The sequence below is a fragment of the Saccharopolyspora taberi genome, from assembly GCF_039534165.1.
Classification (GTDB): domain Bacteria; phylum Actinomycetota; class Actinomycetes; order Mycobacteriales; family Pseudonocardiaceae; genus Saccharopolyspora_D; species Saccharopolyspora_D taberi.
On the sequence record NZ_BAAAUX010000014.1, the window covers coordinates 87973 to 145643 of the forward strand.

At 72.4% G+C, this 57671-nt stretch carries 50 protein-coding genes and 1 pseudogene (1 of these 51 running past the window's edge); 27 read left to right on the forward strand and 24 right to left on the reverse strand.

Annotated elements, in window-relative coordinates:
- A partial coding sequence (acnA, locus tag ABD691_RS14500; RefSeq protein ID WP_344680186.1) for an aconitate hydratase AcnA occupies positions 1-2796 on the reverse strand: 2796 nt, incomplete at its 3' end.
- 296 nt (positions 2797-3092) lie between these two features.
- Here acnA and ABD691_RS14505 point away from each other — a divergent pair.
- Positions 3093-4025: an EamA family transporter gene (locus ABD691_RS14505; protein ID WP_344680187.1), complete on the forward strand. Its 933-nt coding sequence runs from the start codon at positions 3093-3095 to the stop codon at positions 4023-4025.
- 219 nt (positions 4026-4244) lie between these two features.
- Here ABD691_RS14505 and ABD691_RS14510 read toward each other — a convergent pair whose 3' ends face one another.
- The 9 genes from ABD691_RS14510 to ABD691_RS14550 all read right to left on the reverse strand — a co-directional run bounded on the left by ABD691_RS14510 (position 4245) and on the right by ABD691_RS14550 (position 18618).
- Complete coding sequence (locus ABD691_RS14510) at positions 4245-8603, reverse strand: HAD-IC family P-type ATPase (RefSeq protein WP_344680188.1); 4359 nt, start codon at positions 8601-8603, stop codon at positions 4245-4247.
- 45 nt (positions 8604-8648) lie between these two features.
- Positions 8649-9041 carry a hypothetical protein gene (locus ABD691_RS14515; RefSeq protein WP_344680190.1) on the reverse strand — a complete coding sequence of 131 codons (393 nt, stop codon included), beginning with the start codon at positions 9039-9041 and terminating at the stop codon, positions 8649-8651.
- Positions 9042-9148: 107 nt separating this feature from the next.
- Positions 9149-9823 (reverse strand): sirohydrochlorin chelatase, encoded by a 675-nt coding sequence (locus ABD691_RS14520; protein WP_344680191.1) that lies wholly within the window; start codon positions 9821-9823, stop codon positions 9149-9151.
- Positions 9814-10959 carry a uroporphyrinogen-III synthase gene (locus tag ABD691_RS14525; RefSeq protein ID WP_344680192.1) on the reverse strand — a complete coding sequence of 382 codons (1146 nt, stop codon included), beginning with the start codon at positions 10957-10959 and terminating at the stop codon, positions 9814-9816. Before ABD691_RS14525 ends, ABD691_RS14520 begins: the two co-directional genes overlap by 10 nt.
- The gene (gene nirD / locus ABD691_RS14530; RefSeq protein WP_344680193.1) at positions 10956-11279 is read right to left on the reverse strand and encodes a nitrite reductase small subunit NirD; all 324 of its coding nucleotides are present in this window, start codon (positions 11277-11279) and stop codon (positions 10956-10958) included. The genes ABD691_RS14525 and nirD overlap by 4 nt, the downstream gene beginning before the upstream one ends.
- Positions 11276-13795, reverse strand: coding sequence for a nitrite reductase large subunit NirB (nirB, locus tag ABD691_RS14535; protein WP_344680194.1), 2520 nt, complete (start codon positions 13793-13795; stop codon positions 11276-11278). Before nirB ends, nirD begins: the two co-directional genes overlap by 4 nt.
- Positions 13792-15174 (reverse strand): FAD-dependent oxidoreductase, encoded by a 1383-nt coding sequence (locus ABD691_RS14540; protein WP_344680195.1) that lies wholly within the window; start codon positions 15172-15174, stop codon positions 13792-13794. The genes nirB and ABD691_RS14540 overlap by 4 nt, the downstream gene beginning before the upstream one ends.
- Positions 15171-17261, reverse strand: coding sequence for a molybdopterin oxidoreductase family protein (locus ABD691_RS14545; RefSeq protein WP_344680196.1), 2091 nt, complete (start codon positions 17259-17261; stop codon positions 15171-15173). Before ABD691_RS14545 ends, ABD691_RS14540 begins: the two co-directional genes overlap by 4 nt.
- Entirely contained in the window at positions 17254-18618 is a 1365-nt protein-coding gene (locus ABD691_RS14550) for an MFS transporter (RefSeq protein WP_344680197.1), read from the reverse strand. The genes ABD691_RS14545 and ABD691_RS14550 overlap by 8 nt, the downstream gene beginning before the upstream one ends.
- Positions 18619-18791: 173 nt before the next feature.
- Between ABD691_RS14550 and ABD691_RS14555 the strand changes: the two genes are divergently transcribed.
- The 7 genes from ABD691_RS14555 to ABD691_RS14585 all read left to right on the forward strand — a co-directional run bounded on the left by ABD691_RS14555 (position 18792) and on the right by ABD691_RS14585 (position 25677).
- Positions 18792-19613, forward strand: a complete 822-nt coding sequence (locus ABD691_RS14555; protein ID WP_344680198.1) for an SIR2 family NAD-dependent protein deacylase — start codon at positions 18792-18794, stop codon at positions 19611-19613.
- A gap of 160 nt (positions 19614-19773) precedes the next feature.
- The gene (locus ABD691_RS14560; protein ID WP_344680199.1) at positions 19774-20970 is read left to right on the forward strand and encodes an NlpC/P60 family protein; all 1197 of its coding nucleotides are present in this window, start codon (positions 19774-19776) and stop codon (positions 20968-20970) included.
- 130 nt (positions 20971-21100) lie between these two features.
- A complete protein-coding gene (gene mobA, locus ABD691_RS14565; RefSeq protein WP_344680200.1) occupies positions 21101-21670 on the forward strand; it encodes a molybdenum cofactor guanylyltransferase in 570 nt (189 codons plus the stop codon).
- Between the two features lie 366 nt (positions 21671-22036).
- On the forward strand, positions 22037-23131 hold the full coding sequence (locus ABD691_RS14570; protein WP_344680202.1) for an AAA family ATPase: 1095 nt from the start codon (positions 22037-22039) through the stop codon (positions 23129-23131).
- 14 nt (positions 23132-23145) lie between these two features.
- Entirely contained in the window at positions 23146-24084 is a 939-nt protein-coding gene (locus ABD691_RS14575; RefSeq protein ID WP_344680203.1) for a DUF58 domain-containing protein, read from the forward strand.
- A 2-nt stretch (positions 24085-24086) separates the two neighbouring features.
- Positions 24087-25067 (forward strand): VWA domain-containing protein, encoded by a 981-nt coding sequence (locus tag ABD691_RS14580; protein WP_344681278.1) that lies wholly within the window; start codon positions 24087-24089, stop codon positions 25065-25067.
- A gap of 19 nt (positions 25068-25086) precedes the next feature.
- Complete coding sequence (locus tag ABD691_RS14585; RefSeq protein WP_344680204.1) at positions 25087-25677, forward strand: class I SAM-dependent methyltransferase; 591 nt, start codon at positions 25087-25089, stop codon at positions 25675-25677.
- 5 nt (positions 25678-25682) lie between these two features.
- On the opposite strand, the gene ABD691_RS14590 is transcribed toward ABD691_RS14585, so the two are convergent.
- The gene (locus ABD691_RS14590) at positions 25683-26036 is read right to left on the reverse strand and encodes a VOC family protein (RefSeq protein WP_344680205.1); all 354 of its coding nucleotides are present in this window, start codon (positions 26034-26036) and stop codon (positions 25683-25685) included.
- Between the two features lie 77 nt (positions 26037-26113).
- Here ABD691_RS14590 and ABD691_RS14595 point away from each other — a divergent pair, with 77 nt between their 5' ends.
- Positions 26114-26839, forward strand: coding sequence for an MgtC/SapB family protein (locus tag ABD691_RS14595; RefSeq protein WP_344680206.1), 726 nt, complete (start codon positions 26114-26116; stop codon positions 26837-26839).
- A gap of 139 nt (positions 26840-26978) precedes the next feature.
- Here the strand turns inward: ABD691_RS14595 and ABD691_RS14600 are convergent, their stop codons facing one another.
- Positions 26979-27128, reverse strand: coding sequence for a hypothetical protein (locus ABD691_RS14600; protein ID WP_344681280.1), 150 nt, complete (start codon positions 27126-27128; stop codon positions 26979-26981).
- On the opposite strand from ABD691_RS14600, the gene ABD691_RS14605 reads away from it, so the two are divergent.
- Positions 27066-28085 (forward strand): FAD-dependent monooxygenase, encoded by a 1020-nt coding sequence (locus ABD691_RS14605; RefSeq protein ID WP_344680207.1) that lies wholly within the window; start codon positions 27066-27068, stop codon positions 28083-28085. The two genes, ABD691_RS14600 and ABD691_RS14605, sit on opposite strands and share 63 nt — an antisense overlap.
- 85 nt (positions 28086-28170) lie before the next feature.
- Here the strand turns inward: ABD691_RS14605 and ABD691_RS14610 are convergent, their stop codons facing one another.
- Positions 28171-28740 carry a hypothetical protein gene (locus tag ABD691_RS14610; RefSeq protein ID WP_344680208.1) on the reverse strand — a complete coding sequence of 190 codons (570 nt, stop codon included), beginning with the start codon at positions 28738-28740 and terminating at the stop codon, positions 28171-28173.
- Between the two features lie 72 nt (positions 28741-28812).
- On the reverse strand, positions 28813-31674 hold the full coding sequence (locus tag ABD691_RS14615; RefSeq protein ID WP_344680209.1) for an FAD-binding and (Fe-S)-binding domain-containing protein: 2862 nt from the start codon (positions 31672-31674) through the stop codon (positions 28813-28815).
- A gap of 197 nt (positions 31675-31871) precedes the next feature.
- Here ABD691_RS14615 and fabG point away from each other — a divergent pair, with 197 nt between their 5' ends.
- The 3 genes from fabG to ABD691_RS14630 all read left to right on the forward strand — a co-directional run bounded on the left by fabG (position 31872) and on the right by ABD691_RS14630 (position 34505).
- Entirely contained in the window at positions 31872-32576 is a 705-nt protein-coding gene (gene fabG, locus ABD691_RS14620) for a 3-oxoacyl-ACP reductase FabG (RefSeq protein ID WP_344680210.1), read from the forward strand.
- Positions 32577-32658: 82 nt separating this feature from the next.
- On the forward strand, positions 32659-33426 hold the full coding sequence (gene fabI, locus ABD691_RS14625) for an enoyl-ACP reductase FabI (protein ID WP_344680211.1): 768 nt from the start codon (positions 32659-32661) through the stop codon (positions 33424-33426).
- A gap of 56 nt (positions 33427-33482) precedes the next feature.
- Entirely contained in the window at positions 33483-34505 is a 1023-nt protein-coding gene (locus tag ABD691_RS14630) for a ferrochelatase (RefSeq protein WP_344680212.1), read from the forward strand.
- Between the two features lie 42 nt (positions 34506-34547).
- On the opposite strand, the gene ABD691_RS14635 is transcribed toward ABD691_RS14630, so the two are convergent.
- Positions 34548-35321: a hypothetical protein gene (locus tag ABD691_RS14635; protein ID WP_344681282.1), complete on the reverse strand. Its 774-nt coding sequence runs from the start codon at positions 35319-35321 to the stop codon at positions 34548-34550.
- Positions 35322-35460: 139 nt separating this feature from the next.
- Between ABD691_RS14635 and ABD691_RS14640 the strand changes: the two genes are divergently transcribed.
- Positions 35461-36264 (forward strand): DUF3097 domain-containing protein, encoded by an 804-nt coding sequence (locus ABD691_RS14640; protein ID WP_344680213.1) that lies wholly within the window; start codon positions 35461-35463, stop codon positions 36262-36264.
- Here ABD691_RS14640 and ABD691_RS14645 read toward each other — a convergent pair.
- Positions 36261-36758, reverse strand: coding sequence for a GNAT family N-acetyltransferase (locus tag ABD691_RS14645; RefSeq protein WP_344680214.1), 498 nt, complete (start codon positions 36756-36758; stop codon positions 36261-36263). The two genes, ABD691_RS14640 and ABD691_RS14645, sit on opposite strands and share 4 nt — an antisense overlap.
- Before the next feature lie 109 nt (positions 36759-36867).
- Between ABD691_RS14645 and ABD691_RS14650 the strand changes: the two genes are divergently transcribed.
- Both ABD691_RS14650 and ABD691_RS14655 read left to right on the forward strand, forming a co-directional pair.
- The gene (locus tag ABD691_RS14650) at positions 36868-37299 is read left to right on the forward strand and encodes an NfeD family protein (protein ID WP_344680215.1); all 432 of its coding nucleotides are present in this window, start codon (positions 36868-36870) and stop codon (positions 37297-37299) included.
- Between the two features lie 25 nt (positions 37300-37324).
- A complete protein-coding gene (locus ABD691_RS14655) occupies positions 37325-38539 on the forward strand; it encodes an SPFH domain-containing protein (protein ID WP_344680216.1) in 1215 nt (404 codons plus the stop codon).
- 53 nt (positions 38540-38592) lie between these two features.
- On the opposite strand, the gene ABD691_RS14660 is transcribed toward ABD691_RS14655, so the two are convergent.
- Complete coding sequence (locus tag ABD691_RS14660) at positions 38593-39129, reverse strand: SRPBCC family protein (RefSeq protein ID WP_344680217.1); 537 nt, start codon at positions 39127-39129, stop codon at positions 38593-38595.
- Positions 39129-39878, reverse strand: coding sequence for a metalloregulator ArsR/SmtB family transcription factor (locus ABD691_RS14665; protein WP_344681284.1), 750 nt, complete (start codon positions 39876-39878; stop codon positions 39129-39131). Before ABD691_RS14665 ends, ABD691_RS14660 begins: the two co-directional genes overlap by 1 nt.
- Positions 39879-39991: 113 nt before the next feature.
- On the opposite strand from ABD691_RS14665, the pseudogene ABD691_RS14670 reads away from it, so the two are divergent.
- Positions 39992-41026, forward strand: a pseudogene (locus ABD691_RS14670) (MFS transporter); the annotation flags it as partial.
- A gap of 145 nt (positions 41027-41171) precedes the next feature.
- On the opposite strand, the gene ABD691_RS14675 reads toward ABD691_RS14670, so the two are convergent.
- Positions 41172-41867, reverse strand: a complete 696-nt coding sequence (locus ABD691_RS14675; RefSeq protein ID WP_344680218.1) for a GntR family transcriptional regulator — start codon at positions 41865-41867, stop codon at positions 41172-41174.
- A 65-nt stretch (positions 41868-41932) separates the two neighbouring features.
- On the opposite strand from ABD691_RS14675, the gene ABD691_RS14680 reads away from it, so the two are divergent.
- Entirely contained in the window at positions 41933-43183 is a 1251-nt protein-coding gene (locus ABD691_RS14680; protein ID WP_344680219.1) for an MFS transporter, read from the forward strand.
- Positions 43184-43261: 78 nt separating this feature from the next.
- Positions 43262-44698 carry a gamma-aminobutyraldehyde dehydrogenase gene (locus ABD691_RS14685; protein ID WP_344680220.1) on the forward strand — a complete coding sequence of 479 codons (1437 nt, stop codon included), beginning with the start codon at positions 43262-43264 and terminating at the stop codon, positions 44696-44698.
- Here ABD691_RS14685 and ABD691_RS14690 read toward each other — a convergent pair.
- Positions 44683-45327: a class I SAM-dependent methyltransferase gene (locus ABD691_RS14690; protein WP_344680221.1), complete on the reverse strand. Its 645-nt coding sequence runs from the start codon at positions 45325-45327 to the stop codon at positions 44683-44685. The two genes, ABD691_RS14685 and ABD691_RS14690, sit on opposite strands and share 16 nt — an antisense overlap.
- An 85-nt stretch (positions 45328-45412) precedes the next feature.
- On the opposite strand from ABD691_RS14690, the gene ABD691_RS14695 reads away from it, so the two are divergent.
- On the forward strand, positions 45413-45994 hold the full coding sequence (locus tag ABD691_RS14695) for a TetR/AcrR family transcriptional regulator (protein WP_344680222.1): 582 nt from the start codon (positions 45413-45415) through the stop codon (positions 45992-45994).
- Here the strand turns inward: ABD691_RS14695 and ABD691_RS14700 are convergent, their stop codons facing one another.
- Positions 45995-46894, reverse strand: a complete 900-nt coding sequence (locus tag ABD691_RS14700; protein WP_344680223.1) for a LysR family transcriptional regulator — start codon at positions 46892-46894, stop codon at positions 45995-45997.
- A gap of 126 nt (positions 46895-47020) precedes the next feature.
- Between ABD691_RS14700 and ABD691_RS14705 the strand changes: the two genes are divergently transcribed.
- On the forward strand, positions 47021-48010 hold the full coding sequence (locus ABD691_RS14705) for a YeiH family protein (RefSeq protein ID WP_425565085.1): 990 nt from the start codon (positions 47021-47023) through the stop codon (positions 48008-48010).
- A gap of 16 nt (positions 48011-48026) precedes the next feature.
- Here ABD691_RS14705 and ABD691_RS14710 read toward each other — a convergent pair whose 3' ends face one another.
- Both ABD691_RS14710 and ABD691_RS14715 read right to left on the reverse strand, forming a co-directional pair.
- The gene (locus ABD691_RS14710; RefSeq protein ID WP_344680224.1) at positions 48027-49430 is read right to left on the reverse strand and encodes an amidase; all 1404 of its coding nucleotides are present in this window, start codon (positions 49428-49430) and stop codon (positions 48027-48029) included.
- Positions 49431-50408 carry a D-2-hydroxyacid dehydrogenase gene (locus tag ABD691_RS14715; protein ID WP_344680225.1) on the reverse strand — a complete coding sequence of 326 codons (978 nt, stop codon included), beginning with the start codon at positions 50406-50408 and terminating at the stop codon, positions 49431-49433.
- A 239-nt stretch (positions 50409-50647) separates the two neighbouring features.
- On the opposite strand from ABD691_RS14715, the gene ABD691_RS14720 reads away from it, so the two are divergent.
- The 4 genes from ABD691_RS14720 (at position 50648) to ABD691_RS14735 (ending at position 53547) form a co-directional block, all read left to right on the forward strand.
- Positions 50648-51142 (forward strand): DUF3830 family protein, encoded by a 495-nt coding sequence (locus ABD691_RS14720; protein ID WP_344680226.1) that lies wholly within the window; start codon positions 50648-50650, stop codon positions 51140-51142.
- A gap of 13 nt (positions 51143-51155) precedes the next feature.
- Positions 51156-51914, forward strand: coding sequence for a maleate cis-trans isomerase family protein (locus ABD691_RS14725; protein ID WP_344680227.1), 759 nt, complete (start codon positions 51156-51158; stop codon positions 51912-51914).
- Between the two features lie 146 nt (positions 51915-52060).
- Positions 52061-52843 (forward strand): maleate cis-trans isomerase family protein, encoded by a 783-nt coding sequence (locus ABD691_RS14730; protein WP_344680228.1) that lies wholly within the window; start codon positions 52061-52063, stop codon positions 52841-52843.
- 14 nt (positions 52844-52857) lie between these two features.
- Positions 52858-53547: a GntR family transcriptional regulator gene (locus tag ABD691_RS14735; protein WP_344680229.1), complete on the forward strand. Its 690-nt coding sequence runs from the start codon at positions 52858-52860 to the stop codon at positions 53545-53547.
- A 58-nt stretch (positions 53548-53605) separates the two neighbouring features.
- Here ABD691_RS14735 and ABD691_RS14740 read toward each other — a convergent pair whose 3' ends face one another.
- Entirely contained in the window at positions 53606-55087 is a 1482-nt protein-coding gene (locus ABD691_RS14740) for an NAD-dependent succinate-semialdehyde dehydrogenase (RefSeq protein ID WP_344680230.1), read from the reverse strand.
- Between the two features lie 128 nt (positions 55088-55215).
- Between ABD691_RS14740 and ABD691_RS14745 the strand changes: the two genes are divergently transcribed.
- Positions 55216-56475: an aspartate aminotransferase family protein gene (locus tag ABD691_RS14745; protein WP_344680232.1), complete on the forward strand. Its 1260-nt coding sequence runs from the start codon at positions 55216-55218 to the stop codon at positions 56473-56475.
- 198 nt (positions 56476-56673) lie between these two features.
- Positions 56674-57671 carry the 5' portion of an LCP family protein gene (locus tag ABD691_RS14750; RefSeq protein WP_344680233.1) on the forward strand. It continues 142 nt past the right edge of the window, so the window shows 998 of its 1140 coding nt (coding positions 1-998); its start codon is at positions 56674-56676; its stop codon lies off the right edge, out of view.

Below are 57671 nucleotides of genomic sequence, written 5' to 3' on the forward strand. Positions count from 1 at the left end.
GATCATCTTGCGCAGCACGTACTGCAGGATGCCGCCGTTGCGGTAGTAGTCCGCCTCACCGGGGGTGTCGATGCGCACCTTGGCGTCGAACTCCACGGTGGATCCGTCGGCCTTGGTGGCCGTCACCTTGACCGTCTCCGGGGTCTCACCGTCGTTGAGCTTGGTGATGCCCGCGAAGTCGAAGGTCTCGGTGCCGTCCAGGCCCAGCGACTTCGCCGAGGAGCCCGCCGGGAACTGGAGCGGGATGACGCCCATGCCGATCAGGTTCGAGCGGTGGATGCGCTCGAAGGACTCGGCGATGACCGCGCGCACGCCCAGCAGGCGGGTGCCCTTGGCCGCCCAGTCCCGGGACGAACCGGAGCCGTACTCCTTGCCGCCCAGCACCACCAGCGGGGTGCCCTGCGCGGCGTAGTTCTGCGCGGCGTCGTAGATGAACGACTGCGGCCCGCCCTCCTGGGTGAAGTCGCGGGTGTAGCCGCCCTGCACGTCGTCGAGCAGCAGGTTGCGCAGCCGGATGTTGGCGAAGGTGCCCCGGATCATCACCTCGTGGTTGCCGCGGCGGGAACCGTAGGAGTTGAAGTCCTTGCGCTCGATGCCGTGCTCGCTGAGGTACCTGCCCGCGGGCGAGTCCGGCTTGATCGCACCGGCCGGGGAGATGTGGTCGGTGGTGACCGAGTCGCCCAGCAGCGCCAGCACCCGCGCACCGGAGATGTCCTCGACCGGCGTCGGCTCCATGCCCATGCCCTCGAAGTACGGGGGCTTGCGCACGTAGGTCGACTCCGCGTCCCAGTCGAAGGTCTCGCCCTCCGGGGTGGGCAGCGAGCGCCAGCGCTCGTCGCCCTTGAACACGTCGGAGTAGTCCTTGGTGAACATCTCCTGGGTGATCGCCGAGTCGATGGTCTGCTGGACCTCCTGCGGCGACGGCCAGATGTCGCGCAGGTAGACCGGCTTGCCCTCGGTGTCGTTGCCCAGCGGGTCGTTCTCGAAGTCGAAGTCCATCGAACCCGCGAGCGCGTAGGCGATGACCAGCGGCGGCGAGGCCAGGTAGTTCATCTTGACGTCGGGGTTGATCCGGCCCTCGAAGTTGCGGTTGCCCGACAGCACCGAGGTCACCGACAGGTCGTTGGCCTGCACCGCGGCCGAGATCTCCTCGGGCAGCGGACCGGAGTTGCCGATGCAGGTGGTGCAGCCGTAGCCGACCAGGTGGAAGCCGAGCTTCTCCAGGTACGGCCAGAGACCGGCCTTCTCGTAGTAGTCGGTGACGACCTGCGAACCCGGGGCCATCGAGGTCTTGACCCACGGCTTGCGGGTCAGGCCCCGGTCCACGGCGTTGCGGGCCAGCAGCGCGGCGCCCAGCATCACCGACGGGTTGGAGGTGTTGGTGCAGGAGGTGATCGAGGCGATCACCACGGCGCCGTGGTCGAGCTCGAACTCGCCGTACTCCTCGGACTTCACGGCGATCGGGTTGGACACCCGGCCGTGCGAGCCGTTGGCGGCGGAGGCGATCTGCGGGACCGAACCGTGCGCGGTCACCGACGGGGCGTCGCTGGCGGGGAAGGACTCCTCGCCGGCCTCGTCCAGCGCGGCGTCGTCGGCGGACTCGACCTTGACGTAGTCGGTCAGCGACTTGCGGAACGAGGTCTTGGCCTCCGAGACCGCGATCCGGTCCTGCGGGCGCTTCGGGCCCGCGATGGACGGGACCACGGTGGACAGGTCCAGTTCGAGGTACTCGGAGTACTCCGGCTCGACGTCGGCGTCGTGCCAGAGGCCCTGCTCCTTGGCGTAGGCCTCGGTGAGCGCGACCTGCTCCTCGGAGCGGCCGGTGAGCTTGAGGTAGCGGATCGTCTCGTCGTCGATCGGGAAGATCGCGCAGGTCGAGCCGAACTCGGGGCTCATGTTGCCGATGGTGGCGCGGTTGGCCAGCGGCACCGCCGACACGCCCGAGCCGTAGAACTCGACGAACTTGCCGACCACGCCGTGCTTGCGCAGCATCTCGGTGATCGTGAGCACCACGTCGGTGGCGGTCGCGCCCGCCGGGATCTCACCGGTGAGCTTGAAGCCGACCACGCGCGGGATCAGCATCGAGACCGGCTGGCCGAGCATCGCGGCCTCGGCCTCGATGCCGCCGACGCCCCAGCCCAGCACGCCCAGGCCGTTGACCATGGTGGTGTGCGAGTCGGTGCCCACACAGCTGTCGGGGTACGCCTGCCCGTTACGCGACATGACCGTGCGGGCCAGGTGCTCGATGTTGACCTGGTGCACGATGCCGGTGCCGGGCGGGACGACCTTGAACTCGTCGAAGGCGCCCTGGCCCCAGCGCAGGAACTGGTAGCGCTCCTTGTTGCGCCCGTACTCGAACTCGACGTTGCGCTCGAAGGCGTCCGGCTTGCCGAACACGTCGATGATCACCGAGTGGTCGATCACCAGTTCCGCGGGGGCCAGCGGGTTGACCTTCGAGGTGTCGCCGCCGAGGTCCGCGACCGCCTCGCGCATGGTGGCCAGGTCGACCACGCAGGGGACTCCGGTGAAGTCCTGCATGATGACCCGCGCGGGGGTGAACTGGATCTCGGTGGACGGTTCGGCGTTGGCGTCCCAGCCGGCCAGAGCACGCACGTGCTCGGCCGTGATGTTGGCACCGTCCTCGGTGCGCAACAGGTTCTCCAACAGGATCTTGAGGCTGTAGGGCAGGCGCTGCGCGCCGTCGACCGCGTTCAGGCGGAACACCTCGTAGGAGGCGTCACCGACCTTCAGCGTGCCGCGGGCGCCGAAGCTGTCCTTGCTCGCAGGTGCAGTCACGTTCAACTCCATCTCGCGACGGGCGCAAGTTCGGGAACGACAGCGAGTCTCGCGCACGTCGGCCGAGCGTGCGCGTGGACCCGAGGTCTCAAGAGTAACAGTACGCTTGTCCTGTATTTGCCCTCAAGGCAGGGGTCGTGAAGTTGGATCACATCTTCCGGGACCGAGAACTCCGCGGCGGATTTCCCGCCGTCCGGGGGAGGAAACCGCGCGGTCCGGCAAGTGGCCGCGGATTTGCCGCGCGGTGATGCGAATCCGGCTCGGAATTGGTCGGGCCATCATGCTTCCATGTCGGCGTGCGCAGCGTTGTCCGTCATCCCAGGTCCGGTGCCCTGGCCGTCGCGGTCGCCTCGGCGTTCTGCTTCGGCGGTTCGGGGCCGTTCGCGAAACCCCTGATCACCGCCGGGATCCCGCCGTTGCAGGTGGCCTGGCTGCGGCTGGCCGGGGGAGCGCTGCTGATGCTGCCCTTCGCGATCCGGCACCTCGCGGCGGCGCGCGCCCAGCCCGGGCTGCTGCTGGGCTACGGCGTGTTCGCGGTCGCCGGGGTGCAGGCGTTCTACTTCGCCGCGATCGCGCGCATCCCGGTCAGCGTGGCGCTGCTGATCGAGTTCCTCGGGCCGGTGATGGTGCTCGGCTGGATCCGGTTCGTCCGGCGCAGGCCGGTGACCCGGTCGGCGGCCGTCGGGGTGGTGGTCGCGGTCGCGGGGCTGGCCTGCGTGGTGGAGGTGTGGTCGGGCCTGACCTTCGACCCGCTGGGGCTGCTGTTCGGGCTGGCCGCCGCGGCCTGCCAGGCGGCCTACTTCCTGCTCTCCGACAGCGGGGCCGAGGTCGAGCCGCGGGCGCTGACCTCCTTCGGGCTGCTGACCGGTGCCGTGCTGGTCTCGGTGATCGCCCGGCCCTGGGAGATCGAGTGGTCGCTGATGACCGCCGACGTCGAGCTGGCGGGGCAGACCGTCCCGGCGGTGTTGTGCGCGGTCTGGGTGGTGCTGGTCGGTACCGTGTTCGCCTACCTGACCGGCATCGTCGCGGTCCGCGGGCTGTCGGCCCCGGTGGCGGGTGCGGTCGCCTTCCTGGAGCCGGTGGTGGCGACCGTGCTCGCCTGGCTGCTGCTCGGCGAGCACCTCGGACCGGTCCAGCTGGTGGGTGGCGCGCTGATCCTGGTGGGCGCGTTCATCGCCCAGCGCTCGGCCCCGCCGGTGCCGGGCGAACGGGAGCTGGTCGGCGTCTGAACCGCGGTCAGGCGACGCGGGTGAAGGCGGCCTTGGCCACGTGGATGACCAGCGCCTCGATGAGCGCGACCGCGACGCCGGCCAGGACGGTGGTGAGGAAACTCGACATGGTGCTCGTTCTTCCGTTCGGGGTAACCGGTACCGCCGACGGTGGATGGCGCAGGTGAGGGCTTGGTGGGCACAACGTGTCCACCAGGTAAAACGGGCGCGAACTCCGCGTCACCCGGCCTGGCGCGGCCAGTACTGCCAGGCCGCGACGGCGGCGGTGGCCACCGCGGCGGCCGACAGCGCCATCAGCCACTGGTGCGGCAGCAGCGGCTGGCTGCCGAAGAAGTGGCTGACCCCGGGGACCTGGACCACGGTCGCCAGGACCACCATGGACACCGCGCCCGCGCCGAGCACCAGCGGGGTCCGGCCGCGCATCGCCATCGTCTGCCCCAGCTGCCCGGCCACCAGTGCGACCAGGCCCGCGGTGCGAGCCTGCCCGGCGGTGCCGAGCGGTCTGGTCAGCAGCCACGCCGCACCGGCCGCTCCGGCGGTGGCGGCGGCGCGGACGTAGACGTCGCGGGTGAGCGCCGAGCCGAGCGACACCTCGGGGCCTTCGGACAGCAGCTGCTCGGGGGTGCGGCCCGGCGGCGGGCGGACCGCGATGGCCAGCGCCGGGAGCACGTCGGTCAGCAGGTTCACCACCAGCAGCTGGCGGGCGTTGGGCGCGGCGGCGGTGCCCAGCAGGCCCGCGCCGAGGGTGAAGCCGATCTCGCCCAGGTTGCCGCCGAGCAGGATCGACAGCGCGTCGTGCACCGACGCCCACATGCCCCGGCCTTCGACGATCGCGTCGGTGATGGTCTCGATCCGGTCGTCGGTGATGACCAGGTCCGCGGCCTCCCTGGCGGCCGGGGTGGCGCGGGAGCCCAGCGCGATGCCGACCTGGGCCAGCTTGATCGCGGGCACGTCGTTGGCGCCGTCGCCGGTCATCGCCGCGACCCGGCCGCCGCGCCGCAGCTGCCGCACGATCCGGGCCTTCTGCGCCGGGCTGACCCGGGCGAACACCGCGATCTTGGGCAGGTCGGCGATCAGCTCGTCGTCGTCCATCTCGTCCAGCTCGGCGCCGTTGACGACCCGCTTGCCCTGGAGCATGTCCAGCTCGACCGCGATCGCCTCGGCGGTGCTCGGGTGGTCGCCGGTGATCATGATGACGTCGACGCCCGCGCGCCGCAGGCGGCCCACGGCCTCGGCGGCGGTCGGGTGCACCGGGTCGGCCAGCGCCAGCAGGCCCACGAAGTCCAGCTCGTCGACGTCGGAGTCGGCCAGCTCCGGCCGGGTCGACGCGGCGCGCTCGGCGACGGCGAGCACCCGGTACCCCAGCTGCGCGAGCCGCTCGACCTCGTCCTCGACCTGCGCGCGGGCGTCGCCGTCGAACGGCAGGTGCCGGTCCGGCCGCCGCCACCGCGCGCAGCGCTCCAGGACCACCTCGGGAGCTCCCTTGACGTTGACCCGATGCTGGCCGTCCGGCCCTTCCGCGCGCACCGCGTGGTAGCCGCGCGACGGTTCGAACGGCAGGTCCGCCAGCACCCGGGACGTCCCGTTCGTGGGCGGGATGCCCGCCGCCTCGGCGCCTTCCACCACCGCCCGGTCGGTCGGGTGCGGCAGCGGCCGGTCCTCCTGCTCGGGGGAGGCGTAGACGGCGGTGGTGACGACCTGCCGCAGCCACGGGTCGAGGTCGTCGACCGGGCGGCTGGCGCGGCCGTCGGAGACCTGCCGGAGGCTGATCCGGCCCTGGGTGAGGGTGCCGGTCTTGTCGAAGCACAGCGCGTCGACCCGGCCCAGCGCCTCGATCGTCTTCGGGCTGCGCACGAGCACCCCGCGGCCGGCCAGCCGCCGCGCCGCGGCCGTCTCAGCGACGGTGGCCACGAACGGCAGCCCTTCGGGCACCGCCGCGACGGCCAGCCCGACGGCCCGGCTCACCGCCTGTCCCAGCGGGGCGCCGCGCACCAGGTCGGCTATCGCCAGTACCCCGCCTGCTCCGGCCGACAGCGGGATCGTGCGTTTGGCCAGGTAGCCGAGCCTGGCCTCCACACCGCCGGTCCCCGGTACCGCCGCGCCGTTCTCCTGGGTGGTGCTGCCGAGTTCGGTCTGGGTGCCGGTGGCCACCACGATCGCGGTCGCCCGGCCGCTGGCCATCGCCGTGCCCTGGTAGAGCATCGACGTCCGGTCGGCGATCATGCTCGCGCCGGTGGCCTGGGGCGTCTTGGTCACCAGCTGGGACTCGCCGGTCAGGCTCGACTCGTCGAGTTCGGCGCCCTCGGCGTCGAGCACCCGGCAGTCGGCAGGCACGCCGTCGCCCGCGCGCAGCTCGATGACGTCGCCCGGCACCAGCTGGTCGGCGGGCACGGTCCGGGTGGTGCCGTCGCGGCGCAGGTGGGCCGGCAGCTGCCCGGCGGCCAACAGCCGCGCGAGCTCGCGGTTGGTGGTGACCCGCTGGACGCCGTCCACCAGGGCGCTGGCCCCGAGCACGAACATGATCATCCCGGCGTCGGCGATCGACCCGAGCCCGGCCGAGATCACCGCGCCCGCGCCGAGCACCGCGGTCATCGGGTTGATCAGCCCCTCGACGGTGGCCAGCGCGACGCTTTCGTCACCGGTCCGGGGTTCGACGGGCCGTTCCCGTTGCTTGGCCTCGGATTCGCTGAGCCCTTCCGAGGAAGTGCCGAGCAACCCCAGCACCGCCTGCGCCGGCAGTGCGTGCCAGGGCGTGCGGGTGCGCGGCGTCGGCGGGGGAGTCGAGGTGGCCTGCACTCCGGTCCAGGTCCCGGCGCCGAGCGCGCACAGGGTGGCGGCGTGCACCGGCAGCGAAGCGCGGGCACCCGCGCCGAAAGCGGGACCGAGCGCGCCGAACATCGCGCCCGCGGAGGATCCGGCGACCGACAGCGCCGCTCCGTACCGGCTCGCCCGCCGCGCGTAGTCCACAGCGGACAGAAGGGCGTGCGCTTCGGTGGTGCTGGCGCAGGCGATGTGCGCGCCCCACGGGGTGGTTCCGGACGAGCCGGGCAGTCCGATCCCGACGTCGGCGGCGGCCAGCGCGGAGTGCCCGCGCGCCGAGACCACCACGACGACCCGGCCTTCGGACTGCAACTGCCGCACCGACCCCGGCAACCGGTTGCCGCCCGCGACGACACCGCTGACCTCAAGCCTGCGCTCCAGGTGGGTGCCGATCCCCGCGATCACCACCGACCCCGCGGAACGCGCGGCGTCGACCAGCGCCTCGGCGAACGGATCGAGTTCCGCCCCGACCGCGACAACCGCGACCGGATCGGAGCCGTGCCTGAGCATCAGCACGGTCGAGCCCCGCTGGGTTTCCTCCCGCAGGGTGGACTCGACATGGGACGGCAGCCCGGTCTCGCGGCCGGACATCGGAACTGCCGACCAGTCACCGCTGTGCGCCGTCCGGCGCGGGTCGGTGGTGTCGATGACTTCGTTGGCGCGCTGGAAAAGCGCGGTGGTGTCGGCCGCGGGGTCGAACGGGGTGACGGTGCCGATGACGTTGCGGCCGGTGCACAGCACACCGCTGTCGAGCACCACGGTGTCGACCCGGTCCAGCCGCCGCAGCGCGTCCGGGTCGAAGACGAGGTTGCCGCGGTGCGACAGCGAGCTGGCCAGCTGCGCGGCGAACGCCTCCCGGCCGGCCCGCCCCGCCTTCGGCACGCCGGCGAGCATGGTGGCCAGCGCGCGCTCGGGCATCCGGGTGGTGGCCAGCACCGTGCCGTAACCGGCGACCGCCAGGCCGCCGGAGGTGTTGGCCACCTTCTCGACCGGGCCGTCCGGCAGGCGGACAGGCCGGGGCTCGGCCTCGATCGGCTCCGCGCGGTGCGTGCCGGGCCGTTCGGCCGCCGCTTCTTCCCAGCGCCGCCACGCCTCGTGCCGGGCGAGCGCTTCGCGCGAGGTGCACAGCCGCTGGCACGCGTCGCTGAACACCGCGATCGGCCGCCGCGCGAGGGTCTGGGACAGCACGCCGGCCGCGGCGAACACGGCGTCGGCGGTCTCGCGGCCGAGACCGCGCTCGACCGGCGAACGCATCCACGGCACCGAGTCGGCGAGGGAGACCGCGGTGGGAACCAGCGCGGGCAGCGCGCGCACCGGCAGCACCGAGGTCGTGACCGCGTAGCCGAGCCCGGCGACGCCCACGGCGAGCGCGCCGACCTCGCGCAGCAGCGGTCCGGCGTTGCCGGGGTGCTTGCGGCCCGCCGGGGCGTTGTCGGCGAGGCCGTGCTCGGATTCGACGTCGGAGACGATCCTGCCGAGCTGGGCCGGGGTGGTCCGCGGGTCGTGCGTGATCGTCACCCGGCCCAGGACGGCGTTGACCTCCGCGGCGTGCACGCCGGGTGCTTCGGTCAGCCGGTCTTCCAGGGCACGCGCGGCGTCCTCGGTGCCGGGATGGTGCACGCCCCGGACTTCCAGGTGGGTCCGGTTCCCGGCGGCCCACATGCGGCGCCGGGAAGGGGCCTCACCGAGCGTGCGCGCGGCGGCCCAGACCGGGCCGACGACGTCCGCCGCTGCCGAAACCAGCCAACCCAGGGGCATCCGACTCCTCCGAACTCGTGCCGCACGACCGGACGGGCGCGCGGGTCAGCCGGAGGAGGACCCGTTGTGCTTGTGCTCGTGCATCTCGCGTTCGATCAGCGCGTTGCCGACCCCGATCGCCAGGGCGACCGGCCATTCGATCATCGACAGCGCCGCGCCCAGTCCCAGCGCGCCGTAGAACACGGCCTGGCCGCGCGAGGGCAGCTGGGCGCGCACCGTCTCGGCCGCGGAGCTGGCCGCCGCGGTGACGTCCTGCCTGCTCGGCAGGTGCATGTCCGGAGCGTGGAACCTGGCGGTGACGAACGGCAGGTTCAGCGTCATGCCGCTGGTCTGCGCGCTGGTGCCGGACGACGCGGCCCGCTGCTCGCCGGTCTGCCGGGAGGTGGAGCTGGTGCGACGTTGCCTCGGCCTGGACTTGGTGGACGTTGTGGTGGCCATCAGGACCCCCTTCGCAGGTAGCTCGCAATCGTCAAGCCTACGAGAGAGTTAACAGCAGATGAACCATTTGGGCCAACGTTGTCCCGAACGTGGAGCAGCAGGTCGCTTCAGGCCGCGGAGCGGTCCTGGCCGACCGCCGCGCGGTAGCGCCGGACGACCAGGTCGATCACCTTCGGGTGCGCGCCGATCGGGTCGGCGACGCCGGTGACCGGGAGCTCGCGGAGCCGCTGGTGGAACAGCCCGGGCGCGAGCAGGTAGGGCGCGACGAAGGCGCGGCCCGCAGCGGGGCAGCAGTCGGCGGTGAGCGGCCGCGCGGTGGTGACGTAGCTGGGGCGCAGCCACTGGCCGCAGCGGCGGCCGAGCAGCTGGGCGGCCTCGCCGACGTCGTCGAGCGCGCGCTCGTCCGAGGAACCGGCGGCGGAGAACAGCACGCGGTCACCGGGACGCCATCCGGCGCGGGACAGCTGTTCCAGCATCGCGTCGGCGATCTCGGGCGCCGGGCCGAGCGGCGGGCACACCACGGCTTCGGCGTCGCCGAGCTGCTCGGGCAGATCGGTGCGCACGTGGTACCCGGCGGCCAGGAACGCGGGCAGCACGACCGCCGGACCGCCGATCTCCCGCATGGCCTCGGCGACCGTCGGCCCGATGACGTCGACGTAGGCCACGTGCACGGGCACGTCGAGTTCCCGCGCCGCGGCGTCGGCGATGCGTTCGATCTCGCGCGGGCCCGCGGGATCGCGGGTGCCGTGGGCGACGAGCAGCAGGGGAGTGGTCAGGTGCATGGTTGTGCGTCCTTCATCGGTTCCAGTGGCAGCCGGTAACCGCGTTTGATCACGGTCTGGACGAGACCCGGCGCGCCCAGCGAGGCGCGCAGCCGCGCGATCGCGACCTCCACCGCGTGCTCGTCGAGCGCCCGCCCGGTCGACGTCGCGGCGTTGAGCGTGGCGGCGAGGTCGCGGCGGGTGACGACCCGGCCCGGCTGCTCCATCAGCGCCCGCAGCAGCGCTTTGCCGCTCGGGGAAAGGGGTTTGAGCACGCCGTCGACCAGCGCGGCGTGGCCGCGCAGCTGCAGCGTCCGGCCCGCCACCGCGAGGACGTGCGCCCGCCCGGGCAGCGCCTCGCACAGCGCGCGCACCAGCCCGCCGAGGCGGTAGCGCTCCGGGACGACGGGGTCGATGCCGTGCTCGGCGAGGGGAGCCGCGGTCGCCGGTCCGACGCAGACGCTGAGCACCGGGCCGCGCAGCGCGTCGACCAGCTCGGTGAGCAGGTCGAGGTCGGCGGCCAGCGCCAGCAGGTTCGCCGACGCCGGGGCGCTGGTGAAGGTCACCGCGTCGATCTCGTGCGCGCACAACGCCGCGAGCAGGTTCTCCAGCCCCGCCCCGTCATCGGGCCGGACCCATTGGTAGACCGGCAGTTCGACGACGTGCGCACCGGCCGCGCGCAGGGCGGCCGAGAACTCCGGCAGCGGCCTGCCGTGCAGCTGCACCGCGATCCGCAGCCCGTCGACCGGGCCGGACAGCAGCTCGGCGAGCAGGCCGGACGACGACTCCGACGCGGGCGACCACGCGTCCGGCAGCCCGGCGGCGCGGACCGCGCCCCGGGCCTTCGGCCCGCGCGCGAGCAGGCGCGCGCCGCCGAGGGCCGACAGCAGCTCGGGGCCGACGCCCCAGCCCTCGGCGGCCTCGATCCAGCCGCGGAACCCGATGCCGGTGGTGGCCACGACGACGTCCGGAGGGGACTCCAGGCATTCCTCGGTGGCCCTGCGGAGTTCGGTGTCGTCGGCCAGCGGCACGATCCGCAGCGCGGGGCCGTGCAGCACCCGCGCTCCGCGCCGTTCGAGCAGCGTTCCGAGCTCGTCGGCACGCCGTGCCGAGGTGACGCCGACGGTGAACCCCGCCAGTTCGAGCGCTCGGGTCATGGAAGCTCGATCTCGACCACGTCGTCGCGGCGGCGGACCGCGAAGGTCGGCAGCCGGATCTCCGGGTCGTCGAGGCACTCCCCGGTGCGCAGGGAGAAGACCTGCTTGAGCATCGGCGAGGCCACCGTGGGCTCGCCGTCGCGGTCACCGACGATGCCCCGGCTGATCACGCCGGCACCGCAGAACGGGTCGACGTTGCCGACGGCGAACAGCTCGTCGTCGCCGGTGCGGAACAGCGCCACGGACTGCTCGCCCAGCAGCGCGGGGACCCCGCACTCCGGGGGCAGCGACTCGTACGCGCAGACTTGCTGCCACTTCATGCGTTGACCTCCTGACGCCCGAACGAGGGCATGGGCAGGGAGACGGGAGCGGGCCGGATCTGGCCGCGCTCCTCGACGAAGCTGATCGTCGGGTCCGGCGCCTCGGGCGCGTTGACGAACGAGACGAACCGGGAGAGCTTGTCCGGGTCGTCGAGCACCCCGGCCCACTCGTCGTGGTAGCCGTCGATGTGCGTGGCCATCGCGGCCTCCAGCTCCTCGGCGATGCCCAGGGAGTCCTCGACGATCACGTCGCGGACGTGGTCGAGCCCGCCCTCCAGCGACTCGATCCACGCCGAGGTGCGCTGGAGCCGGTCGGCGGTGCGGACGTAGAACATCAGGAACCGGTCGATCAGCCGGATCAGGCCGTCGTCGTCGAGGTCGGCGGCCAGCAGCTCGGCGTGGCGCGGGGTGAAGCCGCCGTTGCCGCCGACGTAGAGGTTCCAGCCCTTCTCGGTGGCGATCACCCCGAAGTCCTTGCCACGGGCCTCGGCGCACTCGCGGGCGCAGCCCGACACCCCGGCCTTGATCTTGTGCGGGGAGCGCAGGCCGCGGTAGCGCAGCTCCAGCCGGATCGCCATGGTCACCGAGTCCTGCACCCCGTAGCGGCACCAGTCGGTGCCCACGCAGGACTTCACCGTGCGCAGCGCCTTGCCGTAGGCGTGGCCGGACTCGAACCCGGCGTCGACCAGCCTGCGCCAGATCACCGGCAGCTGCTCGACCCGCGCGCCGAACAGGTCGATCCGCTGCCCGCCGGTGATCTTGGTGTAGAGGCCGAAGTCCCTGGCGACCTCGCCGATGACGATCAGCTTCTCCGGGGTGATCTCCCCGCCGGGGATGCGCGGCACCACCGAGTAGGTCCCGTTGCGCTGGAGGTTGGCCAGGAAGCGGTCGTTGGTGTCCTGGAGGCCGGCCTGCTCGCCTTCGAGGATGTGGCCCTTGCCGAGGCTGGCCAGGATCGAGGCGACGGCGGGCTTGCAGATGTCGCAGCCGCGGCCGGTGCCGTGCCGGGAGACCAGCTCGGAGAACGTCTCGATCCCGGTGGCCTGCACGATCTCGAACAGCTCCGCACGCGTCTGCGTGAAGTGCTCGCACAGCGCGTTGGAGGTGCTGACACCGCACTCGCCGAGCAGGGTCTTCAGCATCGGCACGCAGGATCCGCAGGTCGTTCCCGCCCTGGTGCAGGCTTTGACGGCCGCGACGTCCTCCAGCTCCTGCTCGACGATCGCGGTGGTGATGTCTCCTTTGGACACGTTGTTGCAGGAGCAGATCACGGCGTCGGCGGGCAGCGCTCCGGCGTCGACGCCGCTGCCCGCGGGCAGCAGGAGCTGTTCCGGTGGCGCGGGCAGCGGGCGGTCCACCAGCGGCCGGAGCACGGAGTAGGCGCTGGCGTCGCCGACGAGGACGCCGCCCAGCAGCACCTGCGCGTCGTCGCTGAGCACGAGCTTGGCGTAGGTGCCCGCCGCGTTGTTGGCGTAGACGACTTCCAGCGCGCCTTCGGTCGTCCCGTGCGCGTCGCCGAAGCTGGCGACGTCGACCCCGAGCAGCTTGAGCTTGGTCGACATGTCGGCGCCGGGGAACCCGGCACCGTCCTCGCCGACCAGCTGCCCGGCCACGATCTCGGCCATCGTGTTGCCGGGCGCGACCAGCCCGTAGCAGCGCCCCTCGACGGCGGCGCACTCGCCGACCGCCCAGATGTGCTCGTCGTTGGTGCGGCAGAACTCATCGACCAGCACACCGCCGCGCTCGGCGCGCGCCAGGCCCGCGGGCTCGGCGAGCTCGTCGCGGGGGCGGACACCGGCCGAGAACACCACCAGATCGGTCTCGATCTCGGTGCCGTCGGACAGCGTCACGCCGCGCACCCGGCCGTTCTCGTCGGCGTCGATCGACTGCGTCGCCGCTCCGCAGTGCACGGTGAGCCCGAGCTCCTCGACCAGCCGGGACAGCACCTGCCCGCCGCCCTCGTCGACCTGCAGCGGCATCAGCCGGGGCGCCATCTCCACGACGTGCGGGCGCATTCCCAGCAGCCGCAACGCGTTCGCCGCCTCCAGCCCGAGCAGACCGCCGCCGATCACCACGCCGGGACGGCCCTCGGTCGCGGCGTCGCGGATCGCGTCGAGGTCGTCGAGGGTCCGGTAGACGAAGCTGCCCTCGAGGTCGTGGCCGGGCACCGGCGGGACGAACGGGCGCGATCCGGTCGCCAGCACCAGCGCGTCGTAGGACAGCACCGCACCGTCGGTTGTGGACACCGTCCGGGCCGCGCGGTCGACGGCGGTGACGCCGGTGGTCAGCCGCAGCTCGACCAGCGGGTCTTCGAGGAACTCGTGGGAGACCAGGCTGAGGTCCTCGGCGCTCTTGCCGTCCAGGTAGGACGACAGCGCCACGCGGTCGTAGGCGGGGTGCGGTTCCTCGCCGAGCACGACGATCCGCCAGGCGTCGCCGGTGTCCTTGGCCCGGACCTCTTCAACGAGGCGGTGACCGACCATGCCGTGGCCGACCACGATGAGAGTGCGGGTCATGCGGCGCCCTCCTGTTCTTCATCGGTGTGGGTGCGTAGCGAGCCGCAGATGCGGCGGACGTCGTCGGCGCAGCCGCCGCAGCCGGTGGTCGCGCGGGTGGTCCGCGCCAGCTCGGCGACGCTGCGCGAGCCCCCGTGCCACGCGGTGACCAGCGCCTTCTTGGTCACGTTGTTGCAGCGGCAGACGACCGCGTCGTCGGGCAGCTCGACCGGGGTCGCCCTGGTCGCCGCGGCGGTGCCCAGCAGCAGGCCCAGCCGGTCGGACGGCACCGGCAGGTCGCCGTCGTGCAGCTGCGTGACCGAGGCGATCGCCTGCGGGAAGCCGAACAGCACCGCGCCGGTGATGCGCTCGTCCTCCAGCGCCAGCCGGGCGTAGCGCCCGCGCGCCGGGTCCGACAGCGTGACGACCTCGGCGTCCAGGCTGGCCAGCCCCTCCGGCGTGCCCAGCGACACCAGGTCGATGCCGCGCGCCTTGAGCCGGGTGACCGTCCTGGTGCCGGTGTAGCGGGTGTCGGAGCCGGTGAGCCTGCGGGCCAGCGCGTCGGCCTGGTCCCAGGCGGTGGCGATCAGGCCCGGCACCTCGCCGCCGTGCTCGGCGCAGTCGCCGATCGCGTGCACCCGCGGGTCGCTGGTGGTCATCCGGTCGTCGACCACCACGCCGCGGGCGACCTCCAGCCCGCTGCGGCGGGCCAGCTCGGTCTCGGGCACGACCCCGGTGCAGACGAACAGCGAGTCGACCGCCAGCACCTCGCCGTCGTCGAGCACGAGCTTGCCCGGCTGGTGCTCGACCGCCTTGCGCCCGAGCCGGGTCTGCACGCCGAGCGTCCTCAGCCGGTCGGCGAGCAGCTTGCCGCCGGTGGCGTCGAGCTGCCGGTCCATCAGGTACTTCTTCGGGTGCACGAGCGTGACCTCGCAGCCCCGGCCCGCGAGCCCGCGGGCCGCCTCGACCCCGAGGATTCCGCCGCCGATCACCACGACCCGTCCCCGAGGGGGCCGTTCGCAGTCGGCGAGGGTCCGCAGGGTCCGGACGTTGTCGGCGTCCTGGAGCCCGGCGATCTCCGGGGTCCAGGCCCGGGCGCCCGTCGCCAGGACCAGCTCGTCGTAGCTGTGGATGCCGTCGGTGTCGGTGTGCACCCAGCGGCTGCGGCGGTCGACGTGGGTCGCGGTGACCCCGAGCCGGACGTCGGCGTCGACGCCGGGCAGCGTGATCCCCTCCGGGGTCAGCGAACCGTCGAGGACCGATCCGAGCAGGACCCGGTTGTAGGCGGCCCGGGGCTCGGCCCCGAGGATCGTGATCGGGCCCCGGTGCCCGTGGTGGCGCATCCGGTCGGCGAACCGGTGCGCGGCGGGGCCGTTGCCGATGACGAGTACGCGGCTCATCGGCCCACCTCGTCGGCCGATCGCACGCGCACCGCGCTGACCTTGAACTCCGGCATCCGGCTGCGCGGGTCCAGCGCGTCACCGGTGATCAGGTTGGCCCGCTCGTCGTCGGGGAAGTGGAACGGCAGGAACACCGTGTCGGTGCGCATCGTGCCGACCAGCCGGACGCGCGCGACGGTCTCGCCGCGCGCGGAGCTGACCCGCGCGAGCGCGCCGTCGCGGAGCCCTGCCCGGTCGGCGGTGTCGGGGTGGATTTCCATGAACGACTCCGGTGCGGCCTCGTTGAGCTCGGCGATCCGGCGGGTCTGCGCGCCCGACTGGTACTGCGCGAGCACCCGCCCGGTGGTGGCGTGCAGCGGGAACGCGGTGCCCGGCAGCTCGGCGGCGTCGCGGTGGTCGACGGCCGCGAACCGGGCGCGGCCGTCGGGGTGGGCGAAGCCGTCGAGGAACAGCCGGGGCGTGCCCGGGTGCGGGGCGTCGGGGTTCTGGTTGTCCGGGCAGGGCCAGTGCAGCGCCTCGCCGGATTCGAGCCGGTCGTAGGTGATTCCCGAGTAGTCGGCCTTGCCGCCCGCCGAGGCGCGGCGCAGCTCGTCGAAGACCTCCCGCGGCGCGGTGGGGTAGCGGTGGCCCGGCTCACCGAGCCGGACCGCCAGCCCGTGCAGGACCTCCAGGTCGCTGCGCGCGTGCGAGGGGGGGACCTGGAGGCGCCGCCTGCGCAGGATGCGGCCCTCCAGGTTCGTCATCGTGCCGTCCTCCTCGGCCCACTGGGTGACCGGCAGGACCACGTCGGCCATCCGGGTCGTCTCCGACGGCACGAAGTCCGCCACGACCAGGAGGTCCAAAGAGGACAGACGCTCGGTGATGTGCCCGGCGTTGGGCGCCGACACCGCCGGATTCGAACCGAAAACCAGCAGAGCGCGCGCTCCGCCTTCGGTGCCCAGCGCGTCAAGCAGTTCGTAGGCGCTGCGGCCGGGGCCGGGCAGCGAGTCCGCTGCCACGCCCCACAGCCTTGCGATGTGCTCCCGCGAGCCGGGATCGGTGATCATCCGGTAGCCGGGCAGCTGGTCGGCCTTCTGGCCGTGCTCCCGGCCGCCCTGCCCGTTGCCCTGCCCGGTCAGGCAGCCGTACCCGCTGCCCTCCCTGCCGGGCAGCCCGAGCGCGAGCGCGAGGTTGATGAACCCGGCCACGGTGTCGGAACCCTTGCTGTGCTGCTCGGCACCGCGACCGGTCAGCACGTGCGCCCGCTCCGCCTCGGCCAGCATCCGCACCGCGGTGCGCTGCGCGCTGACCGCCACCCCGGTGACCCGCTCGACCCGCTCCGGCCACCAGCTCAGCGCCAGCTGCCACGCGGCGTCGAAACCGGTGGTGCGCCCGCGGATGTAGTCGGTGTCGGTCCAGCCGTCGACGACGGCGATGTGCAGCAGCCCGAGCGCCAGCGCCAGGTCGGTGCCGGGCGCGGGCTGCAGGTGCAGCGCCGCGCGTTCGGCGGTGGCGCTGCGGCGCGGGTCGATCACGATCAGCTCGGGGTGGGCGAGGTGCTGCATCAGCGGCGGCATGGTCTCGGCCGGGTTGGCCCCGGCGAGCAGGACCACGTCCGCCGCGCCGAGGTCGGTGACCGGGAACGGAAGTCCCCGGTCCAGCCCGAACGCGGCGTTGCCCGCGGCGGCGGCCGAGGACATGCAGAACCGGCCGTTGTAGTCGATCTGGCTGGTGCCGAGCGCGACCCGCGCGAACTTGCCGAGCAGGTACGCCTTCTCGTTGGTCAGCCCGCCGCCGCCGAACACGGCCACCGAGTCCCGGCCGTGCGCGGCCTGGATCCGGCGCAGCTCACCGGCGACCTTGTCGAGCGCGGTGTCCCAGTCCACCGGGACCAGCCGCCCGCCCGCGTCGCGCACCAGCGGGTGGCGCAGCCGGTCGGGGGTGTCCAGGAGCGTCGGGGCGGTCCAGCCCTTCTGGCACAGCCCGCCCTTGTTGACCGGGAAGTCGGACGGCCGAACGGTCACCCCGGCCCGCTCGCGGCTGAGTCGGGTGCCGCACTGGAGCGCGCAGTACGGGCAGTGCGTGGCGACGGTTTTCGGTTCAGGCATCGGCGGCCTCCGGTGTCGAACGTCCCCGCCGCAGGTACACCGCCCACGTGACCAGCACGCAGACCGCGTAGAAGGCGAGGAAGGTGACGAACGCGGCGTCACCGCTGGCGGCCTCGCTGCCGTAGGAGGCGCGGAAGGCGAGGTTGATCCCGACGCCGCCGCTCGCGCCGACGGCGCCGGCGATCCCGATCACCGCACCGGACATCCGCCGGGCCTGGGCGAAGGCCGCGGTGACATCACCGCCGGAGGTCACGTCGTCCTCGGCCTTCTTGGCGAACACGGCCGGGATCATCTTGTAGACCGACCCGTTGCCGATCCCGGCGAGCAGGAACAGCGCGGTGAACGCGCCCAGGAACAACGGGAAGGAGTTCTGCGCGGAGGCCACCAGCAGCAGCGCGGTGCCCAACGCCAGGCCGACGAAGGTCCACAGGGTCACCACGGCACCGCCCCAGCGGTCCGACATCCGCCCGCCGAACGGACGCGACAGCGAACCCAGCAGCGGGCCGAGGAAGGTGTAGGACGCGGCCTGGAGCGCGGTGAAGTCGAACTGGCTCTGCAGGACCAGGCCGAAGGCGAAGCCGTAGCCGATGAACGAGCCGAAGGTGCCGATGTAGAGCAGCGAGATCCACCAGGTGTGCGGCTCGCGGGCGGAGTCCCGCAGCGCGCCCGGCTCGGAGCGCACGGCGTCTACGTTGTCCATCTTCCAGGCGGCCAGCAGCGCGCCGATCACGATCAGCGGCAGGTAGACCCCGGCGACGTAGGCGGGGCTGGTGTTGCCGACGAACGCGATCACGCCGAGCCCGATCAGCTGCACCACCGGCACGCCGAGGTTGCCGCCACCGGCGTTGAGGCCCAGCGCCCAGCCCTGTAACCGCTGCGGGTAGAACGTGGTGATGTTGGTCATCGACGACGCGAAGTTGCCGCCGCCGACCCCGGTCAGCGCGCCCAGCACCAGGAACACCCACAGCGGGGTGCCGGGCTGCTGGACGAACCAGCAGGTCAGCAGCGTGGGTATCAGCAGGATCGAGGTGGAGAACACGGTCCAGTTGCGCCCGCCGTAGCGGGTCACCGCGTAGCTGTAGGGCAGCCGCAGCAGCGCGCCCACCAGGGTCGGGGTGCACACCAGCAGGAACTTCTCGCCCGCGGTGAAGCCCAGGCCGATGGCGGGCGACATGAACAGCACCATGACCGACCAGATGCTCCACACGGAGAATCCGAGGTGCTCGGTGAAGATCGACAGGTAGAGGTTGCGCCGCGCGACGTGCTTGCCCTCGCGCTCCCAGAACTGCTCGTCCTCGGGGTTCCAGCCGCCGATCCAGCGGCCGGATCCGGTCCTGAGCGTCGATGTGGTCGTCAAAGTCGGCTCCTCTTCGTCGTGCTCGCAGACGTTAGGAACGCGGTGTTTCTTCGACTCGCGGTCCGCGTTACCGAGAAGAAAAGTAGCCTTCACAAGATCGCCTCGGGCGTGTGTGAGACGTGCGACGCAGCTCACTCCGGCGGCCTAATTTCGCGGTGTGGGACGGTGGAGCGGTGACTGGACGAGGTGGCGAGGACCGGCGGCGCGCGCGGGAGCTGTTCGGGGCGGCGAGGCGGATCACCGCCCTGACCGGCGCCGGGGTCTCCACCGCCTCCGGCATCCCGGACTTCCGCGGGCCGAACGGTGTGTGGACGCGTGACCCGCGCGCTCAGCGGCTCAGCGACATCGACAGCTACCTAAACGATCCCGAGGTCCGGCGAGAGTCGTGGCAGCGCCGGATGGACAACCCGGCGTGGACGGCCGAGCCCAACGCCGCGCACCGGGCTTTCGTGGACCTGGCCGCCTCCGGCAGGCTCGGCATGCTGCTGACCCAGAACATCGACGAGCTGCACCAGCGCGCCGGGCTGGCCAGGGACAAGGTGCTGGAGCTGCACGGGTCGATGTTCGGCACGGTCTGCATGGACTGCGGCAGCACCGGCTCGACGCGCGCCGCGCTGGAGCGGGTCGCGGCGGGGGAGGCGGACCCGCCGTGCCGCGCCTGCGGCGGGATCCTGAAGTCGACGACGGTGTCGTTCGGCCAGCCGCTGGACCCCGACGTGGTGCGCGCGTGCAGGCGGGCGTCGCTCGACTGCGACCTGTTCCTCGTCGCGGGCACCTCGCTGACCGTCTACCCGGCGGCCGGTTTCGCGGAGCTGGCCGTCAAGGCGGGTGCGGAGCTGGTGATCTGCAACGCCGAGCCCACCCCTTACGACGACCTGGCCGCGGCCGTCCTGCGCGAACCGCTGGTCGAGGTCCTGCCCGAGCTGATGGCCGTCGAGCCCACCGGGGCCGAGCGCCCGCTGCGGACCTGGGGAGACCCCAGCACCTGGGGCTGAGCGGTCCGAACGGCGTACGCGCCGGTGTGTTGTGCCTGGGGCGGCAGACCGCGCATGTGACAAAAGTGGCTGAGCCCTTCACCGTCGGTGAGACTCCATAAGGCGCATTCGGATTGCGGCTTTCCGGGGTAGCCCGCAGGTGCAGGAGGAGGTGGCGGCCGTGGCGTTCGCACGCGGGTTCGGCAGGAGGGGAGCTTCGGCGTTGGCGGCGGTGGCCGCCGTCGCCCTGGCGGTGCCGGGGGCGGGACTGGCCGCGCCGGAGCCGCCCGACCCCGGGACCGCCGACCGCGTCGGTGCGCTGACCAGCAGGCTCGCCGCCGCCGAAGCCCGGCTGGTCGACCTCAGCGCCCAGGTCGAGCTGAAGATGGAGGACGCCAACAAGGCCCGCGTCGACCTCCAGCGCGCCGAGCGCGAGGTGCGTGCCGCCGAGCAGACGGCGGCGAGCGCGGGCGCGGAGGTCGACGCGGCCGGGCGGCAGATCGAGGAGCAGCGCCGCAGGCTCGACGACTTCGCGGCGCGCAGCTACCGGCAGGGCAGCAGGCTCGGCTCGCTGACCGCGCTGGCCGGGGTCCGCGGCCCGGACGAGCTGCTGGCCCGCGCCGAACTGCTCGACGTGGTCGGCCGGACCGAGCTGGACGTGCTCGACGACCTGGAGCGCGCCCGCGTGGAGAAGGTCAACAAGGACTCGCTCGCGCGGGCGGCCGAGCAGCGCGCGCAGGCGGACCGCGCCGCCGCCGACGACGCCCGCAGCGCCGCCGAGGCGGCCGAGAACGCCGCGATCGCGGCGCAGGCCGACCAGCTGGCGCAGATCCGTCCGCTGGAGGCCGACAAGTCGGAGGTGGAGGCGCAGCTCGCCGCGGTCCGAGCGCAGTTCCCGGCCGCGGAGGAGCCGCCGCGTCCCCCGGAGCCGGCGCCGGACGATGCCGTCCCGGCAGGCGACGCGGTGGAAACCGTGATCCAGCGGGCGATGTCGCAGCTCGGCGTCACCTACGCGTGGGGCGGCGGAACGTCGTCCGGCCCGAGCCGGGGCATCCGCGACGGCGGTGTCGCCGACTCCCACGGCGACTTCCGCAAGGTCGGCTTCGACTGCTCGGGCCTGATGCTCTACGCGTTCGCCGGCGCCGGGATCGAGCTCGACCACTACAGCGGCTACCAGTACCTGGCGGGCCACCAGGTCCCGGTCTCGGCGATGCGGCGCGGCGACATGCTGTTCTGGCAGGACTCCGGACGCACCCACCACGTCGCCCTGTACCTGGGCGGCGGCCGGATGATCGAGGCGCCGTACTCCGGCGCGCAGGTGCGCATCGCGCCGGTCCGCTACAGCGGACTCGCGCCGTACGCCGTGCGCCTGCTCTGAACGCGGGACACCTCTACTCGGTTCAGCCCCCGTCGCCTCCCACCGTGACGATCGGCGTTCGCATCCCGAACGCCAAGTCGTGGTGGCTCCCGGTGACCTGTTGGCCCGGTGAGCTGGAAGCATCGAGGGCATGACGATCGCGTTCGCCGCCGTGGTGCTGGCAGGGGGAGCGGCCCGCAGGCTCGGCGGGGTGGACAAGCTGCGGCTGCCGGTGGGCGACCGCTCGCTGCTGGAACGGACCCTGGACGCGGTGGCCGGAGCCGATCCGGTCGTGGTCGTCGGTCCCCGCCGGGAGGTCGCGCACCGGGTCGCGTGGACCCGCGAAGACCCTCCGGGCGGCGGTCCGCTGGCGGGCCTGAGCGCGGGTCTGGCGGCGCTGTCCGCCGACGTCGAGCTGGTCGCGGTGCTGGCCGCCGACCATCCGCATCTGACACCGGGCACGGTGTCGCGCCTGCTCGCCGCGGTCGGCCCGGCGCAGGGGGCGGTGCTGGTCGATGCGGACGGCGTGCCGCAGTGGCTGGTGGGGGTGTGGCGGGGGCAGGCGCTGCGCGCGGCGATGCCCGCTGACGTGCGCGACCGCTCGGTGCGCGGGGTGCTGGGCGCGCTCGCGCCGGTGCAGCTGCCCGCGGTCGGCGCCGAGGCGTCCGATGTGGACACCCCGGACGACCTCCGCCGCTCGCGGGGCCAGTTCTCGGGTTGACCTTGATGCTCTGGCGACGACGGATTCCCATCGTCGCGCTGGACCGTGCTCGGGCTGAATGAGCCGCGGTCGGCCATCGTCGCAGCCAGGAACCTCTTGCCCGCGTCCGCCGATTCGGCGTTTGCAGTCCCTATCACTTCAGTGTCGAATGAAATCAACGTTCGCCGTCAAGCCACGGAACACCGCCCCGAGCAGGAACCGCGCCTTCTTCACAGCGGTCACACCGGTGGTGCGATTGGGTGGACGCGGGCTGTTTCGCCCCCGCGCGTTCGTGCCGCGTGGGCGTGTCAGGATCTTGGGCGGCCGGGACCGGCCGGACGAACGTGCTCGGGCGGATGTCGCGGGCGAGAACAGGAGGCGGCGGAAGTGACCGAGGCCGGGAATGGTGAAGGCGGGACCGCGGGGCAGGTGACCACCCCCGCGCGGGACGCCCAGCTGCTGGAGCGCACCGTCTTCGAGGTCAAGCGGGTGATCGTCGGCCAGGACCGGCTCGTCGAGCGCGTTCTGACCGGGCTGCTGGCCAAGGGCCACATCCTGCTCGAAGGCGTGCCCGGCGTGGCCAAGACGCTGGCCGTGGAGACCTTCGCCAAGGTCGTCGGGGGCTCCTTCTCGCGCCTGCAGTTCACCCCCGACCTGGTGCCCGCCGACATCCTCGGCACCCGGATCTACCGGCAGGGCAGCGAGCGGTTCGACGTCGAGCTCGGCCCGGTGCTGGCCAACTTCGTGCTCGCCGACGAGATCAACCGGGCCCCGGCCAAGGTGCAGTCCGCGCTGCTGGAGGTGATGGCCGAGCGGCACGTCTCCATCGGCGGCGAGAGCTTCCCGATGCCCAGCCCGTTCCTGGTGCTGGCCACCCAGAACCCGATCGAGAACGAGGGCGTCTACCCGCTGCCGGAGGCCCAGCGCGACCGGTTCCTGTTCAAGCTCGAGGTCGAGTACCCCTCGGCCGAGGAGGAGCGGGAGATCGTCTACCGGATGGGCGTGGCCTCGCCGGAGCCCAACCCGGTGCTGGACCCCGACGAGCTGACCCGGCTGCAGGGCGTCGCCTCGAAGGTCTTCGTGCACCACGCGCTGGTCGACTACGTCGTCCGGCTGGTGCTGGCGACCCGGCTGCCGAACGACCACGGGCTCTCCGACATCGCGGGCTGGGTCTCCTACGGCGCCTCGCCCCGGGCGAGCCTGGGCATCGTCGCGGCCGCCCGCGCGCTGGCGCTGGTGCGCGGGCGCGACTACGTGCTGCCGCAGGACGTGGTCGACGTGGTCCCGGACGTGCTGCGGCACCGGCTGGTGCTGTCCTACGACGCGCTGGCCGACGGCGTGCCGGTGGACCACATCGTCAACCGCGTCCTGCAGACGGTTCCGCTGCCGCAGGTCTCGGCGCGACCGCAGGCCGCCCCGCACGCTCCCGCCCAGCCGGCGGGCTATGGCCAGCCGCCGCTCGGGCCGACCCAGCACCAGTGAGGAATGAGGCAGCCGTGTCCTCGGCAGCACCCCGACCGTCCTGGGCACCGCCCGCGCTGGACAGCGGCCGGTTGCAGGCGGCGCTGAAGTCGCTGGAGCTGACCGTGCGGGGCAGGCTCGACGGCCTGTTGCAGGGCAACCACCTCGGCCTGGTCCCCGGCCCCGGTTCCGAGCCGGGGGAGGCCCGGATCTACCAGCCCGGCGACGACGTCCGCCGGATGGACTGGGCGGTCACGGCCCGCACCAGCGAGCCGCACATCCGCCAGACCGTCGCCGACCGCGAGCTGGAGACGTGGGTGGCGATGGACCTGTCGCCGAGCCTCGACTTCGGGTCGGGCCCGTGCGTCAAGCGGGAGATGGCGATCGCCGGGCTCGCGGCGGTCACGCACCTGACCAGCGGCGGCGGCAACCGGATCGGCGCCGTGGTCGACAACGGCCACGACGTGCTGCGGCTGCCCGCGCGAAGCGGACCCGCCCACGCGCGGGCGCTGCTGAAGCGGGTCGCGGAGGCCCCGCGAGCCGAGGAGGGGACCCGCGGTGACCTGGCGCGCGTGCTGGAGTCGCTGCGGCGCCCGCCGCGCAGGCGCGGGCTGGCCGTGGTGATCTCGGACTTCCTGGGCGCGATGGACTGGCAGCGCGCCCTCCGCGGGCTGGGGGCCCGCCACTCGCTGCTGGCGATCGAGGTCGTCGATCCGCGCGACGTGGAACTCCCCGACGTCGGCACGGTGCTGCTGGCGGACCCGGAGACGGGCAAGCAACGAGAGGTGCAGACGACACCGGTGCTGCGCAAGGAGTTCTCCGCCGCCGCGGCGGGCCACCGCGACGAGGTCGCGGCGGCGCTGCGGCGCGCGGGGTGCGCGCACCTGGTGCTGCGAACTGACTCGGACTGGATCGCCGACGTGGTGCGGTTCGTCGTGGCGCGCAAGCGAGGCTGGTCCGGGGGAACGGCGTGATGTTGAGTTTGACGGGTTTCACCGCACCGCTGTGGTTCGGCCTGCTGCTGGTCGTCCTCGCGCTGGTCGCCGGTTACGTCTGGGCGCAGCGGCGGCGGAGCCGGGACGCGGTGCGGTTCAGCAACCTGGAGGTGCTGGACCGGGTCGCGCGGCGCAGCCAGGGCTGGTCCAAGCACGTGCCCGCGGCGCTGCTCGGGGTCGCGCTGATCCTGCTGACGGTGGCGCTGTCCGGGCCGACCGCCGAGCAGCGGATCCCGCGCAACCGGGCGACGGTGATGCTCACCGTCGACGTGTCGCTGTCGATGAAGGCCACCGACGTCGAGCCGAACCGGCTGGAGGCGGCCAAGGTGGCGGCCAAGGAGTTCGCCGACCAGCTCACCCCGGGCATCAACCTCGGGCTGGTCTCGTTCGCCGGGACCGCGACCGTGCTGGTGATGCCCACGACCGACCGGACCAGCGTCAAGCAGGCGATCGACAACCTGAAGCTGTCCGAGGCGACCGCGACCGGGGACGGCATCAACGCGTCGATGTCGGCGATCGACTCGTTCGGCAAGATGGTCGGCGGCCCCTCGGGCGCGCCGCCTGCCCGGATCGTGCTGATGGCCGACGGCGGGCAGACGATCCCGCGCGAGCTGGACGCGCCGCGCGGCGCCTACACCAAGGCGCAGGAGGCGAAGAAGGCCAACATCCCGATCTCGACGATCTCGTTCGGCACCAGGCACGGCACCATCGAGATCGAGGGCGAGCAGGAGCTGGTCGAGGTCGACGACGAGGCGATGCAGGAGATCGCGCGGCTGTCCGGCGGCGAGTTCCACAAGGCCGCCAGCGCCGAGCAGCTGCGGGAGGTCTACGCGACGCTGGGCGAGCAGATCGGCTACGAGATCAAGCACACAGATGCGTCCAAGCCCTGGCTGGTGCTGGGTACGCTCGCCGCGATCGTGGCCTCCGGGGCAGGGCTGTTCCTGGGGCGCCGTCTGCCCTGACATCCGGGAGTGGTCGACCGTGCGCGGTTCTGCGAGCACCGTGGAGTTCCTGCGGGAGTTCGTGAAGTCTCCGACGACGACGGCCGCGGTCGGCCCGAGCTCGCGGTTCCTGGCGGCCCAGATGGTGGCGCCGGTCCCCGGCCGGGGTGAGCCGGTGGTGGTCGAGCTGGGGCCGGGCACGGGGTCGTTCACCGAGGCGATCCAGCGGCGGCTCGGCGGGCGGGGCAGGCACCTCGCGCTGGAGCTCAACCCGCGCTGGGCCGAGACGTTGCGGGAGCGGTTCCCGCGGGTCGAGACCGTGTGCGCGAACGCCAGGGAGCTGCCCGCGCTGCTGGCGGAGCGGGGTCTGCGGGCCGACGTGGTGGTCAGCGGGCTGCCGTGGGCGGCGCACGCGCCGGTCGACGGGGTGCCGCTGGTGCGGCTGATCGCGGACTCGCTGACCGAGGACGGCGCGTTCACGCAGTTCGCCTACACCTGGACACGGTGGGCGCCGCCCGCGCGGCGGCAGTACCGGGACCTGCTGGCGACCTTCGACGAGACGGTGATCAGCCGGACGGTGTGGCGCAACGTGCCGCCCGCGCTGGTGTACCTGGCGCGCCGCCCCCGCTGAACCGCTCAGTACCGCACGCGGAAACCGCCGACGAAGGTGATCCGGTTGCCGTCCGGGTCGCTGGTGGTCGACAACCGGACGCCCTTGTTCGCCTGCTGAACCTCGCCCGGTTCGAGGCCGCGTCCGGCGAGGTCGGCGACGTGGGCGTCGAGGTCGTCCACCGCGAAGTTGAGCATCGTGCCGCCCGCCCGGTCCGGGTCGTGGAAGACCTGGACCCAGCCGGTGCCGGTGACCTGCCACTCGACCAGGCCGGGCATCGGGTTGTTGTCGGCGGGCCGGCCGAACAGGCGCTCGTACCAGGCGTCGGCGGCGTCGATGTCGGACACCGGGACGACGGCGAGGACGTGCTCCACGGACATGGTGACCTCCTTGTCGCTGGTCTTCGGCCATCCTCACCGTGCTGCCGTGCGGGCGTGGTCGGAGTTACCTTCCTGGAATGTCCGACGACGCGGTGGTGGTGGGTCTGCGCGAGGTTCCGCTGCTCATCGAGCTCGGGACCGCTCTGGTGCTGTCGAGCCTGATCGGCCTGGAGCGCGAGGTCCGGGCCAAGAGCGCGGGCCTGCGGACGCACACGCTGGTCGGGGTGGGCGCGGCGCTGTTCATGCTGGTGTCGAAGTACGCGTTCGGGGACATGCTCGCGTTCGACCGGGTGGCGCTGGACCCGTCGCGGGTGGCGGCGCAGATCGTGTCGGGGATCGGGTTCATCGGTGGTGGCCTGATCTTCGTGCGGCGGGACGCGGTGCGCGGGCTGACCACGGCGGCCACGGTCTGGGTGGTGGCCGCGGTCGGGATGGCCTGCGGGGGCGGGCTGGTGGTGCTGGCCGCGGCGACGACCGCGGTGCACTTCCTGGTGGTGCTGGGCTACCCGCGGTTGCTGCGGCTGATGCGGAAGTCGTTGCGGGAACCGCAGGTCCTGCGGATCGGTTACCTCGACGGGTACGGCGTGCTGCGCAGCGTGCTGACGCTGTGCACGAGCCGGGGCTGGGCGGTGCTGGACCTGGAGGTGGAGCGCGAGGACAGCGACGACCAGGGCCAGCGGGTGGCCGTCGTGGCGATCCGGGTCAGCGGGAAGGAGCCGGTGACCTCGCTGGTCTCCGAAGTCGCAGCGTTGCCGGGGGTGCTGCACACGGCGGTCGGGGAGTCGGTGGAGCCCGGGTTCTGATCGGCGCGCCGCGCACCGGGGACAGAGCCGTGTGCGGTTTCGCCCGGGCGTGCCAGTCCGCGCGGGTCGGTCGGCGCGTCGAGGGCGTGGGCCGGCGGGTACTACGAACAGCCGCACATGGCCGCGGAGTTCCGCGGGGTCACGCCGGGCGGGTTCGCGATCGGCCGGGTTCCCGAGCTGAGGTGCTGACGGTCGCCTCCAGCAGGGCGCGGACCGTGGCGCGCAGGTGGTCCTCGTCCAGTTCGCGTTCGCCGGGGCGGGTGATCGCGTCGAACATCAGGCCGTCCAGGAACGCGACGAAGTCCCGCGCCCGGTCGGCCGGGTCGGGAACGCCGGCGGCGACGAGGTCCGGCAGCGGGCGATGCCGGAAGGCCAGGCCGGGATCCAGGACGTCGACGGGCGCTGGCTGTCCCGTTCGGACACCGCCGAGCTGGAGCGCAGGCACGGCCAGTGGGCGATGCTGCACCGCGCCGACCTGCTCGACGTCCTGCGTTCGGCGGTCCCTGAGGACGCGCTGCACGCGGGGATCGAGGTCCGCGAGGTGCATACCGACGGCACCGTCGTGCATGCCGGCGGCGTCTCGTCGGCGGATCTCGTGGTCGGCGCCGACGGCATCCGCAGCATCACGCGCCGCACGGTGTTCCCGCACGCCCCGGCGCCCCGCTACGCCGGTTACCGCACCTGGCGGATGATCGCCCCGCCGCGCCAGGTCCGCTCGGTCGAAACCTGGGGCAAGGGCGACAGGTTCGGCTACGCGCCGCTACCCGACGGGCGGGTCTACTGCTACGCGGTGGTCAGGGGACCGGAAGGCGCGAGCGGTGACATCCACGCGTTGCGGCGGCGGTTCGCCGACTGGCACGACCCGATCCCGGCGCTGCTGGACTCCGTCGCCGACGACGTGCTGCTGGGCCACGACAGCTACGAACTGCCCGACCTGCCCAGCTTCGTGTCGGGCAGGGTGGCGCTGCTCGGCGACGCCGCGCACGCCATGACGCCGAACCTGGGCCAGGGCGGGTGCCAGGCGCTGGAGGACGCGGTGGTGCTCGGCGCCGCCGGCGACCTGGGCGCATACGACCGGGCTCGCAGGCCCCGGGCGCAGATGATCGTCCGGCGGTCGCGGCGGGTGGGCGTGGTCGCGCACTGGACGTCCCCGGTGGCGGTGGCGGCGCGCAACACCGCCATGCGCCTGGCTCCCGGGTCTGCGCTGATCCGGTCGATGGAGCCGGTGCTGAACTGGACACCATGATCGCGCCACCGGGACGCGGACTGGTATCTCGGCCGCTGCGGCGCCTGCCGCTCATCTGTCCCGGAGCGCGCCTGTCACCGGCGGCTCAGGTCCGGCTGGTCAGGGCCTCGTCGGCGGCGCGCACGAACTCGGCGAGCCACGGCGGCACCTCGGCTGACTCCGCCGACGGCACGTCGACGGTCTGGATGTCGACGACGTACTGGCCGTAGCGCAGCTGGACCCACCAGCTGTCGCACGTGCCCGGCCTGCCGTGGACCTGCCCGCAGAAGTACCGCGCGGCGTCGGCCTCCGGCAGCGGCCGGGGCGGAGTGCGCTCGACGATCAGGTCGAAGTACTCGGCGCGCTCGACCGACGGATCGGAGCGGTCGTAGGCCAAGGAGGCCCACACCGGGGAGGAATGGCGCCGGATCGTCTCGTCGACCTCGACCCCGCCCGGAGCCTTCCAGGACCGGGTCGCCTCACCCGGCTCCGGTTCGGTGTAACCGGCCGTCCAGGGGCCGGGAGCTGGCGGATCGCCTGCGGCCATGAGCTCGCCCACCGGCCGGTCGACCCTGGCCTGCCAGGTCAGCGGAACCCACCACGCGGCGGCGGCCGCGCCGGCCAGCAGCACGACCGCCGCCGCGGCCACGAGGAGAAGCTTTCGAGTGCGCAGCATGGTGGTTCCACCGTGCCGAGGAGATCGCCACCGCGCCCGTGATCATGAAAGCTTCACCGGAACAGAGCAGGGTCAGCGCGACTCCAGCGCCCGCGCGACCAGGGTCGCCAGGTGCACCGGCTCGGTCCCGGTGGCCTGGCGCAGCTGGGTCCGGCAGCTGAACCCGTCGGCCACGACCTCGGTGCCCGCCGCTGCCGATCGGACCGCCGGGAGCAGCGCGTGCTCGGCGCACGCCATCGACACCTCGTAGTGGCCGCGCTCGAACCCGAAGTTGCCCGCCAGACCGCAGCACCCCGAATCCAGCACCCGCGCGCGGGTTCCGGTGGCGTCCAACGTGGACCGGTCCGCGTCGAACCCGAGCTCGGCGTACTGGTGGCAGTGCACCTGCACCAGCGCTTCCGGGCCGCCGTCCGGCTCCCGCGCCCACTCGTCACGAGTGGGCTCGACCCACTCGGCGAAGGTCCGCGTCGCCGCGCCCAGCGCGGCGACGTCGGAATCGTCCGGCGCGAGTTCCAGCGCGTCGTTGCGCAGGAACGCGGTGCAGCTCGGCTCCAGGCCGACCACCGGCGCGCCCGACCGCACCTGCGGGCGCAGAACGCGCGCGGTGCGCCGGACCATGCGCCGGGCGATGCCGAGCTGCCCGGTGGAGGCCCACGTGAGACCGCAGCAGACCTGGCGCTCCGGAAGGGCCACGACGTGCCCGAGCGCTTCCATCACCGCGACCGCGTCACGGCCGACGTGCGGGTCGAAGTGGTTGGTGAAGGTGTCCGGGAACAGCACCACCGAGGGCGTTCCCGCGCGCGGCGCGCGCTCGGCCCACCACGCGCGCAGGTTCTGCTCGGCCAGGCGCGGAATCCCGCGCTGGGGCGCGATTCCCCCGACCCGCTTGAGCAGCGGTGCCAGCGGACCGCCGAGCACGCGGTTGGCTAGGCGCGGCGCGCGCTGGCCCATCGCCAGCCACAGCGGCAGGAAGCCCATCGAGTAGTGCGACGCCGGGCGCATCCGGCCGCGGTAGTGGTGGTGCAGGAACTCGGCCTTGTAGGTCGCCATGTCCACGCCCACGGGGCAGTCGGTCTTGCAGCCCTTGCACGAAAGGCACAGGTCCAGCGCCTCCCGGACCTCCGGCGACCGCCAGCCCCGGCTGATCACCTTGCCCGCCAGCATCTCGAACAGCAGGTGCGCCCTACCACGGGTGGAGTGCTGCTCCTCCTTCGTCGCGCGGTAGCTCGGGCACATCACCCCACCTGTGGTGTTCAGGCACTTGCCCATGCCCACGCAGCGGCGGGTCGCCGAGGCCAGGTCGCCGCCGTCGGCGTGCAGGGCCAGCGTCGTGCGGCTGGGGAGGCGCGGGGGAGCGATCAGCACCCGCAGGTCGGCGTCCAGCGGCCGGGGCCGCACGATCTGGCCCGGGTTGAGCAGGTCGTCGGGGTCGAAGGCGGACTTGAACCGCTCGAACCCCCGGATGATCTCCGCCGGGTACATCCGCGAGAGCAGTTCCGAGCGGGCCTGCCCGTCACCGTGCTCGCCCGACACCGAACCGCCGTGCGAGACGACCAGGTCCGCCGCGACCTCCATGAACGACCGGTAGCCCGCCGCACCCCGGGTGCTGGCGAGGTCGAAGTCGATGCGCACGTGGATGCAGCCGTCGCCGTAGTGCCCGTAGGTCACGCCCCGGCGCCCGAAGCGCTCCAGCAGCTTGTCGAACTCCCGCAGGTACACGCCGAGCCGTTCCGGCGGCACGGCCGCGTCCTCCCAGCCCGACCAGCGCTCGGAGCCGTCGGCCATCCGCGTCGAGTACCCCGATCCCTCCTCGCGGATCTTCCACAGCGCGGCCATCCGCCGCGGATCGGTGTGCACGACGCTCTCGGCCCGGTCGCCCATCGCGCGCACTACACGCTGGGCGGCTGCCTCGGCCTCCTCCCGGTCCGCGCCACCGACCTCCACCAGCAGCCAGCTCCGCCCGCCGGGCAGCAGCCGCAGCGACGGCGAACCCGGGTTGCGCTGCCCGACGACCTCCACCAGCTCGGAGCTGAGCCCCTCGATGGCCAGCGCGTCCAGCCCGCGCAGCTCGGTCACCTCGTCGGCCGCCGCGTAGCTGTCCGCGAAACCAAGCACCGCCATCGCCCGGGCACCCGGCGTCCCGACGAGCTCCACAGTGGCCCCAAGCACCGTCGCGCAACTGCCCTCGGTGCCGACCAGGGCCCGCGCGACGTGGAAATCGTGCTCGGGCAACAGCTGGTCGAGGTTGTAACCGGACACGCGGCGCTTGAGATCCGGGAACGAGCTCCGGACCAGATCGCCCACGTCGTCCCGCAGCGCGCGCAGCTCCTGGTAGAGGCGCCCGGTGCGGTCGCCCCTCGCGCACAGCGCGTCGAGCTCCCGGTCCGAGGTCGCGCCCACCTCCAGCCGGGTTCCGTCGCTGAGCAGCACGTCCAGCGACCGCACGTTGTCGACGGTCTTGCCCCAGGCCACCGAGTGCGTCCCGCAGGAGTTGTTGCCGATCATGCCGCCCAGCGTGCAGCGGCTGTGCGTCGACGGGTCGGGGCCGAAGGTCAGCCCGTGCGGCGCGGCAGCCGTGCGCAACGAGTCCAGCACCACCCCCGGCTGCACGCGGGCCAGCCCGCGGTCCGGGTCGACTTCGAGAATCTTGTTCATGTGCCGGGAGAAATCGAGCACCAGACCGTCGCCGACGGCGTTGCCCGCGATGCTCGTGCCCGCTCCGCGCCCGGTGATCGGCACCCGGTGCGCGCGGGCCAGCGCGACCGTCGCGGCGACGTCCTCTTCGTCCCTCGGGTACACCACGCCCAGCGGCACGCGCCGGTAGTTGGAGGCGTCGGTGGAGTACAGGGCGCGGGTCCCGGGATCGAACCGCGCCCGCCCGCGCAGCACCGCGCGCAGGTCGGAGGCGAAGTCGGGGACGTGCGTGGTGGTCATCGGCGCTCCCGCGGGTCGGCGTACGGCTCACGCGCAGTGTGCCGGTGATCACCGCTGTAGGTGAACCACGACACGGCGGCCCGATTTCTGTATGGATGCGATGAGGGTGCCCGGACACCGAGCGGATAATGTCGCGGCTGGATCAGGCGGATCCCGTGGGGATCCGCGCACAGGCTTCAGGTGGAGGTAGATCGACAGTGGCACGGTCCGTACTGGTGACCGGCGGGAACCGCGGCATCGGGTTGGCCATCGCGAAGGCGTTCCAGGCGGCCGGGGACAACGTCGCGGTCACCCACCGCGGATCGGGCGCACCGGAGGGCCTGCTGGGGGTGCGCTGCGACGTCACCGACGGTGACCAGGTGGCCGCGGCGTTCGACGAGGTCGAGGCCGCCCACGGCAGGGTCGAGGTGCTGGTGGCCAACGCGGGCATCACCGACGACGGGCTGCTGCTGCGGATGGGCGAGGAGCAGTTCGACCGGGTCATCGACGCGAACCTGGCAGGCTCGTACCGGGTCGCCAAGCGGGCCGCCAGCAGCATGCTGCGGCTGCGCCGGGGCCGGATGATCTTCATCTCCTCGGTCGTTGGCCTCTCCGGCGGCGCCGGGCAGGCCAACTACGCGGCCAGCAAGGCGGGCCTGGTCGGCCTGTCCCGCTCGATCGCCCGCGAGCTGGGCTCGCGCGGCATCACCGCCAACGTGGTGGCCCCCGGATTCGTCTCCACCGACATGACCGACCAGCTCTCCGAGGAGCGCCGCGACGAGATCTTCGGCCAGATCCCGCTGGCCCGGTTCGCCTCCGCCGACGAGGTCGCGGGCGCCGTGCAGTGGCTGGCCTCCGACTCCGCCGCCTACGTCACCGGCGCGGTGATCCCGGTCGACGGCGGCCTCGGCATGGGCCACTGACCACCCGGCAGGCGCCGGTCCCGGCCCGCCCGCGCACCGGTGGGACCGGCGAGTTTTCGACGAAGCACAGCGGAGGATGTTCGTGAGCGGATTGCTCGAAGGTAAGCGGCTGCTGATCACCGGTGTGATCACCGACGCGTCGATCGCGTTCCACGCGGCCAGGGTCGCCCAGGAGCAGGGGGCCGAGGTCGTGCTGACCGGGTTCGGCCGGATGAGCCTGGTGCAGCGGATCGCCTCGCGGCTGCCCAAGCCCGCGCCGGTGATCGAGCTCGACGTCACCAACGGTGAGCACCTGGACGGGCTGGCCGACAAGGTGCGCGAGCACGTCGACGGCCTCGACGGCGTGCTGCACTCGATCGGCTTCGCCCCGCCCAGCTGCCTGGGTGCGGACTTCCTGGCCGCGCCGTGGGAGGACGTCTCCACCGCGCTGGAGGTCTCGGCGTACTCGCTGAAGTCGCTGAGCACCGCCACCCTGCCGCTGCTGTCAGCGGGCTCCTCCATCGTCGGCATGGACTTCGACGCCCGCGTCGCCTGGCCCGCCTACGACTGGATGGGCGTGGCCAAGGCCGCCCTGGAGTCGACCTCCCGCTACCTGTCGCGGGAGCTGGGCCCGAAGGGCATCCGGGTCAACCTGGTCTCGGCGGGCCCGGTCCGCACGATGGCGGCCAAGTCGATCCCCGGTTTCAGCGACCTGGAGGAGAGCTGGGGCGACCGCGCGCCGCTGGGCTGGGACGTCAACGACCCGGAACCGGTGGCCAAGTCGATCTGCGCGGTGCTGTCGGACTGGCTGCCCAAGACCACCGGCTCGATGATCATGGTCGACGGCGGGGTGCACGCACTCGGCGTGTGACCCGCTGTGATGGCCCCGCGTGCGCGCCCGCGCGCACGCGGGGCCATCATGGTCCGGTGAGTTTCGATGCGCTGCTGTTCCTGTCATTCGGAGGACCGGAAGGCCCGGAAGACGTCCGGCCGTTCCTGGAGAACGTCACCAGAGGCAGGGGAGTGCCGCCGGAAAGGCTCGACGAGGTCGCCGAGCACTACCACCACTTCGGCGGGGTCTCGCCGATCAACCGCCTCAACCGGGACCTGATCAGCGCCCTGGAGTCCGAGCTGGCCGCCGCAGGCCTGGAGCTGCCGGTCTACTTCGGCAACCGCAACTGGCACCCGATGGTCGAGGACACCGTCGCGAGGATGGCCGACGACGGCGTGCGGCGCGCCCTGGTGTTCGCGACCTCGGCGTGGGGCGGTTACTCGGGCTGCAAGCAGTACCACGAGGACATCGCGCGCGCCCGCGCCGCGGTGGGGGAGCGGGCGCCGGAACTGGTCAAGCTGCGCCAGTTCTACGACCACCCGCTGTTCGTGGCGGCCAACGCCGACGCGGTGCGGCGCGCTTTCGCCGAGCTGGGCCCGGAAGTCCGCGACGAGGCGCGGCTGGTGTTCACCGCGCACTCGGTCCCGCTGCGCGCCGACGACATGGAGGGCGCCGACGGCAGGCCGCAGTGGTACTCGCGGCAGGTCGCCGAGGCGTCCCGGCTGGTGGCCGAGGAGGCCGGGCTGGACACCCACGACGTGGTCTGGCAGTCCCGGTCCGGCCCGCCGCAGGTCCCGTGGCTGGAGCCGGACGTGGTCGACCACGTCGAGGAGCTGCACGACAAGGGCACCCGCGCGGTCGTGGTGGCGCCGATCGGATTCGTCTCCGATCACCTGGAGGTCATCTGGGACCTCGACAACGAGGCCAGGGACAAGGCAGCCGAACTCGGCATGGGCTTCGCGCGGGCCGACACCGCAGGCACCGACCCGCGGTTCCCGAAGATGATCACCGAGCTGATCGCCGAGCACGTCTCGGGGCAGGCGCCGCGCAAGCTGTCGCTGCTGGCCGCCGCCGGGTGCAGCGCCAACGGCGAGCCCTGCGCGCCCGGCTGCTGCTGACCGTGTTGCGGCCCGCCCGCGGGCGGGCCGCAACACCGCGGGTCAGTGCTTGCCCGCGCGGTCCGCGATCACCCGCACCATCTCGGCGACCGACGCCCGGCGGGCGGCGCGCACCGAGTCGAACAGCGGGCGCAGCGCCTCGGTGCGGGCGCGGGAGGCCGACGCCGACAGCGCGCCGCCGGGCGCGTCGTCGGTGGCCACCCACAGGATCGCCTCGACCTCCGAGGCGCGCTGCAGGATCCGCAGCGGGCGCTGCGGGACGTCCTGCGGCCACGGCGGCTGCGGCCGGGACGAGACGGTGCTGGCGATCTCCTCGCGCACGCCCGGGCGGTGCTTGGCGATGTCCAGGTCGATCAGCGTGCTCGCGGCCTCGCGCATGGCCGACGACATGCCGTGCTCGGCTTCGCCGATCGGCATGTGCTCGGCGGGCGGCAGATCGCCGACCTCGAAGACGGTCCAGCGCAGCACGCCCTCCGCGACGCGCTGGGGTACCAGCCCCAGGCCCGCGTCGCGCAGCACCGCTGCTTCCCCGGTTCGCAGGGCGAGCCGGGCGAAGTCGCCGGCACCGCCGAGGCCCCGGACGTCGCCGGGGACGGGCAGGACGAGTTCGCCGTTGGCCGCACCCGCCTTGCGCAGGGCGGCAAGCAGCAGCGCCGGGCCTGCGGGTGGCTGGTCCGGGCCGGGGAGATCAAGTCTGGTGGCGAGCTCCTCGTCGGCTGCGCGCACCTCCTGCGACTCGGCCCAGGGGTGGAGGGCATCGAGCACGTCATCGGAGGCCGCGGCGCCGTGGAGCCACGCGGACGTCCATACGACCATCGTCGCGCTGGGGCAAGGCACGGCACTCAAGGGTACGGATCCTGCGCCGGTCAGCAGGTCCGGGGTGCGGCGAATGTGATCTACGCCGGGCGGCGCGCCGCCACCAACCCGATCGGGTTTCGCATTACCGTGCCGGATCGTGCGTTCGGTCAACTACGGCAAAGACGTCCTCTCCGGTCCCCGCCGCAAGAAGGTGCCCGAGGTCCCTGCCGAGCCCGGCCTGGTGGTCGAGGACCCCGCCAGCGGGTTCTGCGGTGCGGTGGTCCGGCTGGAGAAGGGCAACGTGGTGCTGGAGGACCGGCACGGCAAGCAGCGGCTGTTCCCGATGCGGCCCGCCGCCTTCCTGTTCGAGGGCCGTCCCGCGACGCTCGTCGCGCCCGCGCCGAAGGCACCGGCCCGCCCGGCCCGGTCGGCCTCCGGCTCGGTCCGCGTCGAAGGGCTGCGGGCGCGGGAAGCGCGGGGCAGCCGGATCTGGGTGGAGGGCGTGCACGACGCCGAGCTCGTCGAACGGGTGTGGGGTCACGACCTGCGGGTCGAGGGCGTGGTCGTCGAACCGCTGCACGGCGTGGACGACCTGCCGGGGCTGCTCGCCGGGTTCGGCCCGGAACCCGGCCGCAGGGTGGGCGTGCTGGTCGACCACCTGGTGCCGGGCAGCAAGGAGTCCAGGCTCGTCGAGGGCATCACCGACCCGCACGTGATGATCACCGGCCACCCCTACGTGGACGTGTGGGAGGCGGTGAAACCGGCGGCGCTGGGCATCCCCGGCTGGCCGGAGGTGCCGCGCGGGGAGTCCTGGAAGGACGGTGTGTGCCGCCGCCTCGGCTGGGGCGAACCCGCCGACGGGTGGCGCCGGGTGCTCTCGGCGGTCTCGTCGTTCCGCGACGTGGAGACCCCGCTGATCTCCGCGGTGGAGCGGCTGATCGACTTCGTCACGGTGGACTAGCGCTCCAGCAGCAGCGCGGTCCACTCCTCGCCGTCCTGCGGCGGGATCCGGGTCAGCCCGACCCGCTCGGCGAGCCGGATCGCGGGCGCGTTCCAGGGCCGCGTTTCCACCAGCACCGGCCAGTCCGGACGGACGGCGGCGGCCGCGGCGATCGCCTCGCGCGCCATCTCGGTGGCCAGACCGCGCCCCCAGCAGCCGGGGTCGAGCTTGTAGAAGAGGTTCCAGCAGTCGCGCCCGCGCCAGCGCTTCGGCTGGACGCCGCCGAATCCGGCGATCCGGTCCTCGAACAGGACCGTCCAGTAACCCAGCCCGGCCTGGTCCCAGTTCCGGACGAAGTCGGCGAGCAGGCGGGCGCTGCGAGCCGGGTCCGGCGGGTCGCGCGGCGGCTCCTCGCGCGCCCGCAGCGCCGACTCCAGTTCGGTGAACGCGGTCAGGTCGCCGGTGCTGACGGGCCGGAGCCGCAGCCGGGCGGTGGTGCGCACGTTCGGTGCCATGGGAGAAGGCTAGGACGGGCGGCAACGCGGTTTCCCGGGACGAGTCACGCCTCGGTCACGTCGGCGCTTTCCCACCACCCCGCAGCGGGCGGTCTGCCACCATGGAGGCATGGTTCCCGCGTTGTTGTGGCTGATCGCCGGGGTGGTCCTGATCGCGGCGGAGGTCCTGTCCGGGGACTTCGTGCTGGTGATGCTCGGCGCCGGTGCGCTGGCCGCCGCTGGTGCCTCGGCGATGGGGGTTCCGCTGGGGCTGGACGCGGTGGTGTTCGCCGCGCTGTCGCTGGGCCTCATCGTCCTGGCCCGGCCCGCGCTCAAGCGCCGGATGCGGGTCGAGCGCGAACTGAAGACCAACGTCGACGCCCTGGTGGGGCAGAAGGCCGTGGTGGAATCCACTGTGGATGCCCACGGTGGACAGGTGCGGATCCGGGGCGACCTGTGGACCGCGCGGGCGTTCGACGAAACCCAAGTGATGCACAGCGGGCAGACGGTGACGGTCATGGAGATCTCCGGGGCCACCGCCGTCGTGTGGGCCGAACCCTGACCCGCACGAGGACAAGGAGGCTGATGTGGACCCGACCGGGCTGATCGTGCTGGCGGTGGTCGCACTGCTGGTGATCGTGGTCGCGGTGAAGTCGGTGCTGGTGGTGCCGCAGGCGCAGGCCGCGGTGATCGAGCGGCTGGGGCGGTTCCGCACCGTGGCCGCGCCGGGGCTGAACTTCCTGATGCCGTTCCTGGACCGGGTGCGGGCCCGGATAGACCTGCGCGAGCAGGTCGTCTCGTTCCCGCCGCAGCCGGTGATCACCCAGGACAACCTCACGGTCTCCATCGACACGGTGGTGTACTTCCAGGTCACCGACTCGCGGTCGGCGGTGTACGAGATCTCCAACTACATCGTCGGCGTGGAGCAGCTGACCACCACGACGCTGCGCAACGTCGTCGGTGGCATGAGCCTGGAGGAGACGCTGACCTCCCGCGACCAGATCAACACCCAGCTGCGCGGGGTGCTGGACCAGGAGACCGGGCGCTGGGGCATCCGGGTCGCGCGGGTGGAGCTCAAGGCGATCGACCCGCCGCCGTCCATCCAGGACTCGATGGAGAAGCAGATGCGCGCGGACCGGGAGAAGCGCGCGATGATCCTCAACGCGGAGGGCCAGCGGGAGGCGGCGATCAAGACCGCCGAGGGCCAGAAGCAGTCGCAGATCCTGGCGGCCGAGGGTTCCAAGCAGGCCGCGATCCTGGCTGCCGAGGCCGACCGGCAGTCCAGCATCCTGCGGGCGCAGGGTGACCGGGCCAGCCGCTACCTGCAGGCGCAGGGCCAGGCCAAGGCGATCGAGAAGGTCTTCGCCGCGGTCAAGCAGGGCAAGCCGACGCCGGAGCTGCTGGCCTACCAGTACCTGCAGACCCTGCCGCAGATGGCGCAGGGCGACGCGAACAAGGTGTGGGTCGTGCCCAGCGACTTCGGCAAGTCGCTGGAGGGCTTCGCGCGGATGCTCGGGGCGCCCGGCGAGGACGGGGTGTTCCGCTACGAGCCGCCGCAGGAGGAGCCGCCGTCGACCCGTCCGGAGGAGGACGAGGAGTCGGTGAAGTCCTGGTTCGACGTCTCCACCAGCCCGGAGGTCGCCGAGGCGGTGCGCGCCGCGGAGGCGGTCGCACGCAAGGAGGTGCCGAGTCCGGCCAGCATCGGCGGCACCATGCCGAGCGCGCGGGAGCTCGGGGCTCCCGGCGCTCTGGAGCAGCCGCCGCTGTCTGGCGGGCAGCGGCAGGAGCCCGAGCAGCGCTGACCGACCGGCACCAACGGCGGGGTTCGCACGGCCGAGCCCCGCCGTTGTGCTTGTCAGGCGTCGGGCAGGTCCAGCTTCGCGGCGTAGGCGGTCCTGAGCTCTGCCCAGCCGAAGTTCTTCGCCTCGCCGCCGCGGATCGGCCCGACCGGGTCGCCGTCGAGCAGGTGCTCGGCGACGTCGAGGCACAGGTGCCAGCCCGCGGTGACCATCGGGATCCAGCTCCGGTCGCGGAGGGTGTGCCGCAGCGTGAGCCGGGTTCCGGTGCCGGTCGCCTCCAGTTCCCAGCGCAGGACGTCGGTGTCCCAGGAGTACTCCAGCAGGACCGGGCGTTCGGCCCGCAGCACCTGCGAGGAGACGTCCTCCCGGGTTTCGCCGTCGATCATCGTCAGCGTCGCGTCGCCGACGCCGCCCAGGTCCCGGTCGGGGACGAACGGGGACCACTCGGCCAGTTGCTCCGGGTCGGTGAGCGCGTCCCAGACCTTCTCCGGCGGATGCCCGAGGTCCCGGACGAACACGACCGTCCAGCCCGCGTCCGCGGCTTCGTAGTGGACCTCCGACAGCGGGCCGGGGCGGAAGGATTCGCGGTTCATCACTGCTCCTTGGCGTCGAGATGGCGTTCGAGCGCGTCGAGGTGCCTGGTCCACAGCTCGCGGTAGGGCGCGAGCCAGGCGTCGAGCGTCCGGAACGCCGACGGCTCGATCCGGTAGATGCGGTGCTGCGCGGAGACCTGGCAGGACAGGAAACCGGCCTCCCGCAACACCTTGAGGTGCTTGGACATCGTCGGCTGGCTGACCGCGAGGGCGGTCACGAGCTCGCCCACGGTGCGGTCGGACTCCCGGAGCTGGTCGAGGATCCGGCGCCGGGTCGGATCGGCGAGCACGGCGAACGCGTCCACGGCTTTATATTCCTTCACGAGTATATGCCTGTCAAGGGATATGCACTGGCGCTGGACGGCGAGGCCGTCGAGCAGGAACCGGATCGAGCGGTCGAAGTGGTCGTCCCAGTCGGTGTGCAGGGTCGACAGGTGGTCGGCGAGGTCGGCGCCGCGGAGCCCGGCCGAGGTCAGGGCGGTGTAGACGAACTCGGACCTGGCCAGGGCGTTGGGGCCGATCAGCGGCCGGCTGCCCGCCAGCACGGCCGACCACGGGTGCGCCAGCAGCGCGGCGCGCAGGCCGCGCATGAACGCCGTGAGGTCCTCGCGCCACGACGAGCGGGTCCGGGGGAGCGGGATCTCGCCGAACACCGCGTCCAGGGCGAGGTCGAGCAGGTCGTCCCGGTTGGACACGTGCCAGTACAGGCTGGTCGCGTTCACGTCGAGGCTTTCGGCCGGGCGGCGCATGCTCAGCCCCGACTCGCCGCTGCGGTCGAGGACGTCGATCGCGGCCGCGACGATCCGGTCCCGGGTGAGGGCGGGAGCCTGCCGGGTGGCGCGGGGCTCGCGCAGCCAGACGGCACCCGCGCCGGTGGACGATCCTCGTGGCGATCTGCGCGGCACTGCTGGTGATCGTCGTGGACAACACGGTGCTCAACGTGGCGATGCCGTCGATCGCGCGGTCGTTCGACGCCTCGACCACCGCGCAGCAGGCGGTCATCGCCGCTTACGTGGTCGTCTTCGCCGGGTTGCTCATCGCCGCCGGAGCGGCCTCGGACCGGTACGGGCGCCGCCGGGCCATGCTCGCGGGGCTGGCCGTGCTCGGGGTGGCGTCGGCGGCTGCGGCGCTGGCGTGGTCGGTGTGGTGGCTGATCGCGATGCGTGCGCTCATGGGAGCCGGCGCGGCGCTCGTCATGCCGGCGACCTTGGCCGTGCTTGTGCAGGTCTTCCCGGAACACGAGCGTCCCCGGGCGTTCGGCGCGTGGGCGGCCGCGGCCTCGGTGGCGATGGCGGCCGGGCCGGTGTTGGGCGGGCTGCTGGTGGCGGTGTGGAGCTGGGCCGGGGTCTTCCTGATCAACGTGCCCGTGGTGGCGGTCGCGATGTTGTTCATCGCGCGGCTGGTGCCCGAGTCGCGCGACCCCGGGCGGCCGGTCGATCCGGTCAGCGCGGTGCTGGTGACCGCCGGGATGACCGCACTGGTCACGGCTGTCATCGGGTTTTCGGCTGCCAGCGGCGTGCTCGCGGTTGTTCTGCTCGGCGCGTTCGGTTGGCGGCAGGTGCGCGCAGTGGTCCCGGTGGTCGAGTTCGCCCTGTACCGGGACCGGCAGTTCGCGGGTGGCAGCGTCGCTGCCGCGCTGCTGACGCTCGGGACGGGCAGTGCGCTGTTCGTCTTGGTCGCGGCCGGGCTGGTCCTGGCGGGTGGCGGTACCGGGTTCGCCGGTCCCGCGACGACGAGCACGGTCCTCGGTGCTGTTCTTGCTGAGCGGGCGGGGATGGGGTCAGCGCTCAACGACACGCACCAGCAGCTGGGCATCGCGCTCGGCGTCGCCGTGCTGGGCAGCGTGCTGGCCGCCGTCTACCGGTCGGGGCTTCCCGCGGCGGTGCCCGCGGGGGCGCTCGTCGGAGCGTGGGTCCTCCGCCACGACCGGCCAGCGAAAGATCAATAAGCGCGATCGCTTCAGTGTTGATCGAAATTAATGCTCCACGGGAGCGAAAGACGAACCATGCAAGAGAAGGGAAGCCTCCGCGCTACAAGGAGGCTCAGCCTTCGAGGAGGGGGCCGCCGGAGACGTCCAGGGCCTGCACGGTTTCGAGCAGGTGGCCGCGGAGCCGGTCCTTGGCCAGCGCAGGGTCGCCGTCGCGGACGGCTTCGGCGAGTCCGGCGTGCTGCTTGGTGATCCGGGCCCGGCGGGTGTGGGTGCGGGCGGTCGCGGTGATGCGCATCTGGCGGTCGCGCAGCGCGTTGTAGAGGTCTTCCACCACGGGGTTGCCCGCGGCGGCGACCAGGTGCGCGTGGAAGGCGCGGTCGGCTTCGTGCAGTTCGGCGTCGGTGAGGTCGGTGGCGTCGCAGGCGGGGTGGCGGGCGAGTTCGCCGCCGATCTCGGCCATCGTCTCGGGGCCGAGCGCGGCGAGCTTGTCGATCGCGAAGCTCTCCAGCGCGAGCCGGGCCTCCAGCAGGGCGCGCGCCTCGGTCGGGGTGACCGGCACGACCAGGGCGCCGCGCTTGGGGTAGAGCTTGAGGAAGCCCTCGGTCTGCAGCCGCAGGAACGCCTCCCGGACCGGGGTGCGGGACATGTTGAGCGTGCCCGCGATCTCGCCTTCCGACAGCAGGTGGCCGTCGGCGTAGGTGCCGTCGAGCAGCCCGGATTTGACGTGGCGGTAGGCCCGGTCGGCGGCCGGGGCCTCGGGGGCTGCTGTGGCGGGGGACACGGGTTCGCGGGGTGTTGCGCTCGACACGCGGCCATCGTACTGGCGCCCAGCTTGTATCTAAGCTGCATACGAGCATTCACTTGGAGGTTCGCGTGCAGGGGACGGCGGCGCCCGAGACGGCGCCCGGAGATCAGCGGTCGTTGCGGACGGCGTGGTTGGTGTGGGGCGTGGCCGCGCTCTGCTACTTCGCCGCGTTGTTCCACCGGGCGAGCCTGGGCGTGGTGGCGCCGGAGGCGTTGCAGCGGTTCGGGACCGGTCCGGCGGTGCTGGCCCTGTTCTCGGCGTTGCAGCTGGGCGTGTACCTGGCGTTGCAGGTGCCGTCGGGACTGCTGGCCGACCGGCTCGGGCCGCGGCGGGTGATCACCGGCGGGGTGCTGTCGCTGGCGATCGGCTCGGCGGTGTTCGCCGTGAGCGCTTCGGTGGTCGGCGGGATCGCGGGCCGGATGCTGATCGGGTTCGGCGACGCGTTCCTGTTCACCAACGCGCTGCGGCTGGCGGCGCAGTGGTTCCCGGCCCACCGGTTCGGCAAGGTGGCGGCGCTGACCGGTCTCGCGGGCGGTCTGGGCCAGGTGTTCTCGACGCTGCCGCTGGGGTTGTCGCTGCACGGGCTGGGCTGGGTGCCGACGTTCCTGGGGGCGGCGGCGATCACGGCTGCGCTGGCGGTGTTGGCGTGGCTGGTGATCCGGGACCGCCCGGCGGAGGCGGTCGGGATGGTCGAGGTTCCCGCCGAGCGGATCTGGGACACGTTGCGGACGGTGGTCGCGCAGCGGGGGACCAAGCACTCGTTCTGGGTGCATTTCGTGTTGATGGCGCAGTTCGTGGCGATCACGACGTTGTGGGGTTCGCCGTGGCTGACCGAGGCGCAGGGGCACGGCAAGGCCGAGGTCGGGACGTTGCTGATGCTGTGCGTGCTGGGTTTCCTGGGTGGTTCGTGGTTCGCCGGGCAGTACGTCTCGGGGCGGCAGCGCAGGCGTGAGGCGTTCACGTGGTGGCTGTCGGTGGCGGTCGTGGCGGTGTGGGCGTTGCTGGTGCTGTGGCCGTCGGTGTTGCCGATGCCGTTGCTGGTGGTGGCGCTGGTGGTCATCGGGGTCGGTGGCGGCAGCGCGATGCTGGCGTTCGACGGTGCGCGGTCGGCGAACGCGACGCACCGGTCGGGTGCGGCGTCGGGCGTGGTGAACATGGGTGGTTTCTCGGCCGCGGTGCTGATCCAGTTGCTGGTCGGGGTGGTGTTGCAGATGGTGGCTGCGCAGCCCGCCGACGTCGCGTACCGGTGGGCGTTCGCTCCGGTGTTGCTGTTGCTCGTGGTGGGGACCTTCGCGCAGGCGTTGCGGCGGGAGCGCTAGCGGCGAGCCGCCTTCCGGTCGTGCCGGTGGCCGTTAGGGTCGGGTGGCGACGCGGAGTCGGGTGGCGATGGAGGTTTTGTGACCACGGCGCTGGAACTGCACAACGTTGTCGGTGGGGAGCACGTGGGCACCTTGGCGGGTGAGACCCTGCCGTTGGTGGATCCCAGCACGGGGGAGGAGTTCGGGTTCTGCCCGCTGACGCGGTGGATGGACGTGGACGCGGTGATGGGGGTGGCGGCTTCGGCGTTCGAGTCGTGGTCGCAGACGACGCCGCGGCGCAGGCAGCAGTTGTTGCTGCGGATCGCCGAGGTGATGGAGGAGCGGTCGGAGGAGCTGGTGGCGGCGGAGTGCCGCAACACCGGCAAGCCGTGGTCGGTGGTGCGCAACGACGAGTTGCCGATGGCGGTGGACGTGCTGCGGTTCTGCGCGGCGGCGGCGCGGGTGCTGGACACGACGGCGGCGGCGGAGTACCAGCCGTTCCGGACGTCGTTCGCGCGGCGGGAGCCGATCGGGGTGTGCGCGCAGGTGACGTCGTGGACGCATCCGTTGTTGTTGGCGGTGGCGAAGTTCGCGCCCGCGTTGGCGGCGGGGAACACGGTGGTGCTCAAGCCGGCGGAGACGACGCCGTTGAGCACGGCGTTGGTGGCCGACATCGCTGCTGAGGTGTTGCCGCCGGGGGTGTTGAACCTGATCTGCGGTGATCGGGACAGCGGTCGGGCGATGGTGGCGCACGAGGTGCCGGGGATGTTCTCGATCACGGGGACGGTGCGGTCGGGGATGGAGGTCGCGGGGTCTGCGGCGGCGGATCTGAAGCGGGTGCACCTGCAGTTGGGCGGGAAGGCTCCTGCGGTGGTGTTCGGGGACGCGGATGTGGCGTTGGCGGCGCGGGGGATCGCGGAGGCGGCGTTCGGCAATGCGGGGCAGAGTTGCACGGCGGCGAGCCGGGTTCTGGTGGCGCCGGAGGTCTACGACGAGCTGGTGGCGGCGTTGGTGGAGTACGCGGCGGTGATGCGGCCGGGGCCGCCGCAGGATCTGGACGCGTCGTTCGGGCCGTTGAACAGCGCGGGTCATCTGGAGTTGGTGCAGTCGCATGTGGAGCGGGTGCCGGAGCACGCGCGGGTGGTGGCCGGTGGTTCTCGGCGGGGTGAGCGGGGGTTCTTCTACGAGGCGACGGTGGTCGTGGGGGTGGAGCAGGACGACGAGCTTGTGCAGAACGAGCTTTTGGGGCCGGTGGTGACGGTGCAGCGCTTCGAGGGGGAGGACGAGGCGGTGGCGTTGGCCAACGGGGTGCGGTACGGGCTGGTGGCGAGCGTGTGGACGCGGGACCATTCGCGGGCGATGCGGTTGTCGCGCCGGTTGCAGGCGGGGACGGTGTGGATCAACACGCATCATCCGTTCACCGCGGAGATGCCGCACAGCGGGTTCAAGCATTCGGCGTCGGCGCGGGATTTCGGCCGTTACGGGTTGGAGGAGTACAGCCGGATCAAGCACGTCATGTCCTATGTGGAGGAATGACGGCGGGCGAGTGCCATGAGGTGCCAGGGGTTGTCCGGTGGTGGGGTTTCGGTGCCGTCGCGGTGGATGTGGGTGACGGTGTCGAAGGTGTCGTGCAGTGCGGTGAGGACGTCGCCGCCGGCGGTTCGGGTGAACAACCGGTAGGTGAGGCGTAGTGGTGCGCCGGCGTTGTCGGGCTGGCGGATGTCGTAGGTGAACAGTGCGCCGCCGGGGGTGAGTGCGGTGTGGACGTTGCGGGTGGCGGCGGGGATGTCGGGCATGGCGCTGAAGGCGTAGGCGGCGATGGCGGCGTCGGCTCGGGCGGTGCCGAGGTTTTCGCGGCTGATGTCGGCTTGGTGGAGTTCGATGTTGGTCCAGCCGTGGCGTTGGATGCGTTGGTGTGCTTTGGCGAGCATGCCGGGGCTGTGGTCGATGGCGATGATCTTTCCTGCGGGGCCGAGGGCGTCGTGGAGCGCGGGGAAGTTGGGGCCGGTTCCGCAGCCGATGTCGAGGACGGTCTGTCCGGGTTGGAGTCGCAGGGCGCGGGTGGCGGTGCGGGCGAGCCGGTCGTGGGGGAAGAGCCGGTTGGTGATGTTGAGGACGTGGCTCATGCGGTCCCAGTGGCGGCGTTGGTGGTCGGTGGTGGTCATGGTTGCTCCTCTTTTTACGATACGTTCGTATTGTTACAGTGCGTCGACCGCGATTGCAATACGGTCGTATTGATACGCTGGCGGGGTGCCGCGCCAGGTCGATCACCAAGCCCGCAGGAAGCTCATCGCCGAAGCCCTGTGGCGGGTGGCGCGGCAGCGGGGGATGGACGCGGTGAGCATGCGCCACGTCGCCACCGAGGCCGGGGTGTCGGTGGGCATGGTCCAGCACTACTTCAGGACCAAGGACCAGATGCTGAGCTTCGCGCTGGAGACCATCGGCGAGCGGGTCGCCGAGCGCATCGGTGCCCGGTTGGCGGAGCTGCCGGGTGACTGCGCGCCGGTGCGGCGGGTGCGGGCGATGCTGCTGGAGCTGCTGCCGCTGGATGCGGCGCGGCATCTGGAGGCGCACGTCGGGTTCGCGTTCTTCACGCGGGCGGCGGTGGAGCCGGGGTTGGCGACGCGGTTGCGGGAGCAGTACCCGGAGTTCGTGGGGTTCGTCGCGGCCGAGGTGGGGCGGGCGCGGGGTGATCTCGACGCGGACCGGGAGGCGCGGGCGCTGATGGCGCTGGTGGACGGATTGGCCGCGCACGTGCTGGTCGGTTACGAGTCGCCGGAGGGCGCGGCGGAGGTGTTGGAGGGGCGGCTGGCCGAGGTGTTCGGCGGCTGATCACTGCGGGCTGCGGGTGGCGATGGCCAGCAGCGCGGCGGCGGAGCCGGTGAGCTGGAGGCCGGGGCGCCAGACGGCGTGCAGGGGGCGGCGCAGGTCGAGTCCGGTGACCTCGACCTGCGCGACGCGGTGTTCGGCGAGGTCGGTGCCGACGGCGAGGAGGCTGAGCACGGAGGGTCCGGCGCCGGCGACCACGGAGTTGCGCACGGCGGTGGTGGAGTGCAGTTCCAGCAGGGGCGCGACGGCGTCGGTGCCGGCTTCGGCCAGGGCGCGGTAGAGGGTTTCGCGGGTGCCGGAGCCGTGTTCGCGGACGATCAGCGGGGTGGCAGCGAGTTCGGCGGGGGTCAGGGGGCGGCGGAGCCGGGCCCAGGGGTGGTCGGGCGGGACGACCAGGACCATGCGGTCGCGGGTGACGTGGCGGGCGGAGACGCCTTCGGGGGTGCCGGGGGTTTCGATGAAGCCGAGGTCGGCGTGGCCGTGGCGGACCGCTTCGGTGACGGTGGCCGAGTTGGTGACGTCGAGTTCGAGGTGGGTGTCGGGGAAGGCGCGGCGCAGTTGGCTGATCCAGCCGGGGGCGAGGTATTCGGCGATGGTCATGCTGGCGGCCACGCGCAGGTGGGACTGCTGCTGGGCGCGCAGGGCGCGGACGCCGTTCATGAGGCCGTCGACGTGGGCGAGGACCTGGCGGGCCCAGTCGGTGACGATGACGCCGGCGGGGGTGAGGGTGCAGCCCTGGCGGGTGCGTTCGACGAGTTCGAGTCCGAGGCGGCGTTCGAGGCTGGTGAGGCGTTTGCTGGCCGAGGGCTGGCTGACGTGCATTTCGACGGCGGCGGCTCCGATGCTGCCGAGTTCGCCGACGAGGACGAGCAGGCGCAGGGATTCGGAGTCGGGGGCGGTCATGCGTCGAGGATAGGCCCCGTGGTGCTGTTGGTCGGGGAAAGTGGCGCTGTGGGCATGCAGCGGGGTTATGACGTCCTGCGCGGTTGACGGCTACCGGGTGGCGGGTGTGGTGGCGACGCTGGGCTCGTGGTCAGGACAGTGGATCGGCGGGCGGCGGCGTCGCTGTGGCCTGGGTTGTGGGTGGCGGTCGCTGGTACGGCGGTGTCGTTGGTGGTCGCGGGCTTGGTGCCCGCGGTGAGCGCGCTGACGTTGGCGGTGGTGCTGGGGGTGGTGGTCGGCAACGTGCCGGTGCTGCCGGGTTCGGTGCGTCCCGGGCTGGCGTGGGTGATGCGGCGGTCGTTGCGGTTGGGGGTGATGCTGCTGGGTTTGCAGCTGGCGGTGGGCCAGGTGCTGGATCTGGGGGTGGGCACCGTGGTGGTGGTCGTGCTGATCGTGGTGGTGACGTTTGCGGGCACGGTGGTGCTGGGGCGTTGGCTGGGGGTGTCGCGGGGGTTGTCGGTGCTGGTGGCCGCGGGGTTTTCGATCTGTGGTGCGTCGGCGATCGCGGCGGTGGAGAGCGTGATTGACCGCGAGGACGAGGACGTGGCCACCGGGGTGGCGCTGGTGACGGTGTTCGGGAGCGCGTCGATGCTGCTGCTTCCGGTGCTCGGCGGTGAGCTGGGGTTGTCGGAGGTTGACTTCGGGCGGATCGCCGGGGGCAGCGTGCACGAGGTGGCGCAGGTGGTCGCCGCGGCGTCGCCGATGGGTGCGGCGGCGGTCGCGGTCGCGGTGGTGGTCAAGCTGTCGCGGGTGGTGTTGCTCGCGCCGATGGTCGCGGTCGTGAGCGTGCTGCGGCGGCGCGAGGTGGCGGTGGGGAAGCGGCCGCCGGTGTTGCCGTTGTTCGTGGTCGGTTTCCTGGCCGCGGTGGTGGTGCGGAGTGCGGGCGTGCTGCCGGCGCCGGTGCTGGACGGGGCGCGGCAGGTGACGACGGTGTTGCTGGCCGCGGCGTTGTTCGCTCTGGGCAGTGCTGTGCGGGTGCGTGCGTTGGTCCGGACCGGGCCTCGGGCTTTCGTGCTCGGGGCGTTGTCGACGGTGCTGGTGACCGGGGTGGCTTTCGCCGGGATGCTCCTGGTGTGACGTCCACTGTGGACGCCTACAGGCTGGGCCGGGGCCAGGGGCGGGCCTGTTCGAGGGCGCGGGCGGCGCGCAGGACGCGGGCGTCGGAGTGGCGGGGGCCGATGATCTGCAGGCCGATCGGCAGCCCGTCGGCGGTGAACCCGCAGGGGACGCTGGCGGCGGGCTGCTGGGTCATGTTGAACGGGTAGGTCAGCGGCGTCCAGCCGGTCCAGCGCTGGTGGGCCGAGCCGGGCGGGACTTCGTGGCCCGCTTCGAACGGCGGGATCGGCACGGTCGGGGTCAGCAGCAGGTCGTAGGTCTCGTGGAAGGCGCCCATGCGCTGGCCGAGCAGCATGCGGGTGTTGGTGGCTTCCAGGTAGTCCTGCGCCGAGTAGGTCAGGCCCTGCTGGACGATGTCGTGGAGTCCGGGGTCGAGCAGGGCGCGCTGGTCGGCGGTGAGGTGTTCGACGGACTTGGCGGCGCCGGAGAACCACAGGACGTGGAAGTCCTCGACCGGGTCGGTGATCGTCAGGTCGGTGGTCTCGACCTCGGCTCCGAGTTCGGCGAAGACCTGCGCGGCCTCGGCGGTGGCGGCGGCGATCCGCGGGTCGACGGTGGCGAAGCCGAGGTCGGGGCTGTAGGCGATGCGCAGTCCCCGGATACCGTCGTCGAGGCCGGTGCGGAACGACGCGGTGGGCGGTTCCAGCGCCGACCAGTCGCGGCTGTCGGGCTGGGAGAGCACGTCCATCATCAGCGCGGTCTCGGTGACGGTCGTGGTCATCGGCCCGGCGTGGGCGAGGGTGCCGTAGGGGCTGGCGGGGTAGTGCGGGATGCGCCCGTAGGTCGGCTTGATGGTGACGATTCCGCAGAAGGCAGCCGGAATCCGCACCGATCCGCCGCCGTCGGTGCCGATGGCCAGCGGCGCCATCCCCAGGGCGACCGCCGCGGCGGCGCCGCCGCTGGAGCCGCCGGGGGTGAGCTCGGGGTTCCACGGGTTGCGGGTGATGCCGGTCAGCGGGTTGTCGGTGACGCCCTTCCACGCCAGTTCCGGTGTGGTGGTCTTGCCGACGAGCACGGCGTTGTGCTCGCGCAGGCGCGCCACGGTGGGGCCGTCGACGGTCCACTGCTGGTGCGGGTCGATCGTGCGGGAGCCGCGCAGGGTGGGCCAGTGGCGGGTGAGGAAGATGTCCTTGACCGAGGCCGGGACACCGTCGAGCTCGCCTTCGGGTTCGCCGCGCTGCCAGCGCTGTTCGGAGGCGCGGGCCGCGTCGAGCGCGCGGTCGGCGTCGACCAGGCAGTAGGCGTTGACCTTCGGGTCGGCGTCCTCGATGCGCCGCAGCACGGCCTCGGTGGCTTCGACCGGTGACAGCTCGCCGGTGGCGAAGGCGGCGAGCATGCCGGTGGCGGTGAGGTCGGCTGCCGTGCGGGTGGTGTTGACCATCTAGTTGCGCTCCGTTCCGCTGACGTAGCCCCGTTGTTTGTCCACGACGTTGCGCAGCGGCTCGCCGTGGGCGTAGTCGCTGAGGTTGTGCAGGAACAGCTCGACGAGTTCGTCGGTCCAGCCGACGGTGTCCCCGGACATGTGCGGGGAGATCAGCACGTTGGGCATGTCCCACAGCGGTGAGGACGGCGGCAGCGGTTCGGTCTCGAACACGTCCAGCGCCGCACCGGCGAGGTGCCCGGCGCGCAGGGCGGTGACCAGGTCGTCCTGGACGAGCAGTTCGCCGCGGCCGACGTTGATCAGCCGCGCGGTGGGTTTGCAGCGGGCCAGGACTCGCGCGTCGACGAGGTTTTTGGTCTGCTCGGTCAGCGGGGCGGCCAGCACGACGAAGTCGGCGTCACCGACGTGGTCGGCGATCTCGTCGGAGGCGTGCACGGTGCCGAAGTCGGGGTCGTCGTCGCGGGCGACGCGGCCGATGCCGCTGACGCGCAGCCCGGCCGCGGTGAGCAGGGCGGCGATGGCGCGGCCGATGGGGCCGGTGCCCACGACCAGGGCGGTGCGGTGCTGGATGCGCTCGGTTTCGCGGTGCTGCCAGTGCCGCTGGTCCTGGTGGCGCAGGGTGGTGTGCAGGTCCTTGGCGAAGGTGAGCACGGTGGCCAGGACGTATTCGGCCATGGGGCGGTCGAACACGCCGCGGGAGTTGGTCAGCTCCACCGGGGAGTCCAGCAGTTGCGGGAACAGCAGCCGGTCGACGCCCGCGCTGGCGGTGTGGACCCAGCGCAGGGAGTCGGCGGCGGGCCAGGCCGCGGCCAGCGCGTCGGAGCGGAAGGCCCACACGAACAGCACGTCGGCGCCGGGCAGGGCGTCGGCGAGGTCGTCCTCGGTGGCGTAGCGGACCCGGGCGATCCGCTCGATCTCGGCCGTGGAGGAGGGGTGGGTGCCGTCGGTGAGGACGACGACGGTGGGCTGTGCGGTCATGATCTGCCTTCGGTGCGACGTAACGTGGGCGGTTTCGCCTTAACACAGATGTCCGGACAAGCGTCGGCGCCAGGCATTGACACGCTAGAAACCACTCGTAGGATTGTCAACAATCCGCGGGTACTCTCGGCTGACGTGGTCGATTCCGACCGCACCGGCGTCGGCGGGAACCGTGGCGAGTCGAGTCCCGCCGATCAACGCAGTTTGACGAACGCCCCTCTCGTGAAACGGAATCCACGATGCCCAGGTACCTGTCGATCACGCTGGAGAAGCGCGGCGTGTCCTGTGTGGCCGAATTGCTGGACAAGGACGCGCCGCTGACCTGCGAGGCGGTGTGGCAGGCGCTTCCGCAGGCCGGCCCGGTGCACCACGCCAAGTACGCGCGCAACGAGATCTACACGATGGTGCCGCGGTTCGCGGCCGAGGAACCCGGCCAGGAGAACCCCACCGTCACCCCGATCCCCGGCGACGTCGTGTACTTCTCCTTCCACGGCGGCATGCTCGACCGCGAGTTCAAGGAGGAGAAGAACATCCACGAGCTGCCGGGGGTGATCGATCTGGCGATCTTCTACGGCCGCAACAACCTGCTGCTCAACGGTGACGTCGGCTGGGTGCCCGGCAACGTCTACGCCACGATCGTCGACGGCCTGGACCGGATGGCCGAGGCGTGCAACGACGTGTGGCGTTCGGGCAGCGTCGGGGAACGCCTCGTCTACGACCGCCACGCGGGTTGACGAGGAGGCACCGGTGCCGCCTGACTTCCTCGGGGCGGTGTTGGGTCCGGAGCCGCAGCGCGGCGTCGGGCTGATCGTCCCGTTCGACCTCGCGCTGGACCGCGAGCTGTGGCGCTGGGTGCCGGCCAACGTGTCGCTGTACCTGACGCGGACCCCGTTCGTGCCGGTGCCGGTGACCGTGGAGATGGCCAACCTGGTCAGCGACGAGGCCGCGGTGCACAGCGCCACCCGCGACCTGCTGGTGCCCGAGCCGGAGGTGGTGGCCTACGCCTGCACCTCGGGCAGCTTCGTCAACGGCGCCACCGGGGAGCGGGCCCTGGTCGAGGTGATGACCGATGCCGGTGCGCCCGCGGCGGTGACCACCGCGGGCGCGCTGGTGCAGGCCCTGGAGGTGCTGGGGGCGGGCCGGGTCGCGGTGGCCACGCCGTACGTGGCGGCGGTGACCGAGCGGCTGCACGGGTTCCTCGACGACCACGGCGTCGAGGTGGTCACCAGCGTCGGGCTGGGGTTGCAGGAGCAGATCTGGAAGGTCGGCTACCGGCAGGTGATCGACATCGTGCGCTCGGCGGACCGCCCCGAGGCCGAGGCGATGTTCATCAGCTGCACCAACCTGCCCACCTACGACATCATCGGGCCGCTGGAGGCCGAGCTGGGCAAGCCGGTGCTCACGGCCAACCAGGTCACGATCTGGGCGGCGCTGCGGGCGATGGACCTGCAGGCCGTCGCTCCCGAGCAGTGGCTGGTGCGGGCGGTCGACGCACCGGCCGCGTGACGATCGAGTCACGAACACCTTTCCGGAAAATGGGACGTCAACCGCCGTGCGGTAACATTGTCAACAATCGACCGGTCGCGCGGTGCCTTCCCGGCCCGCGCCCGGCGCGCCCACGGTGCCGTTGTCCGTGCCCGGTGACTACAAGGATGGAGCCCCCGGTGTCGCACACCGCAGGAATTCTCTACCCCGGATACAGCGCCGAAGACGACTACCCCACCCTCGAAGGGCTGCTGGGCGGTGGCCGCAGGCTGCCGCTGGTGCACACGCTGATGCGCGAGGACGCCCACCGCGTCGACGCGCTGCTGGACATCGGCTCGCCCGACCTGCTGGCCGACGGTGCCCGGCAGCTGCTCGAGCACGGGGTGCAGTCGGTGATCTGGGCCTGCACCAGCGGCAGCTTCGTGTTCGGCTGGCAGGGCGCCCGCGACCAGGTCGAGACGTTGCAGGCCGTGACCGGGCTGCCCACCTCCAGCACCTCGTTCGCGTTCGTCCACGCCGCGTCCCGGCTCGGGCTGCGGCGGGTGGCGGTCGCCGCGACCTACCCGGCCGACGTGGCCGAGGCGTTCGTGGCGTTCCTGGCCGCCGCGGGCATCGAGGTCGTGCGGCTGTCCAGCCGCGGCATCATCACCGCCGCGGAGGTCGGCACGCTCGGCCGCGAGGAGGTGCTGGAGTTCGCGGCGGCCAACGACGACGACCGCGCCGAGGCGCTGCTGCTGCCCGACACCGCCCTGCACAGCGTGGCCTGGCTCGACGAGCTGGAGACCAGGCTGGGCAAGCCGGTGCTCACGGCCAACCAGGTCAGCGCGTGGGAAGGGCTGCGGCTGGCCGGGGACCGCGCGGTCCACGAAGGATTGGGAACGCTGTTCCGGCAGGCCGCGGCCACCGCCGGAACGCAGGCAGGAGGGGAACGCCGTGGTTCCCCGGACTGAGGAGATGGTGTGTCGTGCTCGGACTCGACGAGCAGAACCAGCCCGGTGAGTTAGAGCCGGTGCAGCGCAAGTCGACCGCGGCGATCGTGGCCGACCAGCTGCGGTCGGCGATCATGTACGGCTCGCTGGCGCCGGGCAGCCAGATGGGCGAGGCCGAGCTGGCCTCCCGCCTCGGCGTGAGCCGGGGACCGCTGCGGGAGGCCATGCAGCGGCTGGTCGCCGAAGGGCTGCTGCGCAGCGAGCCGCACCGCGGCCTGTTCGTCACCTCGCTGGACGCCGACGACGTCCGCGACATCTACCTGGCGCGGCTGGCGGTCGAGCGCGCGGCCTGCGAGCAGATCGTGCGCCACCACAGGGTGGAGGCGGTGGCCGAGCTGACCGCGGCGCAGAGCCGGATGGTGGCCGCGGTGTCCAAGAGCGACCCGATCGAGCTCGCCGACGCCGACCAGGAGTTCCACGAGACCCTGGTGCGGGTGTCGGGCAGTCCGCGGTTGCAGCGGATGGCCCAGACGCTGCTGGTGGAGAAGCGGATGTGCCTGACGGCGTTGCAGGACAAGTACCACACCGACGCGCAGGCGCTGCTCGACGAGCACCGCGGCATCGTCGACGCGATCGAGGACGGTGACGAGCAGGTGCTGCTCGAACGGCTGCGCGCGCACATGAACGACGCGCTGGAACGTCTCAACGGCTCGATGGCCCACTGACGGCGCCGCACGCGGTTCGGCCCTCGGTCCGCAGCGGACCGAGGGCCGAACCCGGCTGTCACAGGCCGCCGACGGCGACGTACTTGGTTTCCAGGAACTCGTCGATGCCGACCTTGCCGCCCTCGCGGCCCAGCCCGGAGTGCTTGACGCCGCCGAACGGGGCGGCCGGGTTGCTCACGATGCCCTGGTTGAGGCCGATCATGCCGGCCTCCAGCGCCTCGGACACCCGCAGCGCCCGCTGCATGTCGCGGGTGAACAGGTAGCTGACCAGGCCGTACTCGGTGTCGTTGGCCAGGTCGACGACCTGCTGCTCGTCGGTGAAGGTGGTGATCGGGGCGACCGGGCCGAAGATCTCCTCGGAGTTCATCCGCGCCGTGGCCGGCACCCCGGTCAGCACCGTGGGCCGGTAGAAGTAGCCGTCGCCGTCCTCGCGGGAGCCGCCGACGACGACCTCGGCGCCCTGGCCGACGGCGTCGGCGACCAGCTCGGTGACCTTGCCCAGCTGGGCGGAGTCGATCAGCGGGCCCACCTCGACCTCGTCGGTGACGCCGCGGCCGATGCGCAGGCCGCCCATCCGCTCGGCCAGCCTGCGGCCGAACTCGTCGGCGACCTCGGCGTGGACGTAGAAGCGGTTGGCCGCCGTGCACGCCTCGCCGATGTTGCGCATCTTGGCCAGCATCGCCCCGTCCACGGCGGCGTCGAGGTCGGCGTCGTCGAAGACGATGAACGGGGCGTTGCCGCCCAGCTCCAGGGACACGTTGAGGACCTGCTCGGCGGACTGCTCGATGAGCTTGCGGCCGACCGCGGTGGATCCGGTGAACGACAGCTTGCGGGCGCGGCCGTCGCGGATCATCGGCTCCATCAGCCTGCCCGCGCGCTGCGAGGTCACCACGTTGAGCACCCCGTCGGGCAGGCCGGACTCGATCAGGATCTCGGCCAGCGCCAGCATCGACAGCGGCGTCTGGTGGGCGGGCTTGATCACCGAGGTGCAGCCCGCGGCGATGGCCGGGCCGATCTTGCGGGTGCCCATGGCCATCGGGAAGTTCCACGGGGTGATCAGCAGCGCGGGCCCCACCGGCTGGCGCATCACCAGGAACCGGCCCTTGCCGTTGGGGGCGACCGCGTAGTCGCCGCCGATGCGCACCGCCTCCTCGGCGAACCAGCGGAAGAACTCGGCGGCGTAGGTGACCTCGGCGCGGGACTCGGTGAGCGGTTTGCCCATCTCCAGGGTCATCAGCAGCGACAGGTCCTCGTGGCGCTGCATGATCTTCTCGTAGGCGCGGCGCAGGATCTCCCCGCGCTCGCGCGGCGGGTGCGCGCCCCACTCCTTCTGCGCGGCGCTGGCCGCGGCCAGCGCGGCCAGGCCGTCGTCGGGGGAGGCGTCGGCGACCGAGCACAGCGCCCGGCCGGTCGAGGGGTCCTCGACCTCGTAGGTGCCGCCCCCGCTGGCCGGGCGCCACTGGCCGCCGATCAGCAGCTGCTTGGGTGCGGCTTCGACGACGGCGTTCTCGCGGGGGTGGGCTTCGACGGTGCGAGTCATGGCAGTGGCGGACCCTTCTGTCTCGACGGTGGACACCGACGCTGGGTGATGGTTGCATGTCACACGGGATTGTCAACAATCCTACAGTCAGACTGGATCTTTTCCGCCCCATTCGTTTGGAGTCGATCATGGCTGAGCTCTCGCCGGTGCTGAAGCAGGCGACGCCCGTGCTGGCCGCACGAGGGGAAGGCGTCCACCTCTACGACGAGGACGGCCGCCGCTACCTCGACTTCACCGCAGGCATCGGGGTCACCAGCACCGGCCACTGCCACCCGCGCGTGGTGGAAGCCGCCCAGCGACAGGTGGGTACCCTCATCCACGGCCAGTACACGACCGTCATGCACCGGCCCCTGCTGGACCTGACCGAACGCCTCGGCGAGGTGCTGCCCGAGGGGCTGGACCGGCTGTTCTACGTCAACTCCGGCAGCGAGGCCGTCGAGGCCTCGGTGCGGCTGGCCCGCCACGTCACCGGCCGCCAGAACATCGTGGCCTTCCAGGGCGGCTTCCACGGCCGCACCATGGGCGCGGCGGCGCTGACCACCTCCGGGGTCAAGGTCCGCGCCGGCATCGGGCCGCTGATGCCGGGCGTGGTGTTCACACCGTTCCCCGAGGCCTACCGGCACGGCTGGAGCCAGGCCGAGGCGACCCGCTTCGCCCTGGCCGAGTTCGACCAGCTGCTGGCCACCACCAGCTCGCCCCGCGACACCGCCGCGATCATCGTCGAACCGGTCCTGGGCGAGGGCGGCTACATCCCGGCGCCGCCGGAGTTCCTCGCCGGGCTGCGCGAACGCGCCGACAAGCACGGCATCCTGCTCATCGTCGACGAGGTGCAGACCGGTGTCGGGCGCACCGGCAGGTTCTGGGGCCACGACCACGCCGGCATCCGACCCGACATCCTGATCACCGCCAAGGGCCTGGCCAGCGGGTTCCCGCTGTCGGCGATCGCGGCGCCTGCCGAGCTGATGGGCCAGGCGTGGCCGGGCTCGCAGGGCGGCACCTACGGCGGCAACGCGGTGGCCGCCGCCGCGGCGCTGGCGACCCTGGACGTGGTCCGTGACGAGGGTCTCGTGGCCAACGCCGCCGAGCAGGGCGCGCGCCTGCAGGAGGGGCTGCGCAAGGTCGCCGCCGACCACCCGGTCATCGGTGACGTGCGGGGCCTGGGCCTGATGATCGGCAACGAGTTCACCACCCCCGACGGGCGCCCGGACACCGCCACCGCCACCCGCGCGCACGCCGCCGCGGCCGAACGCGGCCTGCTGCTGCTGACCTGCGGCCCGCACGGCAACGTCGTGCGGATGATCCCGCCGCTGGTGGTCGACTCCGCCCAGGTCGACGAGGGCGTGCGGCTGTGGGCGGAGGCCGTGCAGGCCGCCGTCGCCGCCGGCTGAACCACCACACCGGTGGTGGCCGCGCCGCGTGTAACGGCCACCACCGGACCGTGCAACCCGTACGCGCGGAACGGGTGATGACTGATCACTGTTCGGTAGCGGTGTGTGCCTTCGAGTCAGCCGTCTGGAATGCTGCACGCCAAAGACCGGCCCGCCCCGGCGCGGGCCGGTGAGTCGACTGCCGCAGGTGTGAAGGTCATGAGTGATTGGTCGGCGGGCCCACCGCCGAAGGGCCGGAGGCCGCAGAGTGGCGGCGCCTACGACTACTACGGCAGCGGTCGTGAGCGGTCGGCCGCTCCCAGGCCACCCGGACCGCCGCCGCGGCGTGGTCCCGCCGGGCCGCCGCGCGATGAACTGCCCCCGCGCCCGCCCCAGCGCAAGAAGAAGCGGTGGGGCCGCCGCGTCGGGGTCACCCTGCTCGTGCTCGTGCTGCTGCTGGCCGGGCTGGTGTTCTACTTCGACTCCACGCTGCAGCGGGTCGAGGCGCTGGACTACCCGGGCCGCGCCTCCCAGGACACGCCCGGCACGAACTGGCTGCTGGTGGGCTCCGACAGCCGCGAGGGACTCGACGACGCCCAGCGCGAGCAGCTGGGCACCGGTGAGGCCGCCGGGCAGCGCACCGACAGCATGATGCTCATCCACGTCCCCGACAGCGGCGGCCAGGTCTCCATGATCAGCCTGCCGCGCGACTCCTACGTGCCGATCCCCGGGCACGGCCGGGACAAGCTCAACGCCGCGTTCTCCTACGGCGGCGCGCCGCTGCTGACCCAGACCATCGAAGAGGTCAGCGGCGTGCACATCGACCACTACGCCGAGATCGGCTTCGGCGGGTTCGCCGACCTCGTCGACGCCGTCGGCGGCGTGGACGTGTGCCTGGACCAGCCGATCGACGACCCGAAGGCCCACATCAACCTGCCCGCGGGCTGCCAGGAGCTCGACGGCCCGAACGCGCTGGGCTTCGTCCGCTCCCGCTACGCGCTGGCCGACGGCGACCTCGGCCGGGCGGCCAACCAGCGCAAGGTGATGGGGGCGCTGGTGGACAAGGCCACCGGCCCGGCCACCCTGTTCAACCCGTTCCGCCTGGTCCCGCTGGCCTCGGGCGCGTCGAAGACGTTCACCGTCAACACCGGCGACCACCTCTGGCACCTGGCCTCGCTCGGCCTGGCCATGGGTGATCTCAGCGGCCCCAACGGCGT

Bases quoted from the DNA above. Each gene is read 5' to 3' on its own strand.
- ABD691_RS14510 (WP_344680188.1), bottom strand. From the start codon at position 8,603: ATGCCCCTGGGTTGGCTGGTTTCGGCAGCGGCGGACGTCGTCGGCCCG.
- ABD691_RS14515 (WP_344680190.1), bottom strand. From the start codon at position 9,041: ATGGCCACCACAACGTCCACCAAGTCCAGGCCGAGGCAACGTCGCACC.
- ABD691_RS14520 (WP_344680191.1), bottom strand. From the start codon at position 9,823: ATGCACCTGACCACTCCCCTGCTGCTCGTCGCCCACGGCACCCGCGAT.
- ABD691_RS14525 (WP_344680192.1), bottom strand. From the start codon at position 10,959: ATGACCCGAGCGCTCGAACTGGCGGGGTTCACCGTCGGCGTCACCTCG.
- nirD (WP_344680193.1), bottom strand. From the start codon at position 11,279: ATGAAGTGGCAGCAAGTCTGCGCGTACGAGTCGCTGCCCCCGGAGTGC.
- nirB (WP_344680194.1), bottom strand. From the start codon at position 13,795: ATGACCCGCACTCTCATCGTGGTCGGCCACGGCATGGTCGGTCACCGC.
- ABD691_RS14540 (WP_344680195.1), bottom strand. From the start codon at position 15,174: ATGAGCCGCGTACTCGTCATCGGCAACGGCCCCGCCGCGCACCGGTTC.
- ABD691_RS14545 (WP_344680196.1), bottom strand. From the start codon at position 17,261: ATGCCTGAACCGAAAACCGTCGCCACGCACTGCCCGTACTGCGCGCTC.
- mobA (WP_344680200.1), top strand. From the start codon at position 21,101: ATGACGATCGCGTTCGCCGCCGTGGTGCTGGCAGGGGGAGCGGCCCGC.
- ABD691_RS14590 (WP_344680205.1), bottom strand. From the start codon at position 26,036: ATGTCCGTGGAGCACGTCCTCGCCGTCGTCCCGGTGTCCGACATCGAC.
- ABD691_RS14595 (WP_344680206.1), top strand. From the start codon at position 26,114: ATGTCCGACGACGCGGTGGTGGTGGGTCTGCGCGAGGTTCCGCTGCTC.
- ABD691_RS14610 (WP_344680208.1), bottom strand. From the start codon at position 28,740: ATGCTGCGCACTCGAAAGCTTCTCCTCGTGGCCGCGGCGGCGGTCGTG.
- ABD691_RS14615 (WP_344680209.1), bottom strand. From the start codon at position 31,674: ATGACCACCACGCACGTCCCCGACTTCGCCTCCGACCTGCGCGCGGTG.
- ABD691_RS14635 (WP_344681282.1), bottom strand. From the start codon at position 35,321: ATGGTCGTATGGACGTCCGCGTGGCTCCACGGCGCCGCGGCCTCCGAT.
- ABD691_RS14645 (WP_344680214.1), bottom strand. From the start codon at position 36,758: ATGGCACCGAACGTGCGCACCACCGCCCGGCTGCGGCTCCGGCCCGTC.
- ABD691_RS14650 (WP_344680215.1), top strand. From the start codon at position 36,868: ATGGTTCCCGCGTTGTTGTGGCTGATCGCCGGGGTGGTCCTGATCGCG.
- ABD691_RS14660 (WP_344680217.1), bottom strand. From the start codon at position 39,129: ATGAACCGCGAATCCTTCCGCCCCGGCCCGCTGTCGGAGGTCCACTAC.
- ABD691_RS14665 (WP_344681284.1), bottom strand. From the start codon at position 39,878: ATGCGCCGCCCGGCCGAAAGCCTCGACGTGAACGCGACCAGCCTGTAC.
- ABD691_RS14690 (WP_344680221.1), bottom strand. From the start codon at position 45,327: ATGACCACCACCGACCACCAACGCCGCCACTGGGACCGCATGAGCCAC.
- ABD691_RS14700 (WP_344680223.1), bottom strand. From the start codon at position 46,894: ATGACCGCCCCCGACTCCGAATCCCTGCGCCTGCTCGTCCTCGTCGGC.
- ABD691_RS14710 (WP_344680224.1), bottom strand. From the start codon at position 49,430: ATGGTCAACACCACCCGCACGGCAGCCGACCTCACCGCCACCGGCATG.
- ABD691_RS14715 (WP_344680225.1), bottom strand. From the start codon at position 50,408: ATGACCGCACAGCCCACCGTCGTCGTCCTCACCGACGGCACCCACCCC.
- ABD691_RS14720 (WP_344680226.1), top strand. From the start codon at position 50,648: ATGCCCAGGTACCTGTCGATCACGCTGGAGAAGCGCGGCGTGTCCTGT.
- ABD691_RS14730 (WP_344680228.1), top strand. From the start codon at position 52,061: ATGGAGCCCCCGGTGTCGCACACCGCAGGAATTCTCTACCCCGGATAC.
- ABD691_RS14740 (WP_344680230.1), bottom strand. From the start codon at position 55,087: ATGACTCGCACCGTCGAAGCCCACCCCCGCGAGAACGCCGTCGTCGAA.
- ABD691_RS14745 (WP_344680232.1), top strand. From the start codon at position 55,216: ATGGCTGAGCTCTCGCCGGTGCTGAAGCAGGCGACGCCCGTGCTGGCC.